44 protein-coding genes, 1 tRNA gene and 7 pseudogenes (2 of these 52 cut by a window edge) are annotated in these 57,671 nt (G+C 40.6%); 28 read left to right on the top strand and 24 right to left on the bottom strand.

Annotated elements, in window-relative coordinates; genetic code table 11:
- The 5 genes and pseudogenes from P4S65_RS03030 to P4S65_RS03010 all read right to left on the bottom strand — a co-directional run.
- Window positions 1-708, bottom strand: a pseudogene (locus P4S65_RS03030) (alkene reductase) (it extends 356 nt beyond the left edge of the window).
- 80 nt (window positions 709-788) lie between these two features.
- The gene (locus P4S65_RS03025) at window positions 789-1,412 is read right to left on the bottom strand and encodes an EamA family transporter (protein ID WP_337119552.1); all 624 of its coding nucleotides are present in this window, start codon (window positions 1,410-1,412) and stop codon (window positions 789-791) included.
- A gap of 38 nt (window positions 1,413-1,450) precedes the next feature.
- Window positions 1,451-1,702 (bottom strand): hypothetical protein, encoded by a 252-nt coding sequence (locus P4S65_RS03020; protein ID WP_337119551.1) that lies wholly within the window; start codon window positions 1,700-1,702, stop codon window positions 1,451-1,453.
- Window positions 1,699-2,403 (bottom strand): uracil phosphoribosyltransferase, encoded by a 705-nt coding sequence (upp, locus tag P4S65_RS03015; RefSeq protein WP_337119550.1) that lies wholly within the window; start codon window positions 2,401-2,403, stop codon window positions 1,699-1,701. Before upp ends, P4S65_RS03020 begins: the two co-directional genes overlap by 4 nt.
- Window positions 2,404-2,461: 58 nt before the next feature.
- Window positions 2,462-3,139: a phosphoribosylanthranilate isomerase gene (locus P4S65_RS03010; RefSeq protein WP_008133429.1), complete on the bottom strand. Its 678-nt coding sequence runs from the start codon at window positions 3,137-3,139 to the stop codon at window positions 2,462-2,464.
- Window positions 3,140-3,607: 468 nt separating this feature from the next.
- On the opposite strand from P4S65_RS03010, the gene P4S65_RS03005 reads away from it, so the two are divergent.
- Both P4S65_RS03005 and P4S65_RS03000 read left to right on the top strand, forming a co-directional pair.
- Window positions 3,608-3,970: a DUF7674 family protein gene (locus tag P4S65_RS03005; RefSeq protein WP_007376280.1), complete on the top strand. Its 363-nt coding sequence runs from the start codon at window positions 3,608-3,610 to the stop codon at window positions 3,968-3,970.
- Between the two features lie 159 nt (window positions 3,971-4,129).
- Window positions 4,130-4,927, top strand: a complete 798-nt coding sequence (locus P4S65_RS03000) for an alpha/beta fold hydrolase (RefSeq protein ID WP_337119549.1) — start codon at window positions 4,130-4,132, stop codon at window positions 4,925-4,927.
- Window positions 4,928-5,056: 129 nt separating this feature from the next.
- Here P4S65_RS03000 and P4S65_RS02995 read toward each other — a convergent pair.
- From P4S65_RS02995 to P4S65_RS02985, 3 genes and pseudogenes are all read right to left on the bottom strand, one after another.
- A pseudogene (locus P4S65_RS02995) lies at window positions 5,057-5,523 on the bottom strand (aromatic amino acid transport family protein); the annotation flags it as partial.
- 219 nt (window positions 5,524-5,742) lie between these two features.
- On the bottom strand, window positions 5,743-6,984 hold the full coding sequence (locus P4S65_RS02990) for a type II toxin-antitoxin system HipA family toxin (RefSeq protein WP_337119548.1): 1,242 nt from the start codon (window positions 6,982-6,984) through the stop codon (window positions 5,743-5,745).
- Between the two features lie 9 nt (window positions 6,985-6,993).
- The gene (locus P4S65_RS02985; RefSeq protein ID WP_096793893.1) at window positions 6,994-7,317 is read right to left on the bottom strand and encodes a helix-turn-helix domain-containing protein; all 324 of its coding nucleotides are present in this window, start codon (window positions 7,315-7,317) and stop codon (window positions 6,994-6,996) included.
- 331 nt (window positions 7,318-7,648) lie between these two features.
- On the opposite strand from P4S65_RS02985, the gene P4S65_RS02980 reads away from it, so the two are divergent.
- Window positions 7,649-10,432 carry a P-loop NTPase fold protein gene (locus tag P4S65_RS02980; protein WP_337119547.1) on the top strand — a complete coding sequence of 928 codons (2,784 nt, stop codon included), beginning with the start codon at window positions 7,649-7,651 and terminating at the stop codon, window positions 10,430-10,432.
- Between the two features lie 320 nt (window positions 10,433-10,752).
- Here the strand turns inward: P4S65_RS02980 and cysQ are convergent, their stop codons facing one another.
- From cysQ to cysG, 6 genes and pseudogenes are all read right to left on the bottom strand, one after another.
- Window positions 10,753-11,523 (bottom strand): 3'(2'),5'-bisphosphate nucleotidase CysQ, encoded by a 771-nt coding sequence (gene cysQ, locus P4S65_RS02975; RefSeq protein WP_337119546.1) that lies wholly within the window; start codon window positions 11,521-11,523, stop codon window positions 10,753-10,755.
- A gap of 9 nt (window positions 11,524-11,532) precedes the next feature.
- A pseudogene (cysC, locus tag P4S65_RS02970) lies at window positions 11,533-12,125 on the bottom strand (adenylyl-sulfate kinase).
- 32 nt (window positions 12,126-12,157) lie between these two features.
- Window positions 12,158-13,882 (bottom strand): SLC13 family permease, encoded by a 1,725-nt coding sequence (locus tag P4S65_RS02965; protein ID WP_337119545.1) that lies wholly within the window; start codon window positions 13,880-13,882, stop codon window positions 12,158-12,160.
- 31 nt (window positions 13,883-13,913) lie between these two features.
- A complete protein-coding gene (gene cysN, locus P4S65_RS02960) occupies window positions 13,914-15,338 on the bottom strand; it encodes a sulfate adenylyltransferase subunit CysN (protein WP_337119544.1) in 1,425 nt (474 codons plus the stop codon).
- Window positions 15,338-16,237, bottom strand: coding sequence for a sulfate adenylyltransferase subunit CysD (cysD, locus tag P4S65_RS02955; protein ID WP_337119543.1), 900 nt, complete (start codon window positions 16,235-16,237; stop codon window positions 15,338-15,340). Before cysD ends, cysN begins: the two co-directional genes overlap by 1 nt.
- A gap of 49 nt (window positions 16,238-16,286) precedes the next feature.
- Window positions 16,287-17,713, bottom strand: a pseudogene (gene cysG / locus P4S65_RS02950) (siroheme synthase CysG).
- A 288-nt stretch (window positions 17,714-18,001) separates the two neighbouring features.
- On the opposite strand from cysG, the gene deoC reads away from it, so the two are divergent.
- Window positions 18,002-18,754: a deoxyribose-phosphate aldolase gene (gene deoC, locus P4S65_RS02945; protein ID WP_193154988.1), complete on the top strand. Its 753-nt coding sequence runs from the start codon at window positions 18,002-18,004 to the stop codon at window positions 18,752-18,754.
- A pseudogene (locus tag P4S65_RS02940) lies at window positions 18,738-19,251 on the top strand (hypothetical protein). The gene deoC and the pseudogene P4S65_RS02940 overlap by 17 nt, the downstream one beginning before the upstream one ends.
- A 37-nt stretch (window positions 19,252-19,288) precedes the next feature.
- On the opposite strand, the gene P4S65_RS02935 reads toward P4S65_RS02940, so the two are convergent.
- The 3 genes from P4S65_RS02935 to P4S65_RS02925 form a co-directional block, all read right to left on the bottom strand.
- Complete coding sequence (locus P4S65_RS02935) at window positions 19,289-20,419, bottom strand: CsgG/HfaB family protein (protein ID WP_193154987.1); 1,131 nt, start codon at window positions 20,417-20,419, stop codon at window positions 19,289-19,291.
- Window positions 20,420-20,537: 118 nt separating this feature from the next.
- The gene (locus P4S65_RS02930) at window positions 20,538-23,756 is read right to left on the bottom strand and encodes a hybrid sensor histidine kinase/response regulator transcription factor (RefSeq protein WP_337119542.1); all 3,219 of its coding nucleotides are present in this window, start codon (window positions 23,754-23,756) and stop codon (window positions 20,538-20,540) included.
- A 367-nt stretch (window positions 23,757-24,123) separates the two neighbouring features.
- Entirely contained in the window at window positions 24,124-24,534 is a 411-nt protein-coding gene (locus P4S65_RS02925; RefSeq protein ID WP_337119541.1) for a ligand-binding sensor domain-containing protein, read from the bottom strand.
- Between the two features lie 260 nt (window positions 24,535-24,794).
- On the opposite strand from P4S65_RS02925, the gene P4S65_RS02920 reads away from it, so the two are divergent.
- The 14 genes from P4S65_RS02920 to P4S65_RS02855 all read left to right on the top strand — a co-directional run bounded on the left by P4S65_RS02920 (window position 24,795) and on the right by P4S65_RS02855 (window position 43,631).
- Window positions 24,795-24,871 (top strand) — tRNA-Trp (locus P4S65_RS02920).
- Window positions 24,872-25,002: 131 nt separating this feature from the next.
- Window positions 25,003-25,380, top strand: a complete 378-nt coding sequence (secE, locus tag P4S65_RS02915; protein ID WP_002958877.1) for a preprotein translocase subunit SecE — start codon at window positions 25,003-25,005, stop codon at window positions 25,378-25,380.
- 4 nt (window positions 25,381-25,384) lie between these two features.
- Window positions 25,385-25,948: a transcription termination/antitermination protein NusG gene (gene nusG, locus P4S65_RS02910; protein WP_007378450.1), complete on the top strand. Its 564-nt coding sequence runs from the start codon at window positions 25,385-25,387 to the stop codon at window positions 25,946-25,948.
- Window positions 25,949-26,161: 213 nt separating this feature from the next.
- Window positions 26,162-26,590 (top strand): 50S ribosomal protein L11, encoded by a 429-nt coding sequence (gene rplK / locus P4S65_RS02905; protein ID WP_002958879.1) that lies wholly within the window; start codon window positions 26,162-26,164, stop codon window positions 26,588-26,590.
- Window positions 26,591-26,593: 3 nt separating this feature from the next.
- Entirely contained in the window at window positions 26,594-27,298 is a 705-nt protein-coding gene (gene rplA / locus P4S65_RS02900; RefSeq protein WP_007378451.1) for a 50S ribosomal protein L1, read from the top strand.
- Window positions 27,299-27,621: 323 nt separating this feature from the next.
- Entirely contained in the window at window positions 27,622-28,116 is a 495-nt protein-coding gene (rplJ, locus tag P4S65_RS02895; protein ID WP_007378452.1) for a 50S ribosomal protein L10, read from the top strand.
- A 74-nt stretch (window positions 28,117-28,190) separates the two neighbouring features.
- Window positions 28,191-28,553 (top strand): 50S ribosomal protein L7/L12, encoded by a 363-nt coding sequence (gene rplL / locus P4S65_RS02890; RefSeq protein WP_002958882.1) that lies wholly within the window; start codon window positions 28,191-28,193, stop codon window positions 28,551-28,553.
- 272 nt (window positions 28,554-28,825) lie between these two features.
- Window positions 28,826-32,851, top strand: a complete 4,026-nt coding sequence (gene rpoB, locus P4S65_RS02885; RefSeq protein WP_007378453.1) for a DNA-directed RNA polymerase subunit beta — start codon at window positions 28,826-28,828, stop codon at window positions 32,849-32,851.
- Window positions 32,852-32,955: 104 nt separating this feature from the next.
- On the top strand, window positions 32,956-37,131 hold the full coding sequence (gene rpoC / locus P4S65_RS02880; protein WP_008133458.1) for a DNA-directed RNA polymerase subunit beta': 4,176 nt from the start codon (window positions 32,956-32,958) through the stop codon (window positions 37,129-37,131).
- A gap of 194 nt (window positions 37,132-37,325) precedes the next feature.
- Window positions 37,326-37,700 (top strand): 30S ribosomal protein S12, encoded by a 375-nt coding sequence (gene rpsL, locus P4S65_RS02875; RefSeq protein WP_002958885.1) that lies wholly within the window; start codon window positions 37,326-37,328, stop codon window positions 37,698-37,700.
- Between the two features lie 97 nt (window positions 37,701-37,797).
- Window positions 37,798-38,268, top strand: coding sequence for a 30S ribosomal protein S7 (rpsG, locus tag P4S65_RS02870; RefSeq protein WP_010555004.1), 471 nt, complete (start codon window positions 37,798-37,800; stop codon window positions 38,266-38,268).
- A 27-nt stretch (window positions 38,269-38,295) separates the two neighbouring features.
- The gene (fusA, locus tag P4S65_RS02865; protein ID WP_008133459.1) at window positions 38,296-40,410 is read left to right on the top strand and encodes an elongation factor G; all 2,115 of its coding nucleotides are present in this window, start codon (window positions 38,296-38,298) and stop codon (window positions 40,408-40,410) included.
- Between the two features lie 62 nt (window positions 40,411-40,472).
- Window positions 40,473-41,657, top strand: coding sequence for an elongation factor Tu (gene tuf / locus P4S65_RS02860; protein WP_008133488.1), 1,185 nt, complete (start codon window positions 40,473-40,475; stop codon window positions 41,655-41,657).
- Window positions 41,658-42,155: 498 nt separating this feature from the next.
- A complete protein-coding gene (locus P4S65_RS02855; protein ID WP_337119540.1) occupies window positions 42,156-43,631 on the top strand; it encodes an NAD(P)H-hydrate dehydratase in 1,476 nt (491 codons plus the stop codon).
- A gap of 13 nt (window positions 43,632-43,644) precedes the next feature.
- On the opposite strand, the gene P4S65_RS02850 is transcribed toward P4S65_RS02855, so the two are convergent.
- The 7 genes from P4S65_RS02850 to P4S65_RS02820 all read right to left on the bottom strand — a co-directional run bounded on the left by P4S65_RS02850 (window position 43,645) and on the right by P4S65_RS02820 (window position 48,723).
- Window positions 43,645-44,082 carry a hypothetical protein gene (locus tag P4S65_RS02850; protein ID WP_337119539.1) on the bottom strand — a complete coding sequence of 146 codons (438 nt, stop codon included), beginning with the start codon at window positions 44,080-44,082 and terminating at the stop codon, window positions 43,645-43,647.
- A gap of 9 nt (window positions 44,083-44,091) precedes the next feature.
- Entirely contained in the window at window positions 44,092-44,508 is a 417-nt protein-coding gene (locus P4S65_RS02845) for a VOC family protein (RefSeq protein WP_337119538.1), read from the bottom strand.
- A 92-nt stretch (window positions 44,509-44,600) separates the two neighbouring features.
- Window positions 44,601-44,798 carry a hypothetical protein gene (locus P4S65_RS02840; protein WP_337119537.1) on the bottom strand — a complete coding sequence of 66 codons (198 nt, stop codon included), beginning with the start codon at window positions 44,796-44,798 and terminating at the stop codon, window positions 44,601-44,603.
- A 227-nt stretch (window positions 44,799-45,025) separates the two neighbouring features.
- Window positions 45,026-45,439: a nucleoside diphosphate kinase regulator gene (gene rnk, locus P4S65_RS02835; protein WP_337119536.1), complete on the bottom strand. Its 414-nt coding sequence runs from the start codon at window positions 45,437-45,439 to the stop codon at window positions 45,026-45,028.
- Window positions 45,440-46,153: 714 nt separating this feature from the next.
- A complete protein-coding gene (gene groL / locus P4S65_RS02830; protein WP_337119535.1) occupies window positions 46,154-47,800 on the bottom strand; it encodes a chaperonin GroEL in 1,647 nt (548 codons plus the stop codon).
- A 48-nt stretch (window positions 47,801-47,848) separates the two neighbouring features.
- Window positions 47,849-48,136 carry a co-chaperone GroES gene (locus P4S65_RS02825; RefSeq protein ID WP_007580032.1) on the bottom strand — a complete coding sequence of 96 codons (288 nt, stop codon included), beginning with the start codon at window positions 48,134-48,136 and terminating at the stop codon, window positions 47,849-47,851.
- A gap of 110 nt (window positions 48,137-48,246) precedes the next feature.
- Complete coding sequence (locus tag P4S65_RS02820) at window positions 48,247-48,723, bottom strand: FxsA family protein (RefSeq protein ID WP_002958838.1); 477 nt, start codon at window positions 48,721-48,723, stop codon at window positions 48,247-48,249.
- Window positions 48,724-48,901: 178 nt separating this feature from the next.
- On the opposite strand from P4S65_RS02820, the pseudogene cutA reads away from it, so the two are divergent.
- The 9 genes and pseudogenes from cutA to miaA all read left to right on the top strand — a co-directional run.
- A pseudogene (gene cutA, locus P4S65_RS02815) lies at window positions 48,902-49,221 on the top strand (divalent-cation tolerance protein CutA).
- Window positions 49,221-51,055 (top strand): annotated as a pseudogene (locus P4S65_RS02810) (protein-disulfide reductase DsbD). The pseudogenes cutA and P4S65_RS02810 overlap by 1 nt, the downstream one beginning before the upstream one ends.
- A gap of 228 nt (window positions 51,056-51,283) precedes the next feature.
- Window positions 51,284-51,736 carry a type II 3-dehydroquinate dehydratase gene (gene aroQ / locus P4S65_RS02805; protein ID WP_024600056.1) on the top strand — a complete coding sequence of 151 codons (453 nt, stop codon included), beginning with the start codon at window positions 51,284-51,286 and terminating at the stop codon, window positions 51,734-51,736.
- Window positions 51,737-51,776: 40 nt separating this feature from the next.
- Complete coding sequence (gene accB, locus P4S65_RS02800; RefSeq protein WP_007580042.1) at window positions 51,777-52,235, top strand: acetyl-CoA carboxylase biotin carboxyl carrier protein; 459 nt, start codon at window positions 51,777-51,779, stop codon at window positions 52,233-52,235.
- 26 nt (window positions 52,236-52,261) lie between these two features.
- Window positions 52,262-53,602: an acetyl-CoA carboxylase biotin carboxylase subunit gene (gene accC, locus P4S65_RS02795; protein WP_007375934.1), complete on the top strand. Its 1,341-nt coding sequence runs from the start codon at window positions 52,262-52,264 to the stop codon at window positions 53,600-53,602.
- 126 nt (window positions 53,603-53,728) lie between these two features.
- Complete coding sequence (gene tsaE, locus P4S65_RS02790; RefSeq protein ID WP_007375935.1) at window positions 53,729-54,199, top strand: tRNA (adenosine(37)-N6)-threonylcarbamoyltransferase complex ATPase subunit type 1 TsaE; 471 nt, start codon at window positions 53,729-53,731, stop codon at window positions 54,197-54,199.
- A gap of 24 nt (window positions 54,200-54,223) precedes the next feature.
- On the top strand, window positions 54,224-55,567 hold the full coding sequence (locus tag P4S65_RS02785; protein ID WP_033038180.1) for an N-acetylmuramoyl-L-alanine amidase: 1,344 nt from the start codon (window positions 54,224-54,226) through the stop codon (window positions 55,565-55,567).
- A gap of 36 nt (window positions 55,568-55,603) precedes the next feature.
- A complete protein-coding gene (gene mutL / locus P4S65_RS02780; RefSeq protein WP_337119534.1) occupies window positions 55,604-57,451 on the top strand; it encodes a DNA mismatch repair endonuclease MutL in 1,848 nt (615 codons plus the stop codon).
- A 10-nt stretch (window positions 57,452-57,461) separates the two neighbouring features.
- Window positions 57,462-57,671: the start of a tRNA (adenosine(37)-N6)-dimethylallyltransferase MiaA gene (miaA, locus tag P4S65_RS02775; RefSeq protein ID WP_007375938.1), read on the top strand. It continues 708 nt past the right edge of the window; only the first 210 of its 918 coding nucleotides appear in the window; the start codon lies at window positions 57,462-57,464; its stop codon lies beyond the right edge, outside the window.

Raw genomic sequence — 57,671 nt, 5'->3', positions numbered from 1 at the left:
GCAAATACGCCAGATCAGTTGGCAACTGACTAATAAGAGTTTGGTAGAGCACTTCACTGTCTTGTTCAATAATGTCATTGTAAGTATTGTCGGGAGAAATACGAATACCGACTCTTTTAGCACCAATAGCTTGTGTAACAGCCGCCACTACTTTTAGCGTAAATCTTAAACGGTTTTTGACGCTACCACCAAATAGATCGGCTCTATTATTTGTATTGCTTGCCATAAATTGGTGAAGTAAAAAACCATTTCCTGCGTGTATTTCTACCCCATCAAAACCTGCCTGAATCGCTAATTCAGCTGATTTTGCGAAGTCTTCAATGGTTGCTGTAATTTCATCTAATGTCATTTCTTTTGGTGTAGGGTAGCTCTTTGGCCCTGTTGGTGTAAAAGCGTCTCCGGTAGCTTTAATTGCTGAAGGCGCTATTGATTGATGAGCACTGGGGTATAATTCAGGATGCCCAATACGACCAGAATGCATCAATTGGGCTACAATTTTGCCTCCCTTTTATGTACTGCTTCAGTAATGGGCTGCCAGCTTTTCACATGTTGTAAATTATGTAGTCCTGGGGAATTCATAAAACCTTGACCAACTTGGTTAGGTTGAATACCTTCAGAAATAATTAACCCAGCTGTTGCTCTTTGAGCATAATAGGTTGCCATAAGAGGCGTTGCTAATCCTTCAGCTGTTGCCCTGTTTCTACTCATTGGTGCCATTACAAAGCGATTGCTTGCGTTGATTTTCCCAAAACGAGCTTCTGTAAATAAGTTGTCCATGTTTACTTCCTTTAACTAGTTTTTTTGTTTAATGATGGTTCCAGATTAAAATTGGAACTTGATTTTTTAAACAGCTGTACTTGAGATATAACAATGGCTAATACAATAATGACAGCGCCTAATGTTTGACTCATCGTTAGCCTTTGCGAAAGAATAAAATAACCCAATAATGTTGCTGAGATTGGGCTTGCAAACGATATAAAAGACACCGTAACAACTGGCAGTTTTTCAATAGCTTTAAACCAAACTATATAAGCGAACAAGGCGCCAATGATACTTAAGTAGGAATAACCAATTATATTGTCCACTGTTAGGTTACTAGGTAAGCCTTCTTGTACTAATCCAATCGGGAGTAAAAATAATCCACCTACAACGAGTTGCCAGCCTGTAAAAGTATATAAATTAACGTCAGCAGGCTTGCCCCATTTTTTTGTTAATACTATTCCCGTGGCCATTGAAGCGGCACCAATTAAACCTGCAATAACACCTTGAACAGGTAAATTCATATTTGGTTCTAAGACCAACATCGCGACTCCAACAGCCGCAATTGCACAAGCAATAAATTGCCTTAAATTAAGGGTATCTTTAAAGAGTAGCGCACCAAGTATCATGACTATGATAGGTTGGCACGACATAACAAGTGCAGCTACACCACCGGGTAATAGATAGGCTGCTACAAATAAACAGTAAAAAAGCCACCAATATTAAGTATGCCAAGCACGATAGAACGCACCCACCAGATGCCTTTAGGTAGCTTTCGACCAATCAGTACTAATAAAATACCAGCAGGTAAAGCACGAAGTGTTGACGCTATTAAAGGCATATCTGGCGGTAACAGCTCGGTCGTTACTATGTATGTACTGCCCCAAATTGTTGGGGCAATCATAGCAACTAACATCCAAAGTATTAGTTGTTTATTTGTCATACGGCCCCCACATCGGTCGTACCGAAGTAGCGATCTCCGAAGTCGCCAATTCCAGGTATCATAAATGCGTTTCCATTTAGATACTCTTCAATTGAAGACGTGACTATTTGAATTTTCTTAAATTGCTGAGTAACTTTTTGAATCCCCTCAGGGGAGCACAAAAGATTAACAAAAATGATATTTTCTTCTAAAACACCAGCATCTATAAGCACCTGAATAGCACAAATTGCAGAGCCGCCTGTCGCCAACATAGGTTCGAATATCAGCACGCGACATTTAGCGATATGATCCGGAAGTTTTGAATAATAAAGAGTTGGCAATTTTGTGACGACATCGCGTTGTATTAAAATTTTTCCGATGGGAATTTTTAAGTCAATATGACGCAGCTCATTTTCCATACTTTCACCAGCACGAACCACAGAAACGGCACATATTGGATCTGCAAACTTCTTGCCTTTGTATGTTTCTCCCACGGGAGTAGTTACATCGAGATCTTTAAATGGTACTAATTCTAAGCTTTTTTCAATCAGCAGACGAAACACTTGATCAGCATAAAAAATGAATTGGCTTTTACTAGCTACCTTGTCACGCATTTTTGCATGCAGGTATTTTAGTCTATTTGTTTGCGGTAACTCGATCACACTACTTGAGAGTATTTGTGAGTCTTCTTTATATATTTGAATAACTTGATTTGCATTCATAACGCTCTCCCTATTTGAGTCTGCCAGATTAGGGGTGTTAATCTGGCAGTGAATTATATTAAGCATTGATCTCCGAAAATGCTTTTTCAGCTTCGCGAATGAATTTCTTCACCTTAGCGGCATCTTTTCTGCCGTCGCTACCTTCTAATCCCGTATGTGAATCAACTGCGGCAGGTTTAACCTTATAGATTGCATCAGCTACATTTTCAGGCGTTAAACCGCCAGCCATCATTAGAGGTTTTGGAGATCGTCTAACAAGTTCAGCGCTTACGTCCCAGTTATGCGTTAAACCAGTAGCGCCTTTAGCACCCGTTTTAGGGTTAAACGTATCAGTGATAAACATGTCAACAAAGTCAGCCATGGTATCAACAATTTCTAACAGCTCTTCAGCATTGTCTTCTTTCACAACAAGGCTTTTTAATAAGAAAAGATCAGGGCGCAGCTCTCTAAGCTTTTTCATTTCTGCCACACTAATATCACCGTGTAGTTGAACTGCTTTTACACCTAGTTCACTGCAATAACCGCTCACTTCTTCAGCATCTACCATATAGCTAATTAACACACCGGCTTGAGGCTCACTTAAGCCTTTAATAATGCTCATTGCATCTGTTTCAGAAATATCATCTTTTCCAGAAGGTAAGCGCAAAGGGAAGCCAAGCCACTCAATGCCAGACTCCAGCATTAGATTTGCTTCTTCTCGGTCGATAATGCCAGCTACTTGAATAATGTTTTTCATAATGTTCTCCAATTTAAAGTTAAAGGGTTGTAAAGAATCTCGACGTAAAGATATGTAAGAATTAACTTTGTGTCAAGTATCTTTATGTGAAGATATTAAATTAATATACGTTTAGCTGTTTCATAGAGTTGTTGAAGACTGATATTTTTATATCGTAATTATTTAAAAAGTTAACATAAGCAATAGTTTAAGTGGGTTTTTGAAGTGGTGCAGGGCGATTGGAAGCTTACTAAAAAATAGTTTGAGGCCTTAAAAAAACTTAACGTATTGAGCGTAAGTCTTAAATAAAAACAATATTTAGGCATTTAAAAAATTATATGGTGTGGGTATGGTTATCAAAACGTTAAGTTAACGAGGTCGTAAACGCGGGCAAGAACAGTTGGCTTTGTCCGTGCCCCACAAAATTTTAGCCAACTATTTTTAGCTGGTACAATGGTATTTTTATAACTATGTGCAGCAAGGGAGTATATGGAAAAGCAAGAAATAATAAGATTCATTAAGGATATACAATGTAAGTTTCCAGATGTGATCCCGCTAATGGATAAACACGAAAGTTGGGCGCTTACTTTTCGCATGGAAGAGTTTGCAAACTTAACAACTTTTGCATTCAACGAAAATAAAGTCACTAATGCTCTAAAGCACTTGTCATATATGAGTCTAAAATTAGACTCTGCAAGTCCTGCTGAACTTGAGTACATAGACACTTATTACGTTGAGCACTTATTTTGCAAGGCCACTCCCATTGGAATTGAAATAGGTTGGCCACTTGTTCCTGACAAACTTAAAAAACTGTATTTAGATTTTCACGGACAAGCGCCTAAAATACGTTGAGAATAGAAGCAAGTCGTTTTTATTTAAAAATCAAAATCTGCTCCGAAAAGCTGTTAAGTAGAAGCCATTGATCTCAACTTCATGAGAGATTTTTATTAAACTCCGTTATACTTCTTGCAATTGAATATGCCAAATGAAGTAAACAGGCCGCTAACTGCAATGAGCAAAGAAATTCTTTTCCATACTACTTTTGCGCACGAAACCAGTAAAATATGGGTTGTATTTGTCCATGGAGCTGGTGGTAGTTCGGCAATCTGGTTTCGTCAGCTTAAAGCGTATAAAAAAGAATATAATGTGTTGTTGCTTGATCTTCGCGGTCACGGCAAATCGAATAATCTACTACAAAACTTTGTTGATAATAATTATTCATTTAATAATGTCTCTAAAGACATTATCGATGTGTTAGATCATAACAATATCACCAGCGCACACTTTGTTGGTATTTCATTGGGTACAATTCTTATTCGAAATATTGCTGAAATTGCGCCGCAATATGTTTCTAGCATGGTGCTAGGTGGAGCGGTTACTCGTTTTAATACTCGCAGTAATACATTGGTTTATTTAGGTAATACTTTTAAACACTTCTTGCCTTATATGTGGCTGTATCGCTTATTTGCTTTTATTATGATGCCGAAAAAGCGTCATAAAGAATCTCGACTTTTGTTTGTTCGTGAAGCAAAGCGCTTGTGCCAAAAAGAGTTTATAAAATGGTTTAAATTAGCCATGGATGTAAATCCTTTAATGCAATATTTCAAAGAAAAAGACATTGATATTCCCATTCTGTACATTATGGGCAAAGAAGATCATATGTTCCTTGGCCCTGTTAAAGAAATGGTTAAGCGTCATAAAAATAGCGTACTGCAAACTATTCACCATTGTGGCCATGTTTGCAATGTGGAACGTCCTGACTTATTCAATCAGCACTCGCTTGCGTTTATCGCCCAGCAAAATCGTTAAGGGTTGTTGCTTTTAAAAAGCTTTCAGTTAATGGTAGGTAATTAGTAAAAATTTATAACAGCCATCATGAGTAAACTGGAGCAGATCTTTCTTTTGACTTTCGTCCTAAACTAAAAACAAGATCCGAAGGATAATACCCGCAACCAATAGGCCTGAAAGCAATACGCGAGAAAGCGATTCCATCCCGATTTGAATAACCATAAAGCTATCAATAGTATTGGTTAAGCCACACCGTAAATAAGCAAAATTGGGAATATAGATAAAAAGTACAATAAAGAAATTAACCGTTCTGCAGTCACACCAAAGTGCTCTTCAACTACATCGGTAAAATCGGCATCTTTATTTTTTGATGAAAGTACAAAACGCGCTAACTCTCGGTGGGCACAAAGGTCATTGGAAATGCTAAACACGCCATAATAATTAACGGCCAAAAACCGCCAATGCCAATATTAATAGGTAAAAATAAAGTACCCGCACCAACGGCCGTGCCATATAGACTTAGCGTCCATTGTATATCGTGCTGGTTCTATTTTGAGGTAAAAGAGTGTGTTATTTATTGATGTATTTGAAAGCGTTACACCTTGAGGTGTTGTCATGTGTGTGCTCATCCATTATTTAAAATAACAATTGTGCAGAAAAATATAGTTTTTAGCTAAAAATTTCATGTTTTGTGGGGATTTGTAGACTAATTAATTAGACCCAATTGGAAGGTAAGTGTCATGAATACGAAGCAGCGGTGTAAAAGTGAGCGACAAGGAGCGTTGGTTAGGCAATCCCCTAAAAAATAATAACCCTAAATATGATTCTAATTTGATTTATTGAATAATAAAGCAGTCTTTCATTAGGTCTCGCTCGCCTTGCGAAATGCCGAGATTTTTTGCTAGTTCATTCCATTCTTGAACCGCATTTTTAACCTGCGTATAGACTTCGTTAGCAGTTTTAACATTAAGTTGAAAGTAGTGTGCAACCTCAAACGCTAGATCTATTTCTAAAGCATTGTCTTTGTCATCAATATTTAGATGTAATCCCGTAGCGTTTTGAGTAGGGTTAATATCGTAAGCGGGAGATAAACGCCAACCTGTAGTATCAAAAATAAAGCCATGGTTACGTAAGTGATCATCACTATTTGAAACCATGATATTAAATAACATACGCGTCCAAAGCTGTTTTAAATCTTCTTGAGTATTAGAGCCATTTTCAATTAAAAATTCAGCTAACTCAAGGTAACTTGCTCCGTCGTCGTTGCCATCAAAGTACTTTAGCTGTGTCATAGCAGAAGTGAATAGCAGTCTATGTCCACCTTCTAGCCGATCGAATCGCTTAGTAAGAAAAATATGATGATCAGAGCCAACAGTCTGCACCTTGCATTCAGACATATTAATTCCAGCATTTAGCGCCATTTTGTAAACTATATACTCCCATAGGCCAATATCATATTCATCATAACGACTAGGAAATTTAGCTAGCCACAAAGAGCCGTCAATATCTTTCACAGATGCTTTTGGTCTTGCGCCACCAAGTGAAGAACCCGGTGAGATGAGCATGTTCAGCCATTTTAAATAATCAGGATTTTCAAAGTCAGGTTTACTTTCAATACCTTTAGCTGCTTTTTCAAGTTCTGGCAGCGAGGTTATGGCTGGTGTGGAAAAGTCTTCATTATCATCAAGGAAATTGCCATCACGAGCAGTGCAAAATCTTAAAGCCCCCATCCTGAAAGAGTCATGAACTCCTAATAAATAATGCGTTTCAAATAGTGCATTTGCTTTGCGCCCTTCGTTACGCGCAATAACGGCTTCTCTGCGCTGCATTAATAAGCGGCCCCATCGATCAGGACACGAATCTAAAAACACTTTGAAATTTTTGTCATCAGTAGCATGCTGCTCTCCAGCATATAATTGCAATGTTGGATCTATTTGAAGTGCAAATTTAGAGACGAGCCAATCTTTGTCATAACTAAAGCTAAAATGCTCTTTACCGCGAATAACCGACGATCTTAGTGTTCCTAAAAATAAAGGTTTTTCAGTAATAAGCCAATCGGCGTAAACAAAAATTTCCATTGGTAACCTCTATCGTTTTTTATTTAAAAGCTCAATGTCTTGCAACTTTCTACCTAATTCATCATCAAGTGCTACTTTGCTCAAGTCTTCCAGAAGATTTAAAACGGCAAGAACATTTACGTAATGCCCAATAGACACGGAAGGATCGCCTTTAGTTATTTTGCGAAGTGTTGGCTTAGAAATTCCCGTCCTATTGAACATCACTTCTTGGGTGATCCCGCGTCGTTTCATCGCGAGTAGAATATTTTCACCCAAGTTGTGGAGTATTTTAAGGTTACGCGGGAATACAGTGGCTCCACGCTTAACTAATGAATGGCTATCGCTTTTATTCATATAAAACTATATTTTCATTTACTAATGTTAAGTGAAAATATAGTTTCATTTTTGTGATTAGTCAAATACTTGAATAACTAATATCCCAAACAGTAATTGATTCTTAAAGCTCAATTTATGAAATAATAATTTCATAAAATAGGTTTTATTGAATTTATAGTTTCATTTTAAGTAAAAACGTAGGTTGGGTAGAGCGAAGCGAAACCCAACATGTCATAGCGTCATGCGAGCCGCAAAGCCAAGATAGGCGGTTTTATTTATTAAACTTGCTTATTCAATAATGTTCAATTGATATACACTGGCAAAGTAACGTATTGATAAGGATATTAAATTGTCGCAAGTTAAAACTCTCCCCATTACAGCCACACGCTGGCTTTCTCTTTTATTGTGCGCAATTACCGCCGCAACAATTACTGTATTTTTAAGTAAAGTCGGTTTTGTACAAAAGACATATTCGAGTTTGGGCACTATTTTAAATGCTAATCCGATTTTGCATTACAGCAGCGCATTTTTAGCGGGTATTGGCATCAAGCTGCTGCTTGATAAGTTTTATATATCTCACCCTAAACGCAGTATTAGGTTTAGCTGGCGATATCCGCCAGTGACAATAAGCTTATGGTTGTCGGTAACTATTATAGGGTCGATTTTTTATTTCACTTCAAACCAAGAAGAGTTAATAGCTGCTACTTCTTGTTTTGAGTATTTCATCGTATTAATTTTAGGCTCTTCCATAATTACAGCTTATCAACAAAGCAATGAAAGAATTAGCCTTAATTTAGTTGTATGCTTTTCTCTTATCGCAGTGATTAGTACAGCTTTCATTTATTGGCATATCAGTCATGCAGGCTTTAGTTGGCCGCTTTTTATAACAGTAGATATTTACATATTCTCTGCAATATTTTTGATAATCAAATATATAAATGAATGCATTAAAGCTAAATGGAAGCGTAATCAAATAACTTTAGAGCGTACGACAAGTGTTAACCCTAGTGATTTTAAAACATTAGGTCAGTTTAAAAATTGGTTTAAAGACGATTCAACTATTAAAAGCACAGAGGAATTAGAACCCGATTTACAGGTTTACGCCACGCGGATCACCGAACGGTTAAAAAATGGCGGTGGTAAGTATGAAAAGGATTTAGCGCAGCACATAGCTTTATGTGGGCCTTATGGTTGCGGAAAAAGCAGTATCGTCGAAAGTATTGTGAATGATTTAGCAAAAAACTCTGAAAAAGAGAGTATTTGGATACGCAGCGATATATCAACTTGGGGCGCAGCCAGCGGCAGTGTTGCGCATGTGATACTCAGCAATATTATTGATGATATAAGCCAATATATTGATATGTGTGCCTTCCGTGCACTACCTAAACATTACACTGAAGCACTAAAGTCGGGTGGTAGTGTGTTTCAGTTTGCATCTACGTTACTCGCAGGCCCTGTGGAAATTGAAGGAAGTTTTCAAAAACTTAATGATGTTCTTGAAGTAACTAACCATAAATTACTCATTACCCTACAAGATGTAGATCGCGGAACAGGCGATGAAAACGAAAAACGTTTGAATGATATAGCCGCGCTGCTGGATAGATTGAAAGATAAAAACTTAAGTAATATTAACTTTATCGTCGCGATGGGTAATGAGAAGTCCTTGTATATTGAAGTACAAAGCAAGCTGGCCGATCACATCGAAACGATAGTATCCGAAGATTCAAAGAAAACTTTATGTAAGTGGGCAAAGCTATGCACTAAAGAAGTATTCGAGAATGATATGTTGTTAACACATTCTTCAATAAGTAGTTCTGAACAATATTTCAACCAAACCCCTCTTACCTTTCGTCAGACTTTTTATCAGCCAGCTATTATTTCTAATAACTTTATAGTTTCAATTCGAGTTTTGAAGCGAGTGATGCGACGCGTAAGTAAGTGTTGGACTAAAGAAAAGTTATTGGGAGAGGTCGATTTTGGCTCTTTGTTATTACTCACTACATTACGTGAGGCTGAGCCTGCGTTATTTAATGCTTTTGTAAACTCGTACACAAGCTTAGTTAATGTTAAACCGTTACCAGTAGCTAAAACAGAAGATGGAAAGCAAAAAACAATAAATGAAACCCTCTCAAACTTGATAGCTGATTTTACAAATAGTGAAGCTACGCATGTTTACAATGCTTTATTCAAGGAATTACTAAATCTTAAAGAAGATATAACTAATAAAAGCGGAAATGGTTTAAAAAGTGATAAAAATAGTGGCGAGCAACATTTAGGTGTAAAACTAGATACTGTTGATTATTTAAATCGTATTTTACTGGAAACAGTCCCTGAAAATGAGCTAAGAGATCAGATTGTTATTGATTCTATAAAATCTTTATCAACTCAAGAATTAGCAAAAAATATTTGTAGTGATTATCGATGGCAAGAGGCATTTAAACGTTTTGGGCGCATACTTTTTTCATGTGATAAAAACCAAGATAGAGTAGAACAAATAGTTTTTGATGTTTTAGATAATATTGGAAAAGATCCAAATGGCTTTTTAAATGAAGGCCTTTTTGAAGAGTATACAAAGCAAACTATCGATAGTGGTAATTTGGAAAGTGTTTTAATCAAGTTGGTCAATTTAGAAAGTGGAGAAAAGTTGCTTGAGCGGCAATTGGAAAGATTACTGCAAATTTTTAATAGAAAAGATTCCGTAGAGTTTAAAGATGAAGGAGATAGAAGGGAAGCTGCAAGCTATAGTAATGAACTTTTTCAGGACATTAATATAGCTAATTTTTTAAATAGAAATGCGCATAAGTTATCCAAAAATTCTTTCCTCATTTGCATAAAATTTTTGACTTGGTCGCAGCTAGCTTCTAGTAAACTTAGTTTTACTAGTATACAAATTAAAAATGAACTAGACGTTTTAATTAGTAATAAAAATATTTGGTCTATAAGATATTTAATAGATGAAGCAAATAACTGTAACTACGGAAATGAAATAGACACATTTCGAGAGTATATATCAGCTCTTTCGAGTAAGAAAAAAAGAGATCTCAGTGAAAGATTTTCTGAATTAAAAGTTAATGAAAAAGATACTAATTTAATAGATAAAGCCATAAAAAGATTAGGTTTAGACAAATATTAAAACTTTATTACAGCGCGAAGCTATAGTGTACCTGTGGTGAAATTATCTTTTTAAATAAAGTACAGTTTAGGTTTGTTCGTGGCTAAAGCTATCTCCTACGAGGCGGAATATGCAGCTTATGGCTCAGCATTCTGGGTTTCGCTGAATGTCATATTGGTTATCAGAGCTAAATGTATCCCCACGAAATACAGTGTTTGTACTTGCGGTGCAGCTCTTTTGTAGGTCTGGCTTTAGCCCGACAAAATAACGGGATAAATCCCGACCTACAAATAACTTAACGCCGAGCTACTTTTGAAGTAACCGCTAACAGGTCTAGGCCCTTACTCTTCTATCGCACTAACCACAAAATACGGATTTAAGTACTCATCTTTGGTGTTATAAATTAGTGGGCTGCCATCAAGCTTAGTGACTTTTGCACCGGCTATTTGTGCGATTGCATGGCCAGCTCCGGTATCCCATTCGCAGGTTGGGCCCAAGCGTGGGTAAATGTCGGCGCTGCCTTCGGCGACTAAGCACAGTTTTAGTGAGCTACCTTTAGACACCATTTCAACCTCGTCAAAGCATTTTACAAATTCGGCTAAATCGGGTGATGGATGAGAGCGGCTGCCTACAACACGAATTAACCCTTTATTAGGCTTAGTTGTTACTTTAAGCTCTATTCGCTCATCGCCTTTGTCTTTAAATGCGCCAATGGCATCGCTTGCTAAGTACGATACGCCAAGGGCAGGTGCATCAACTACGGCTAAAACAGGCTTACCGTTTTTAATTAGGGCGATGTTTACAGTAAATTCACCGTTCTTTTTAATAAATTCTTTAGTGCCGTCGATTGGGTCAACTAACCAGTAGCTTTTCCATGTTTGGCGTACATCCCAGCTTATGTCGGCGTTTTCTTCACTAAGTATTGGAATATCAGGTGTGAGCTGTTGAAGCCCTGCCACAATCAGTTTATGAGCTGCTAAATCGGCGTCGGTTACGGGGCTTTCATCGGCTTTGTACTCAACATTAAAATCCTTTTCGTAAATTCCCATTATCGCTTGACCTGCTTTGCGGGCAAGGATGAGGGTTTCTTCTAGTAGCTCGGTTTGATTCATGGGGTTAACCTATATTATGTGCTTTTGTTTTAGATACGTTATCAGTTGTGTAACCGATTGGTCTAGGGTGTTTTTACTTGTATCTAAAATTATTTCTGGATTGTTTGGCACTTCGTAGCTTGAATCGATACCCGTGAAGTGTTTTATCTCTCCAGCGCGGGCTTTTTTGTATAAGCCTTTTGGATCGCGACTTTCGCATACATCCAGTGGGGTATCGATAAATACTTCGATAAATTCGCCGTCGTCTACTAGGCTGCGCACCATGTCGCGCTCCGCTCTAAAAGGCGATATAAACGCAGTAAGTACTAACAAGCCAGCGTCGGTCATTAGTTTTGCGGTTTCGCCTACGCGACGTATGTTTTCAATACGGTCTTCGTCGCTAAAGCCTAGGTCTTTGCATAAACCGTGGCGTACGTTGTCGCCATCGAGCAGGTAAGTGTGCGTACCTTGTTGATTAAGCGCCGCTTCTAGTGCGTTTGCTACGGTGCTTTTGCCAGAGCCTGAAAAGCCGGTAAACCATAAAATAGCGGGCTTATGTTTTTTTGCTCACTACGCTGTGCTTTTGTCGTTGCGTAGTTATGCCAAACTATATTTTCATCCATAATGAGAGTCTCTTATGCTGTGAGCGCAGGTATTAAAACGGAAATACCAGCGGGATCAAGGTTAATACCGTGATTGAATAAATAATAGAAAGGGGTAAGCCCATCACTATGTAATCTTTTAAGCGATAGTTACCCGCGCTATAAACCATTAGATTAGTTTGATACCCAAATGGCGATATAAAGCTGGCTGATGCGCCAAAGGCAACCGCCATAATAAACGGTAGCGGGTCGACATTAAAACCAACTGCGAGCGAGTATGCAACAGGGAACGACAAGGCTGCTGCGGCGTTATTAGTAATAAGCTCGGTAAATAATACGGTCATTAAAAATATAGCTATAAATGCGCCGTACGGGCCAAAACCCCCAAGTACCATAAACATGGCGTCGGATATTTGCCCGGCAAGTCCGGTGCCTATCATTAATTTAGCTAGGCCAATGGCGCTGCCTACAACCACGAGTAGCTCAAGTGGAAAACGGCGTTTTACTTCATTAAGTTTTATAGTGCTACTGAGCATTAAGCCAATCAGTAATACTAATAAGCCTTTAACCAGCGGCACTATGCCAATAATGCTTAAACCCAGTACTGCGGCAAAGCTTAGTAGCACAATGTTTGATTGTTTAGGCGCAAGGTGGGCTTGTAAGTCAAACCCTGAAATATATACAAATTCGCGCTTTAAATTAGGCAAGGTGTAAAAGTTTTTGCCTGGTGCGAGTATTAGTGAGTCGCCAGCTTGTAATTGCACTTGCCCAAGGCCGCCTTGTAAGCGGTCGTGACCACGGCGAATGGCAATAACAGCAGCATGAAATTGCTCTCTAAAGCGGGCTTCTTTTACGGTTTTGCCAATAAATTTTGATGACTGACTTACAACCACTTCTACTAAGTGTTCGATGTCTTTTTGATGATTTTCGTGTACTACTTTTAGGCCGTCGAAACGAGTCAGTAATGGCACCGATTTTATGTCACCTACAAACAGCAGCACGTCGTCTTTTTGAATAATTTGCTGTGGAGTGACTGCGCAAATACGACTGCCATCGCGAATGATTTCCGCAAGGAATAAGTCTTTTAAATCACGCAGGCCGTTTTCTTCAACGGTTTGGCCTATTAATTTTGAGTTTACTTGTACTTTACCTTCTAGGTAAAAAGGCACGACTTCTTGGTCGCTTTTACCGTTGTCGGGTAAGTATTTAAGCATTACTAAAATGGTAATTAGGCCTACGCTTAGCGCGCCCAAACCCACTAAGGTAAAGTCAAAAAAGCCCAGCGGTGCCATGCCCGCATCAACAGCAAAGCCATTGACGATTAAGTTGGTTGATGTACCAATAAGCGTAATAGTGCCGCCCAAAATAGCAGTGTACGACAGCGGTAATAATAGCTTTGAAGGGGAGTGATTAGGATTGTCTTTTATCGCGGTAATAAGCGATGCAACAACGGCAGTATTGTTAGTAAACGACGATAAAAAGGCGGTTGATAACCCCAATTTTGTTACCGATTTTACTAAACTACCTTTAGATAGCGATTGCGCTAACTTTTGAATTAGGGTGGTTTTTTCTATTGCTGTCGACACTAATACCAGTAATACCAAGGTAATAAGCGACGGGTTAGCGTAATTAACTAACATGCTTTCAAGATCAATTAATCCGGTTAAATAACTAGTACCAATGGCACTTACAAATAACCATGCTGGATTAATACGGGTGCCAAAAAGGCACCCGACTAAGGTAAGCATAATGCCTGTTAAAACGAGCTGTTCTACCATGCTTTTAAATTCCTAACAGGCTAAAGTTAACTTATAACTTAGAAATATCAAGCGCTTGCCAATGCGGGAAGTGCTTGCGTACTAAGCTGTTAAATTCAACTTCAAATTCGCTAAAGTTACTTTGCTGTGCTTGGCTTTGCAGTACTTGCTCAATCATACCCGCAGCAACTGTTAGGTTTGATAAGCGATCGATTAGGATAAACGAGCCTGTTTCGTGATTGCTGTGGTACTCGTCTGCCAAAATAGTTTCGGTTAGTTCAAGTGTTACAATCGCAATTTCGTTTAACTGTAATGAGTCGCTAGTGCCGTGCTCAAGCGTGTTCACATCAATTGTGTAATCAATCTTTTTAATAATAGCTGAGGTGTTTTTGCTGCCTAGTTTTAGGTTATAGCTTTTACCTAATACTAATGGCGACTCATGCATCCACACAATTTTAGCTTGCAGCTGGTTGGTAACCACGACCGTTGAGTTTGCAGGAACGATTACATCCCCTCGGCTAATATCAATTTCGTTATTTAGGGTAACGGTAATTGCTTGGCCTGCTTGTGCGCTATCTAGGTTGCCATCAAAGGTAACAATTTCTTTGATGCTTGATGTTTTACCCGACGGTAATACTTTTATAGCATCGCCTACATGTATCTTGCCCGATGTCAGTGTGCCCTGAAAACCACGGAAGTTTAAGTTAGGACGCACGACATATTGCACCGGTAGGCGCGCTTCAAAGCCTGTATCTGTTTCGGCTGCTGGCGAATCTTCTAGTAATTCAAGTAGCGGCTTGTCGGTGTAATAGGGTGTATGTGCAGAGCGTGTTACTACGTTGTCGCCTTTAAGTGCCGACATGGGCACAAACTTAATGTTTGATACGTTAAGTTGCTCAGCAAATTTAAGGTAATCGGCCTTAATTTTTTCATACACGGTTTCGTCAAAATCAACGATATCCATTTTATTAACGGCAACAACAAACTGCTTAATGCCCAGCGAGTCACAAATAAAGCTATGGCGCTTGGTTTGTACTTGCACGCCGTAACGCGCATCAACCAAAATAATGGCTACATCGCTTGTTGATGCACCTGTTACCATGTTACGCGTGTATTGCTCGTGCCCAGGTGTGTCGGCAATAATAAATTTACGCTTAGCCGTTGAAAAGTAACGGTACGCTACGTCAATGGTAATGCCTTGCTCGCGCTCAGCTTGTAGGCCATCAACTAATAATGCAAGGTCAAGATCTTCACCTGCGTTACCTACTTTTTCGTTATCTTTATGAAGGGCAGCAAGCTGATCTTCATAAATTTGGTGGCTATCGTGCAGTAGGCGGCCAATCAATGTCGATTTACCGTCATCTACGCTGCCACACGTAAGCATACGCAATAAGCTTTTGTCTTGTTGGCGTGCTAGGTAGGCGTCTATGCCTATTTCTTTTACTTCGTTAAATGTATCGTTATTTTGGCTAGACATTAAAAATACCCCTCACGTTTTTTCTTCTCCATTGAGCCGGCTGAATCATGGTCAATAACGCGACCTTCACGTTCAGATGACGTAGATAGCAGCATTTCTTCAATAATTTCGGTTAAAGTACTTGCTGTTGACTCAACTGCACCGGTAAGTGGGTAGCAGCCTAATGTACGAAAACGTACAGATTTCATTTGCGGTACTTCACCTTCATTCAGTGGCATACGCTCATCGTCAACCATAATTAGGGTGCCGTCGCGATCAACAACAGGACGCTCTTTTGCTAGGTAAAGCGGTACCATGTCGATGTTTTCTTGGTAAATGTATTGCCAAATATCAAGCTCAGTCCAGTTAGACAACGGGAAAACACGAATGCTTTCGCCCAGATTAACTTGGCTGTTGTAGGTATTCCAAAGCTCAGGACGTTGGTTTTTAGGGTCCCAACGGTGGTGTTTGTCGCGGAACGAGTAAACACGTTCTTTTGCGCGTGACTTTTCTTCGTCGCGGCGTGCACCACCAAATGCAGCATCAAAACCATATTTGTTAAGTGCCTGCTTTAAGCCTTGGGTTTTCATTATGTCAGTATGTTTACCCGAGCCATGCGTAAACGGGCCTACACCCATTTCAATGCCTTCAGGATTTTTGTGAACCAGTAGATCAAAGCCGTATTCTTTAGCTATACGGTCGCGAAATTCAATCATTTCACGAAACTTCCAGTTGGTGTCTACGTGCAATAACGGAAACGGAATTTTTGCAGGGTAAAATGCTTTACGCGCTAAGTGCAAAAGTACCGACGAATCTTTACCAATAGAGTAAAGCATTACTGGGTTCTCAAACTCAGCGGCGACTTCGCGCATGATTTTGATACTTTCAGCTTCAAGTTGCTGAAGGTGAGTTAAAGCCATTGTTAGTCGTCCTACTAAAATGATTAAAAGTTACAAATTTAAAATTCGGTTATGTATTTGATACATCTGTAAGCGGCTGTGCAAAACTGCTTGTTTGTTCGTTTTTCCCAAACCACGCTAGTTGCGAGTGCAGGGCGGCTACTTCGCCAATAATGAGTAGCGCAGGCGATATAATGCTGTTGCGCTGGATTAAGTCGGCAAGTTCGCCTAATTGGCCTGTTACCACACGCTGATTTTTACGTGTACCGTTTTCGATAATGGCAACCGGTGTGTCGGCTTTGCGGCCATGCTTTAAAAGCTCGCTTTGTATGTGCGGCGATTTAATTACGCCCATGTAAATAGCAAGTGTTTGATTTGCTTTTGCCAGCGATTGCCAATCAAGTTCTTGACCGTCTTTTTTACAGTGGCCAGTTACAAATTGAATGGCTTGTGCATGGTCACGATGCGTAAGCGGAATACCCGCATACGCACTGCAACCTGCAGCAGCTGTAATACCCGGTACAATTTGATAATTTACGTTGTTAGCAGCCAGTACTTGTACTTCTTCGCCACCACGACCATAAATAAACGGGTCGCCACCTTTAATGCGGCACACTTTTTTGCCTTGTTTAGCAAGGTCGACCAACATTTGGTTGGTGTCGTCTTGAACAACACTGTGATCGCCTAAGCGCTTGCCTACACAAATAAGGTCAGCATCGCGACGCACTAATTCCATAATTTCATCAGAGACTAAAAAGTCATATACAACCACATCGGCTTGTTGCATAAGTTGCAGTGCTTTAAGTGTTAAAAGCTCAGGATCGCCTGGACCTGCACCGACTACATATACTTCGCCTTCAGGCTCTGCTTTAGCATCTAGCATTTGCTCTAGTTGCTGCTGTGCGGCTTGAGTATCACCGGTTTGCACTTTACTGACGACAGAAGAGTCGAACACGCCTTCCCAAAATTGGCGGCGGTCAGAAAAGTGTTTAAAGCGTTTTTTACTTTGTCTCTAAATCCGCCGACAAGTGTTGCAAGTGGGCCAATATGCTGTGGGATCAAGGTTTCGAGCTTTTCGCGTAGGCGGCGTGCAAGTACGGGCGCAGTGCCAGCGCTTGATATAGCAATCGTAATTGGGTCGCGGTCAACAATCGATGGGAATATAAACGTACATTTAGGTTGGTCATCAACCACGTTTACGAATACATTGCGGGCATTGGCAAGCTCAAATACGTTGTTGTTTACTTCATCGCGGTCAGTTGCCGCAATAACTAACATTTTGCCATCAAGATGCGACTCATCAAAATAAGCATCAATAAGCGTGACTTCATTATTATGTGCATGCTCTTTTAATTCATCACAAAACCAAGGTGCTACTAAGGTAACGCTTGCTCTCGCTTTTAAAAACGCGCGACATTTGCGTAATGCGACCTCTCCACCGCCAACAACCAATACTGGTTTGTTGTCGAGTTTGGTAAAGATAGGTAAATACTGCACGTTAATAACACCCCTAAACAAATTCAAATACAAGAAAAACGCTTTATTCTGGCAAGCAGAATATAGCGGCTATCAATAAGTAAAAAATAATTAAAACCAAGTTGATATAACCAAAAGTTATAATGGGTGGGCTTTTTAGGCCTAAGAGTTAGTTAACAAGGGATTGCGACGAGTTACAAGTAAAATAATCAGCTTATAGTGTTTGGTTATGAGCTATAGCGAGTTTGATTTAATTTGTTAATATGGGGGTATATTAAATTTTGTACTTACATAGGCAAGGGAGTCTACATGACACAGCATCAAAAAGACGCGGCATTAGCAGTCGCACTGATGGATTTAACAAGTTTAAACAGCAGTGATACAACTACAGACATTCAAGCGCTTGTTAATAGTATAAATCCGACCTTAGGCACGCCAGCAGCCTTATGTGTTTATAGCGACTTTGTTGATGATGCAAAAATAGCACTGGCAGCGCGTGAGCTTAGCCACGTAAAAGTGGCAACAGTCACTAATTTCCCAACGGGTGATGCGCCACTCAGTGATGTAATTAACGAAACACTCATTGCAATAGAGCGCGGTGCGGATGAGATTGATTTAGTTATTCCTTATAAAAAACTCATAGCGGGCGATGCTCAAACAGTACTTAGCTATGTAAGCGAAAGTAAAAAAGCGTGTGGGTCGCGCGCGCAACTAAAAGTAATTATAGAAAGCGGTGAGCTTAAAACTGACGCGCTTATTACTCAAGCCACGGAGCTTGCAATTGAAGGTGGTGCCGATTTTGTAAAAACCAGTACGGGTAAGGTCGCTGTTAATGCTACGCTTGAATCAACAAAAATTATGCTCAGTGCAATTAAAAGGACTGGTAAGCGTGTTGGCTTTAAAGCCGCCGGAGGTGTTAAAACAGTGGCTGATGCCAGTGATTATTTAGCACTGGCACGCACGATAATGGGTGATGATTACCTGCAAGCAAAGACATTCAGGTTTGGTGCTTCAAGCCTATTAAGTGATGTTTACAAGGTGTTGAATGAAGCGCAGCAGTGATGAGGAAAAGCGTCAGTTAGAGCATGATGCGGCTAAATTGTTTTTACGTTGTTATGAGCAGCAGTTAGGCATTCATATGCGTAATATTTGGCATAATGAGCCCAATAAACCTTATGTTAGTTGTTATCAAGAAGATGAACAGCTTGATATAGAGATTGCCCATTTGTATGCCAGCGAAACAGAAGCGATGGCTGTTTTAGGGCGCCCGCTGTCAATGCAAATGCAGCGAGATTTAGCAGACATGGCACAAAAGCCAAGTGAGCACAGATTGCGGGCCGCATTAGAGCGATTGCTAAAATAAAAGAAAAAAACGTTATTATTCAAAGCGTACTTGGCTTGTTATTCGTAATGCGAGTACTATTTGGCGCAAAGCTGACTTTGAAGCAGTGATCGATGACCTTAACTTTCCAAGAACCTATCAATTTGAACAAATTTGGTTAGTGTGTGATTTTTATCGTGGTGAGTTATTACGTGTGGATGAAAAACGGCCTATATAACAGCCGTTTTTTATTTTAAGCTTAAAGCTAATACTGATTAATTAAATTTAAACATGTTGCTTATACTTTCGAGGCTAGATTTGTTCGTTTTGGCAATACAACCACTGTCATCAAGTGACTTTTTAGTTGTTTCATCAGCTAAACCCGTTACCTTTATTTTTTTGTCTTGTTGGTACTCACGCAGTGCGATAACTGTTTTACGATCGTATTCAACATCTTGTGTTTCAAATTCTTCATAATCAGGCTGGTTTCTTAGGTAACCCAAGCACACTAAGCTTAGGCGTGACATTGCTAAATCCATTTTTTCATAATGCGGCATTCTATGAGTGGGTACATCTACTGTTACAGCGGGCTTGCTGGCTGCTTTTGCGCGTTTAGTAGCTGGCGGCGGCGCAGTGTAACCCGGTGCTAAAGTGTTGTTACTGTTATAGCGATAGTAAGTATCTGGAATTTTAGTTTCTAAAAACTCAACTGCTTTAATAATAACTTCACGCAGGGCTTTTTCTTTAGGTGTATCAGACCATCCACTTATATTACCGCCAACAAGTGCGCCACCAAAGTTGGTTGCAGCGCCTGTGAAATCAAAATCTTTACTGCCACCTTCAACACTTGTTGCAGCTAAAATACGTGATGTGCGAGTATCTATAAGGCGTAGATCAATTGCCATATGTGAACCCGAAAAACCGGCAGATACAGAGCTAAATACATCACCGATAAAGCCGCCACTACCTACACTTGCACCAGAGCTATCGTCATCAAATTCTGTGACCGCAGCAATCACGACTATTTCAGCACCTTCAATCTCGCCATAAGCAGCACCCGATGAAGCGCTAACGCGACCTGAGGCCGCTAGATCTTGTTCTGATAAAACCGCGTCAAGTGCTTGGCGCTCTAAAACAATAAAACGATTTGTTGATACTAGAGCGGTAGTTAATTGATCCGCCATACCGTCGCCTATTTCTTTACGCCACCATTTTGAATTATTTGATTTGTCGGTGAAGCGTGCAACTGCAATTCGGGCTTTTGGACCGTTGTATTGTTCCTGTGCAACTGCATTTATATCTGGTGAGTTTTGACCCGATGTCACATTGGTTGAAGTGCTTTGACAAGCGCTCAGAGTGGTCGTTAATAGTGCCGTTAATAGTAATTTTTGTGGTGTTCTTAACATATGACTGTCCTTAATTAATATGCTTAAAGGAAATGTTGTGCATTCCCTTTAATATTTATATTCATGTTAATTTAGATAAATCAGTAGGTTAAAAATAGTACTGGCGCGAAGTGTTTGGTCACACAGGCGAAGTTTTTAATCTTTTTTCACGAAATTGCTTAGGCGACGTTGCATATTTTGCTTTAAAGCAGCGAGCAAAATAACTTTGTGAATTAAAGCCGACTTGTTGCGCAACTAATCCTATTGCAAGATTACTGTTTTTCAAAAGTTCTTCTGCGAATTCTAAACGAATGTTTCGAATGTAGTCGCTAGGTGTTAAGTTATATAAGGCTTTCATTTTTAATTGCAAAGCGCGAGGGCTCAGGTAAAGCGCTGCTGCAAATTCTTCTACGCTAAACGCCTCGTCTTGATAACACTCTTTTACTATTGCTTTTACACGCTGGGTAAATATGTAGTCTTTACTTTGTACCATTTTTGGGTCTAGTTGGGTTGTTTGTGATAAAGCCGGTAACTGCTGTTTTAAATGTTGATTAAGCACTTCTCTAATCGTTAATAATCCTTGAACGCGGCTTAATAACAGCTGTGGTTCGAAGGGTTTACTTAAATAATCATCAGCAAGTAAGTCCAGGCCCTTTAATTTGCTGCGCGTATCAGCCTTTGCTGAAAGTAATAGAACTGGAATGTGGCTAATAGCCGTGTCGCTGCGCAGTGCTTTAATAAACTGATAGCCATCCATAACGGGCATCATTACATCACTTATTACCAAGTCAGGCATTTCGCTTTTACATAAAGCTAAACCTAGTTCTCCGTTAACGGCGTTTATACATACGAAGTTGCTAATAAAGAGTGACGTTAGTAAATCACGCATTTCATCGTTGTCTTCGATAATAAGAATTTTATTGTTTTTTACTGCACATAAATTATTGCTTTTAGATACAGCAAGAGCAGTAAGGTCAGAGGTTTCGTCTACTTGAGTTATTGGGAGTGAAATAGTGAAGCAACTTCCTTTGTTTAATTCACTTTTAAGTTCAATGGTTCCTTCATATTGCTCAACTAGCTGCTTTATAAGTGCTAAGCCAATACCGCTACCGCTTTGATTACTCGTATCTATGCGTGTAAATCGTTGGAAAACTGCCTCGAGGTGCTTTTTATCTATACCAACACCAGTGTCTGAGACTATGATGGTTAATATTTGTTTTTGAGTTAATAGCTGAAGTAATACTTTACCTCCGTTCGGGGTGTATTTTTGGGCGTTACTTAATAAGTTACTGATAATAGAAACTGTATGATTTGGCTCTAATTCAATGAGAATATTTTTTTGCGTTAAATCTTCAAGCTCGAACGTAATATTTTTTTGTTTAAATAAAGGAGTGAAATCTTCGATTAATTGTTCAACTACCGGATTTATAGCATAGGGTGTTACGTGTTTCACTGCAGTGCTTGGGCGCTGACTGAGCTGTAAAAGTTGGTTTATTTGATCCAATAGCTTATGGCTATTACGTTGAATCATCGCTAGTTTTTGTTGGGTGTCTGAATCTTTATGACTTTTTAGTAAACTATCAAGTGGCGCTAATATTAAGCTCAATGGTGTTTTAAGTTCATGGCTAACGTTATCTAATAGCTGGGTTTTTAAGCTGCTAAGTTCTCTCTCTTTTAAGTTTGCTTGCTCTGCAACTTTAGCTCTATACCTTGCTGTTATAATTAACCACATTATAAATAATACGATAATGATGTAAGTGACATAAGCAACATTGTTCTTCCACCAGGGTGGAGTAACCGTAAGCGCAACCATCGTTTTATCATCACTCCATTGGCCGTATTGGTCTTTAACTTTTACAATAAAGTGATAGCTTCCTGCGGGAAGTTGAGAATAACTAACTTGCCTCTGGTTTTTGTTTGCGTATAAAAACTGCTTATCTAACCCAGCTAACTTGTAAGCATATTGGTATTGAGAAGGGGGCTCTGCACTGTTTAAAGCAGAAAATTTAAAACCGATAACACTGTCTTCTTCTTTAAAAAAGAGTCTGTCTGTATAGCTTATAAGCTTAGCCGTTTGGGTCTTGTTTTTTATATATTGCTGCGTCGCGACTGACTGGTTATAAATAAGTAAGTCTGTAATAACGGGTTCTGGGGGTTGAGTTGCTAGGGTTAGTTTTAACGGATCAAATTGATTAAAACCGTTAATACCACCAAAAAATAGCTCGCCGTCATTCGCTTGAAAAGCGGCGCCTAAAATAAAAGAATGGTGCTGTATACCGTTTGCGGGTAAAAAATGCTGCATTTGTTGAGTTTGAGGAGCGTAACGGGTTAACCCCTGATTACTGCTTAGCCACAAGTAACCGCTGCTGTCTTGTTTAATTGCAAAAATATTATCGTTAAGCAAGCCATCGAACTCTGTAATGTTTATTACTTTGTTTGTTTGGATATTTAACTTATTTAACCCGCCAAAAGTACCTACCCATAAAGTGTTTTTATCTTGTAAATGCAAGGATGTAACCATGTCATGCGTTAAACTATTAGGCTTTTTAAGATCGCTTTGGTAATGAGTGAAAGTTTCATCATTTAAAGAAAATTTATTTAATCCTACGCGGGTTCCAGCCCATATCGCGTTGTTCTCACTGTCATAAGTAATACTAAAAACAGTATTATTTGAGATGCTATTTTTATTTGCGCTGTATTTAAAGTGTGTAACTTGCAATGTATCGGGATTAAATCGCGTTAATCCTTCATTACTGCCCAGCCACAAATTACCAATATGGTCGCCCTCGATTGCATAAATACGGTTACTGCTGAGTTGGTGACTTTGCATAGTAAAAGCTGAAAAGCTATCATTAACTGGGTTATAAAGCAGTAAACCACCTCCATACGTGCCTACCCATATGCGCTTATTGGCATCTTCATAAAGACTAAATATATTGTTATTAGTTAGGCCAATATTGTGGTTTTTATCTGCTTTATAGTGTTTAAATCCTGTGTCAGTGTGTTTGTTAAGTCCGTCGCGCGTGCCCACCCAGAGTATGTTGTTACTATCTTTGAGTATTGCTCTTACAAAGTCATTCGAAATCGAAGCCGAGTTATTGCTTTGATGCTTTTGATGACCAAACTGAATCTGTCTTTTATCATAGCGATGTAACCCATAACCATCTGTACCAATCCAAATAATCCCTTTAGGGTCTTGGTAAAGTGACAATAAGTGGTCGTTAGCTAAGCCATGCTTTAAATTTGGAGAGTAAGTAAGTTGCTGAAACTGTTTACTTAATAAAATATCTTTAGTTTGATAATAAAGACCATGGCCATAAGTGCTTACCCATAGGTTTTTTTCATCATCAATAAGCATATCAGTTACCCAAACATTTTTGAGTTGCTCAAAGTTATAAAATGCGAGTGTGTTTAAGTCAAAAACACTTAGACCAGTTTTGCCTCCTATAATAAATTTGCCGTTTGGTGCTTTTTTTAATTGCCAGAGCTGTTTAGGGCTATTAGGTATGTATGTGAACTGATTTGTTTTTGAATCGAACTTAATAAGCCCAATATTACTTGCTAACCAAAGGTTTTTTTATCATCAAAAAGCATATCTTTAAAAACAACATTTAATTGATTTGTGCCCTGGTAAGAAAATAACTCGGTAGTACCTGTTTTTGTATTTAACCGAGTAAGTTGCCCCTTATCGTGACCAATCCAAATTGTTTCTGGGGAGTTGGAGGTTATTGTTGAAATGCGTTGGTTTGTAATAGAGGGGTTGAATACTGGTTAAAAACACTAAAACTTCCTGTTTCAGTATTTAATAAGTTGAGGCCGTTGCTTGTCGTCGCAAACCAAAGTTGGCCGTTTTCTAAATTCAGGCAGTCTGTAATCCAATTCCCCGAAATACTCGATTGTGAAGGATTGAATTTATAGTGTTTAAATTCATATCCATCGAATCGGTTTAAGCCGCCTTGGGTCGAAAACCAATGAAACCCCTTTTCATCAGTGGTACTGCAGGTGATTGAATTTTGAGATAAACCTTGTTCATTTGTATATGTATCTAAGTACAGTGGTAGGGCGAGCGAGCTAGTATGAAATAATAATAAAAGGCTGATGACTTTATATTTTATGATTGTTTTAATTGCTTTCACAGACTTCCTATCTATTGTGAATCCCTTAGGGAGCGTTGACCTTTGTGGATTGAAATTTGTTCAATCTAGGGGCGATTTAGTCGCGGCGCGAGTTTTGTAGCCTAGTGGGCTAAGTAAAAACCGAGTATCTAGTCAATCATAAACTGCTTTTTAATCAATGTTAAGATTGATTTTTCAATGCAATGTTGAGATTTTGCATTGTGGGTATCTTTTAGGCTTGTGTTAATGAACTGCGTAAGTATAATAGGCATCCACTTTGCAGGGGCGTAGTTCCAATTGGTAGAACAGCGGTCTCCAAAACCGATGGTTGGGAGTTCGAGTCTCTCCGCCCCTGCCAGTTTTACTTGTGATTGAGTAGTCTGAGATTAAAAACCGGTTTAAATTAAGTCTGTTTTTAAGTTTAGATTTTAATGGATTAACCCTGCCGTAGTGTAGGGTTGTTGTGTCTGTAGTTAAGGTAATAATATTATGAGCACGAATGTAGAAACACCATCAAGTGCGATGGAGTCAGTAAAGTGGTTAGTAGCAATCGCGCTACTTGCAGGCGCAGTTGTTGGTAATCATATGTATGCAGATCAATCTGTATTACTACGTGCTATCGGCGTTGTTGTTGCAATAGCGGCCGGATTAGCAATTGCCTCACAAACATTTAAGGGACGTAACTTTCTTGCTTTCGCTAAAGAAGCTCGAATTGAAGTACGCAAAGTTATTTGGCCAACTCGCCAAGAAACTACCCACACGACATTAATTGTAATGGTTGCAACAGTGATTATGGCACTTATCCTTTGGGGATTAGATGGCATTTTATTCCGCGCTGTTGGCTTTTTAACTGGATTGGAGATCTGATCCCATGTCGGATGAGAACGAGAACAAAGAAATTAAATTACGTTGGTACGTAGTACAGGCTTTTTCTGGTTACGAAAAGCGTGTAGCACAAACGTTAATTGAACATATCAAAATTGAAGGTCTTGAAGCGAGCTTTGGTGAGATATTAGTACCAACTGAAGAAGTTGTTGAGATGCGTGCTGGTCAAAAGCGTAAGTCTGAGCGTAAATTCTTCCCAGGTTATGTATTAGTACAAATGGATATGAACGACGCAAGCTGGCACTTAGTGAACAGCACTGAACGCGTAATGGGCTTTATTGGTGGAACGTCTGATCGTCCAGCTCCAATTAGCCCTAAAGAAGCGGAACGCATTCTTAATCGTTTACAAGAAAATGCTGAAGCACCTAAACCTGCTACATTATTTGAACCAGGTGAAGTTGTACGCGTTACAGATGGACCATTTGCAGACTTCAGTGGTGTAGTTGAAGAAGTTGACTACGAAAAAAGCCGCGTAAAAGTTTCTGTACTTATTTTTGGTCGTTCTACGCCAGTTGAGCTTGAATTTGGTCAAGTTGAACAAGATAAGTAATTGATTAAAAAAGCTTCGCCACTATTTTTTTAAATTTTGGCACGAAGCTTGAAAAAGGCCGCTGATTATCTTATAATCAGCGGCCTTTTTGTATTAAGGTAAAATTTATTTTTACTGTGCAAAAAGTACGAAACCAATTTTTAAACTGGGAAGCCGTTAGAGTACGCGTCCTCGCGCGCACAAGGCTGAGACCCACCAAATGAGGTATTTATAATGGCTAAAAAAGTTGAAGCTCTAATCAAGCTACAAGTTGCCGCTGGTATGGCTAATCCTAGTCCTCCAGTAGGTCCTGCACTAGGTCAACACGGTGTAAACATCATGGAATTCTGTAAAGCGTTTAACGCACGTACAGAGTCTATCGAAAAAGGCGCTCCAGTTCCTGTAGTGATCTCTGTTTACGGTGACCGTTCATTTACGTTCGACATGAAAACGCCACCTGCTGCTTACTTACTTAAGAAAGCTGCTGGTATCAAGTCAGGCTCAGGCCGTCCTAACACTGATAAAGTAGGCACAGTAACTCGTGCTCAACTTGAAGAGATCGTTGAGACAAAACGAACTGACCTTACAGCTGCCGATATGGACGCAGCGGTTCGCACTATCGCAGGTTCTGCGCGTGCGATGGGCTTGAACGTAGAGGACTAAGAAATGGCTAAATTAACTAAACGTATGCGTACTATCCGCGAAAAAGTGGAAGTAACAAAAGATTACGAAATCAATGAAGCAGTTGCTCTTTTAAAAGAGTTAGCGACAGCTAAATTCGTAGAAAGTGTTGACGTTGCCGTTAACCTTGGTATCGATGCTCGTAAATCTGATCAAAACGTTCGTGGTGCTACTGTACTACCTAACGGTACTGGTCGCGACGTTCGTGTTGCTGTATTCACACAAGGCGCTAACGCAGAAGCTGCGAAAGAAGCTGGTGCTGAATTAGTAGGCATGGAAGATCTTGCTGAGCTAGTTAAAAAAGGCGAGATGAACTTTGACGTTGTTGTTGCATCACCAGACGCTATGCGTGTTGTTGGTCAACTAGGTCAAATCTTAGGCCCACGTGGTCTAATGCCAAACCCTAAAACTGGTACTGTAACGCCTAACGTTGCAGAAGCAGTTAAAAATGCTAAAGCTGGTCAAGTACGTTACCGTAATGACAAGAATGGTATCATCCATACTACTATTGGTAAGGTTGATTTCACAGCTGAGCAACTTCAACAAAACCTTGAGTCACTAATTGTTGCACTTAAGAAGGCTAAGCCTTCTCAAGCTAAAGGTGTTTACTTGAAAAAAGTAACTATCTCTACAACAATGGGCGCAGGTGTTTCTGTTGACCAAAGCACTTTAACTACAACTGTAGCTTAATTTAGTGTTTACATGGCGTGAAATTTGTACTATAATTTCGCGCCATTTTGTTGATTAATTTATTAGTCGGCAAAGTAAAGAATTCGGGTTGAAGTCCATAATTTCGTTAAGCCTTAGGGTTTAACGATAAATTGGGCTTCCGTCCAAGACCGTAGGTGGCTCCGGCCTTAATATTCACCTACGTAGACGGTGTAGACCCCAGATAGATTTTTCCTAATCCTTCTGGCTCTCGCCGTAAAAAGCATCTCTACTTTGTTTGGTAGGGAAGAGTAAAACAGGGGAATCCGATAATCGGTATCCCCATTAAACCAGGAGTAACACCCATGGCTTTAAATCTTCAAGGCAAAAAAGCAATAGTTGCTGAAGTCAACGAAGCAGCCAATGGTGCTCTATCTGCAGTTGTTGCAGATTCTCGTGGTGTAACAGTTGGCGCAATTACTGCCCTTCGTAAAGAAGCTCGTGCAAACGGTGTGTGGATGAAAGTTGTCCGTAACACTTTAGCAAAACGTGCTCTTGAAGGAACAGATTTTGAGTGTCTTTCTGATTCATTTGTTGGTCCAAGCTTAATCGCTTTCTCATCAGAGCACCCAGGTGCTGCTGCGCGTATCTTTTCAGATTTCGCGAAAAAGAATGAGAAATTCGAGATAAAAACGGCCGCTTTTGAAGGAAATGTTGTTAATGCAGCAATGCTTGCTACATTACCTACATACGATGAAGCTGTTGCACGCTTAATGAGTGCTATGAAAGAAGCGTCTGCTGGCAAATTGTGTAAAACAATTGAAGCAGTACGTCTACAGAAAGAAGAGCAAGCTGCTTAATTTTAAGCTGTTTAATCACTTTCGGTGTAAAATTTATTTGGACGTAATGTCCGTTAATTATTAGGAAATTTGTAATGTCTGTATCTAAAGACCAAATCCTTGACGCAATTGCTGAAATGTCAGTAATGGACGTTGTTGCTCTTATCGAAGCAATGGAAGAAAAATTCGGCGTAACTGCTGCAGCTGCAATGGTAGCTGGTCCAGCTGCTGAAGCTGCTGAAGAGAAAACAGAATTTGACGTAATCCTTACTGGCGCTGGCGCTAACAAGGTTTCTGCAATCAAAGCTGTTCGTAGCGCAACTGGCCTTGGCCTTAAAGAAGCGAAAGCTCTTGTTGAAGCTGCTCCTACACCTGTTAAAGAAGGTGTATCTAAAGAAGAAGCTGAAGCACTTGCAAAAGATCTTACTGAAGCTGGTGCTGAAGTTGAGGTTAAGTAATTTAGCTTTTGCTAAGTTCGCTGCCTGAGAAATCAGGCAAGGGCTGGTGATTATTTAATCACCGGCCTTTTTGCGCTATAGAGTGATCCACTCTTTTAGTTCAAATAAAATCTGATTTTTTCTTTACTTTCAACGCTTTATAGTTTGCTAGTGTTAAAGTGGGATCTAATTAGAACAACAGTTAAATGTTGTAAAAATCTTGGCATAGCTGCCAGTTAAGTCTGTTCTTACAAGAACAGGTCGGGTCAAAGATCAGCAAGCTGAGGAACCCCATGGCTTACTCTTATTCTGAAAAGAAACGTATCCGTAAGGATTTTGGTAAACGTCCACAAGTTTTGGATATACCTTTTTTACTGTCTACACAGTTAGAATCGTTTAAAAAATTCTTAGTGCCGGACGCTGATGGCGATCATGGTTTGGAAGCTGCCTTCCGTTCTGTGTTCCCTATTAAAAGCTACTCGGGAAATTCTGAGCTTCAATACGTAAGTTATCGTATTGGTGAGCCAGTTTTCGATGTAAAAGAATGTCAAATTCGCGGTGTGACTTATTCTGCTCCACTTCGCGTGAAACTGCGTCTTGTTGTTATGGACAAAGAAGCTCCAGGCACAGTTAAAGACATTAAAGAGCAAGAAGTTTACATGGGCGAAATTCCGCTCATGACCGATACCGGTACCTTTGTAATCAATGGTACAGAGCGTGTTATCGTTTCTCAGCTACACCGTAGCCCTGGTGTATTCTTTGATAACGACCGCGGTAAAACTCATTCATCAGGTAAAGTATTATATAACGCACGCGTTATTCCTTACCGTGGTTCATGGTTAGACTTCGAATTTGATGCAAAAGATAACTTATATGTACGTATTGACCGTCGTCGTAAATTACCGGCGTCTATCATCCTACGTGCACTTGAGTACTCTAGTGAAGAAATCCTAGAAATCTTCTTCGACAACACGACGTTTGAAGTAGCTGACGGTAAAGTTCTTATGGAACTTGTGCCTTCACGTTTACGTGGTGAAACTGCCGCTTTTGATATCAAGAGCGAAGACGGTGAAGTATTTGTTGAAAGCGGTCGTCGTGTTACGGCTCGCCACATCAAGAGCATCGAGAAGAAAGGCATTAACCGCCTAGAAGTACCTCATGAGTACATTATTGGCCGTATTATAGCTAAAAACTACGTTGACGAGTCAACGGGTGAAGTTATAGCAAGCGCGAATGATGAACTAACTCTTGAGCTAATGGCTGAATTGGTTAAAGCTGGTTACACTAAAATTGATACGTTATATATCAATGAAGTGGACAGCGGTGCTTACATGTCAAATACATTGAATATTGACTCTTCAAGCAGCCGTTTAGAAGCACTAGTAGAAATTTATCGCATGATGCGCCCAGGCGAGCCACCGACGAAAGACGCGGCTGAAGCCTTATTCCAGAACTTATTCTTCTCTGAAGAACGTTATGACTTATCTACTGTAGGTCGTATGAAGTTCAATAGCCGTGTTGGTTACGATACAGACACAGGCCCAGGCACATTAAGCAAAGAAGACATCGTGTCTGTTATGAAAGTATTAATTGCTATTCGTAACGGTCAAGGCGATGTTGATGATATCGATCACTTAGGCAACCGTCGTATACGTAGTGTTGGCGAAATGGCTGAGAACCAATTCCGTGTTGGTCTAGTACGTGTAGAGCGTGCTGTACGTGAGCGTTTAAGCTTAGGTGACCTTGACGCAATAATGCCACAAGATCTTATTAACGCTAAGCCTATTTCGGCTGCTGTTAAAGAGTTCTTCGGCTCGTCTCAGTTATCACAGTTTATGGACCAAAATAACCCACTATCAGAAGTTACGCACAAACGTCGTATTTCTGCATTAGGTCCGGGCGGTCTAACTCGTGAACGTGCAGGCTTTGAAGTACGTGACGTTCACGTAACTCACTATGGTCGCGTATGTCCAATCGAGACTCCTGAGGGTCCAAACATCGGTCTAATTAACTCATTGTCTACGTACGCACGTACAAATGACTACGGTTTCTTAGAAACACCTTACCGTAAAGTGGTAGACGGTGTTGTAACTGATGAAGTTGATTACCTATCAGCCATTGAAGAAGGTCAGTTTGTTATCGCACAGGCGAATTCAAACTTAACTGAAACCAATGAGTTTGTAGATGAACTTATTCCATGTCGTCACAAAGGTGAATCTACCTTTATGGGTCGTATGGATCAGCAATATATGGATGTATCACCACAACAGGTGATCTCTGTAGCGGCAGCACTTATCCCGTTCCTAGAACACGATGATGCTAACCGTGCATTGATGGGTTCAAACATGCAACGTCAAGCAGTACCAACATTGAAAGCGGATAAGCCGTTAGTAGGTACAGGTATTGAGTTAACACTAGCGAAAGATTCTGGTGTTACTATCGTTGCAAAACGTGGTGGTGAAGTAATGTATGCTGACGCAAGTCGCATCGTTGTAAACGTACATGAAGAAGAACGCGTTCCTGGCGAAGCGGGCATCGACATTTACAACTTAACCAAATACACACGTTCTAACCAAAATACATGTATTAACCAAAAACCAACTTGTATGGTTGGCGAACCGGTTACTCGTGGTGACGTGTTAGCAGATGGTCCTTCGACTGACTTAGGTGACTTAGCCCTTGGTCAAAACCTTCGCGTGGCATTCATGCCATGGAACGGTTATAACTTCGAAGATTCAATCTTACTATCAGAGCGCGTAGTTGAAGAAGATCGTCTAACGACTATCCATATTCAAGAACTACAGTGTGTTGCCCGTGATACTAAATTAGGTCCTGAAGAGATCACTGCAGATATCCCGAACGTGGGTGAATCTGCACTAGGCAAGCTTGATGAATCAGGTGTTGTTTATATTGGTGCTGAAGTTAAAGGCGGCGATATTCTAGTAGGTAAAGTGACTCCTAAAGGCGAGACACAGCTGACACCTGAAGAGAAGCTTCTACGAGCTATCTTCGGCGAAAAAGCGTCTGACGTTAAAGACAGCTCTTTACGTGTACCAAATTCTGTAACTGGTACTGTAATTGACGTACAAGTCTTCACCCGTGATGGTGTTGAAAAAGACAAACGTGCGTTAGAAGTTGAAGATATGCAGCTTCGCGAAGCGAAGAAAGACTTCAACGAAGAGTTCCGTATTTTAGAAGCTGGCGTTTTAGGACGTGCTCGCAAGTTACTTGTTGATGCAGGCTTCGAAGAAGACAAACTAACGTCACTGAATGCTGAAAAACTACTTACTCAAAGCCTTGCACAAGAAGACAAGCAGGCTGAACTTGAGCAACTAGCTGCACAGTACGATGAGCTTAAAGCTGAATACGATAAAAAGTTTGAAAATAAACGTCGTAAAATTACCCAAGGTGATGACTTAGCACCAGGCGTACTTAAGATTGTTAAAGTATACCTTGCTGTTAAACGTCGTATTCAACCAGGTGATAAAATGGCGGGTCGTCATGGTAACAAAGGTGTTATCTCGACTATCGTACCAGTAGAAGATATGCCTTACGATGATAAAGGTCGTACGGTAGATATCGTATTGAATCCACTAGGTGTACCATCACGTATGAACATCGGTCAGATCCTTGAAACACATATGGGTCTAGCTGCACGTGGTATCGGTGAACGTATTGAAGAAATGATGAAAGAGCAACGTGAGCTTCATGAGCTACGTGAATTCATCAAGCAAGCCTACGAAATTGGTGAATCTCGCCAAGTAGTAGATATTGCTAGCTTCACTGATGACGAAATTCGTCGTCTAGCTGAAAACTTAAAAGGTGGTTTACCAATTGCTACTCCTGCATTTGATGGCGCGAAAGAAAGCGAAATCAAAGACATGCTTGAGCTTGGTGGATATCCTCGAAGTGGTCAGGTTACACTTTATGATGGCCGTACTGGCGATCAGTTTGAACGTCAAGTAACTGTAGGTTACATGTACATGCTTAAACTTAACCACTTGGTTGATGATAAGATGCACGCACGTTCTACTGGTTCTTACAGCCTTGTTACTCAGCAGCCGCTGGGTGGTAAAGCACAGTTCGGTGGCCAGCGTTTTGGTGAGATGGAAGTATGGGCACTTGAAGCTTACGGTGCTGCTTACACTCTACAAGAAATGCTAACAGTGAAATCGGATGACGTGAACGGTCGTACTAAGATGTATAAAAACATCGTTGATGGTAACCATAAAATGGAACCAGGTATGCCAGAATCGTTCAACGTATTGTTGAAAGAAATCCGCTCACTGGGTATCAACATCGAGTTGGAAGAAAATTAAGCCAATTAGGTGCTGCAGTTAACGCTGCAGCATCTGTTACGGCTGAATAGAATGTAGGGACGAGATTACCCGTCCTCAAGATTAACTCCGACAGGAGAGCTAAGGTGAAAGACTTACTTAAGTTTCTGAAGCAACAAAATAAGACCGAAGAATTCGATGCAATTCGCATTGGTCTTGCTTCACCAGACATGGTTCGTTCATGGTCATACGGTGAAGTAAAGAAACCTGAGACTATTAACTACCGTACTTTCAAGCCTGAGCGCGATGGCTTATTCTGTGCCCGTATTTTCGGCCCAGTGAAAGATTATGAGTGTTTATGTGGTAAATATAAACGCCTTAAACACCGTGGTGTGATCTGTGAGAAGTGTGGCGTTGAAGTTACACTAACTAAAGTGCGACGCGATCGTATGGGTCATATTGACCTTGCGAGCCCAGTTGCACATATATGGTTTTTAAAATCATTACCGTCACGTATTGGCTTAATGCTTGATATGACGCTTCGTGATATTGAACGTGTTCTTTACTTCGAATCATTCGTAGTGACTGAACCTGGTATGACAACGCTTGAGCGTGGTCAACTATTAGGTGAAGAAGAATACCTAGATGCACTAGAAGAGCACGGTGATGAGTTTGAAGCGAAGATGGGTGCTGAAGCAGTTTTAGACTTGCTTCGTGAACTTGATCTTGCTCAATTAATTGCTGAGATGCGTGAAGAGTTACCAACAATTAACTCTGAAACTAAGCGTAAAAAAATCACTAAACGTCTTAAGTTAATGGAATCGTTCCACCAATCAGGTAATAACCCTGAGTGGATGATCATGACAGTACTTCCAGTATTGCCACCTGATCTACGTCCATTAGTACCATTAGACGGTGGTCGTTTTGCGACATCTGATCTAAATGACCTTTACCGTCGTGTTATTAACCGTAATAACCGTCTTAAACGTCTACTAGATTTAGCAGCACCAGACATTATTGTACGCAACGAAAAACGTATGTTACAAGAAGCGGTAGATGCGCTACTTGATAACGGTCGTCGTGGTCGTGCAATTACAGGTTCTAACAAACGTCCTCTTAAATCTCTTGCTGATATGATCAAGGGTAAGCAAGGTCGTTTCCGTCAGAACTTACTTGGTAAGCGTGTAGATTATTCAGGCCGTTCTGTAATTACAGTAGGTCCTACACTTAAGCTTCACCAATGTGGTCTTCCTAAGAAGATGGCACTTGAGCTATTCAAACCATTCATCTATGGCAAACTAGAGCGTCGCGGCATGGCTACGACGATCAAAGCAGCTAAGAAAATGGTAGAACGTGAAGTTCCGGAAGTATGGGATGTACTTGACGAAGTAATTCGTGAACATCCGGTATTACTTAACCGTGCACCAACACTTCACCGTTTGGGTATCCAAGCGTTTGAGCCTGTGCTTATCGAAGGTAAAGCGATTCATTTGCATCCATTAGTATGTGCGGCGTACAACGCCGATTTCGATGGTGACCAAATGGCGGTACACGTACCGTTAACAATCGAAGCGCAGCTTGAAGCTCGTGCATTGATGATGTCAACAAACAACATTCTATCTCCTGCGAATGGTGAGCCAATCATCGTTCCTTCACAGGATGTTGTATTGGGTCTTTATTACATGACTCGTGACCGCATTAACGCTAAAGGCGAAGGCGCGATATTTAAAGATCCAAAAGAAGCAGAAAAAGCATACCGCAGTGGCAATGCAGACCTTCACGCAATCGTGAAAGTACGTATTAGCCAATCAGTTAAAAACGAAGATGGTGTAGTAGAAGATACTATTACTGTTATCGATACAACTGTCGGTCGTGCAATTTTGTCTCTAATTTTACCAACTGGTATGCCGTTTGCGTCAATCAATCAGCCGCTTGGTAAAAAGCAGATTTCTAGCTTATTGAATGAGTGTTACCGTCGTCTAGGCCTTAAAGACACTGTTGTGTTTGCTGACCAAGTTATGTACACCGGTTTCCATTATGCAATGAAGTCAGGTGTTTCTATCGGTATTGATGACTTAGTTATCCCACCGGTTAAAGCACAGATAATTGAATCAGCTGAAGCTGAAGTTACTGAAATCAACCAACAATTCCAATCAGGTCTTGTAACGGCTGGTGAAAAGTACAACAAAGTTATCGATATCTGGTCACGTGTAAACGAAAACTTATCACGTGAAATGATGTCTAACTTGTCGAAAGACACAGTTATCAATGCAAAGGGTGAAGAAGTAGAGCAACCGTCATTTAACTCAGTGTTTATGATGGCCGACTCAGGTGCTCGTGGTAGTGCTGCACAGATTCGTCAGTTGGCGGGTATGCGTGGTCTAATGGCACGTCCAGATGGTTCAATCATCGAGACTCCAATCACAGCTAACTTCCGTGAAGGTCTAAACGTACTTCAGTACTTCATCTCAACGCATGGTGCGCGTAAAGGTCTTGCCGATACAGCACTTAAAACAGCAAACTCGGGTTACCTAACGCGTCGTCTAGTAGACGTTGCACAAGATTTGGTAATCAATGAAGATGACTGTGGCACAGAAGATGGCTTAACAATGAAACCGCTTATTGAAGGTGGTGATGTTGTAGAAGCGCTTCGCGAACGTGTTTTAGGTCGTGTTGTTGCTGAAGATATTGTAATTCCAGGTACTAATACAGTGCTTGTTGAACGTAATATCATGCTAGACGAAAAACTGTGTGATCTTTTAGAAGAGCATTCAGTAGATGAAGTTCGCGTACGTTCTGTTATCACTTGTGATAATGACTTTGGTGTTTGTGCTAACTGTTACGGTCGTGACCTAGCACGTGGTCATATCATCAACGCTGGTGAATCAGTAGGTGTTATCGCAGCACAGTCAATCGGTGAGCCAGGTACACAGCTTACGATGCGTACCTTCCACATCGGTGGTGCAGCATCTAGAGCGTCTGCAGAAAATAATGTACAAGTTAAAACTAACGGTACGTTAAAACTGCATAACTCTAAATATGTATTAAATACAGACGATAAGATTGTTATTACTTCGCGTTCAACGGAAATTACTATCATCGATAGCCATGGCCGTGAGAAAGAGCGTTATAAAGTACCTTACGGTGCGGTATTAACAGTTAAAGATAATGCAGAAGTTCAAGGTAACGACATCGTTGCTACTTGGGACCCGCATAGTCACCCAATCGTTCTTGAGCATAAATCAAAAGTATCGTTCAGCGATATTGATGACTCAAATACTGAAGCACAGACTGATGAACTAACTGGTTTAACCCGTGTAGTTGTTAAAGACCTTGCTAAAGTAAATACGAAAGAACCAAAGCTTATCATCGAAAGTGAAGAGCGCGGCTTGCAAGAAACACGTCTTCCTTCATTCACAACGATTGAAGTAATTGACGGCGTTACAGCAAACCCAGGTGACGTGTTAGCACGTATTCCGCAAGAAGGTTCGAAAACTCGTGATATCACGGGTGGTCTACCACGCGTAGCCGACTTATTTGAAGCTCGTAAGCCAAAAGATCCAGCTATATTAGCTGAAGTAACTGGTACAATTAGCTTCGGTAAAGAGACTAAAGGTAAGAAGCGTTTAGTTATTACTCCACCAGAAGGTGATCATTACGAAGAAATGATTCACAAGTGGCGTCAACTTAACGTGTTTGAAGGTGAGCAAGTGTCTAAAGGTGAAGTTATCGCCGATGGCCCTGAATCACCACATGACATCTTACGCTTACGTGGTGTGACTCATGTTGCTAACTACATCGTTAACGAAGTGCAAGAGGTTTACCGTTTGCAAGGCGTTAAGATCAATGACAAGCACATTGAAACAATTATCCGTCAAATGTTACGTAAATGTACCATTATACACGGTGGTGATACTGACTTTTTAGCTGGTGAACAAATCGAAGTGGCGCGCGTTAATATCGCAAACCGTGACCTTGAAAAACAAGGTAAGATCCCAGCTAAGTTTGAAATCCAATTAATGGGTATCACAAAAGCATCACTAGCAACAGAATCTTTCATCTCTGCAGCGTCTTTCCAAGAGACAACACGTGTTCTTACAGATGCGGCAGTGAATGGTAAGAGCGATGAGCTTCGCGGTCTTAAAGAAAACGTAATTGTGGGTCGTTTGATCCCAGCCGGTACCGGTTTTGCGTATCATCAAGAACGTATGGCTCGCCGTAAACAAAGCAAAGTAGTCGTAGAAGAGCAAACAGTAAGTGCAGAAGAGGCAACTCAAGCACTTACAGACGCTCTAAATGCTGATTTGTCTGGAAATCAATAAACTGTTCTTAATCAATAGATTAAGTAATCGTAAGGCAGTTATATGCTGTCTTGCGATTAGTTTAGGTTGACAGGTTAAACTTTGCTCATTAAAATTCCGCCACCCATTTACTTGTGTGCTTAATGCAGGCTCGTAAATAAAGGGCGGATTTTTTATTTTTTTCAGTAGTAATTTTAATTTCAGGAGCTATTTAAATGGCAACTATTAACCAGCTAGTGCGTAAGCCACGCCGTAGCAAGGTTACGAAAAGTAACTCAGCTGCACTAAAAGCGTGTCCGCAAAAGCGCGGTGTATGTACTCGCGTATATACAACTACACCTAAGAAACCAAACTCGGCGTTACGTAAAGTAGCACGTGTACGTTTAACTAACGGTTTCGAAGTAACTTCATACATTGGCGGTGAAGGTCATAACCTTCAAGAGCATAGTGTAATCCTAATCCGTGGTGGTCGTGTTAAAGATTTACCAGGTGTGCGTTTTCACACTGTTCGTGGTGCACTTGACTGTGCAGGCGTTAGCGATCGTCGTCAAGCTCGTTCTAAATACGGTGCAAAACGCCCTAAAGGGTAATTGTATTCCGTTAGTAAGGCCAAGCACTAAATATTTATAATTATTGTTTTGGGTGATTGACTCGAAAGAGCAAACCTGAATAAACCGGAGATACAAAATGCCTAGAAGACGCGTAATCGGTCAACGTAAAATTCTTCCAGATCCTAAGTTCGGATCGGAACTTCTTGCTAAATTCGTTAACATCGTGATGTTAGACGGCAAGAAATCTACTGCTGAAAAAATTGTTTATGGTGCGCTAGACGTGGCTGCTGAGAAATCAGGCAAGTCGCACCTAGAAATCTTTGAAACTGCACTTGATAACATCCGCCCACAGGTAGAGGTTAAATCTCGCCGTGTTGGTGGTTCAACTTATCAAGTACCAGTTGAAGTACGTCCAGTTCGTCGTAACGCATTAGGTATGCGTTGGTTAGTAGACGCTGCACGTAAGCGTGGCGAAAAATCTATGGGCTTACGTTTAGCTCAAGAAATCGTTGACGCTTCTGATAATAAAGGCACTGCGGTTAAGAAACGTGAAGACGTTCACCGTATGGCTGAAGCGAATAAAGCATTCGCTCATTACCGTTGGTAATCTGTCTTTAACCTTTAAGAGGATCATATGGCACGTACAACTCCACTTGAGCGCTATCGTAATATAGGTATTGTTGCTCACGTAGATGCAGGCAAAACCACCACAACAGAACGTGTTCTGTTCTACACGGGTCTTTCTCATAAGATCGGTGAAGTACATGATGGCGCTGCAACTATGGATTGGATGGAGCAGGAACAAGAGCGTGGTATCACAATCACTTCTGCTGCAACAACGTGTTTTTGGAAAGGGATGGATGCTCAATTTGACGCCCATCGTATCAATATTATTGATACTCCAGGACACGTAGATTTCACTATCGAAGTAGAGCGTTCTTTACGCGTACTAGATGGTGCGGTAGTTGTTCTTTGTGCTTCGTCTGGTGTACAGCCGCAAACTGAGACAGTTTGGCGTCAAGCGAACAAATACGAAGTTCCGAGAATGATCTTCGTAAATAAAATGGATCGCACGGGCGCTGACTTCTTAGCTGTGGTTAGCCAGGTGAAATCTCGTCTTGGAGCAACGCCTGTTCCAATTCAGTTGCCTGTAGGCGCTGAGGACGACTTTAAAGGTGTTATTGACCTTATAAAAATGAAAGTGATTAACTGGAACGAAGCGGACCAGGGTATGACTTTCTCTTATGAGGCAATACCGGCAGAACTTCTGGAATTGGCTGAAGAATGGCGCTCTCATTTAGTTGAAAGCGCTGCTGAAGCCTCAGAAGAACTAATGGATAAATACTTAGAAGGTGAAGAGTTAAGTGAAGCAGAAATTAAAAATGCTTTACGTCAACGAACATTAGCTAATGAGATTGTTCCAGTTACTTGTGGTAGCGCATTTAAAAACAAAGGCGTTCAAGCTGTGCTTGATGGCGTTGTTGAATATATGCCGTCACCAGAACAAGTGAAACAAATCCAAGGTATCTTAGAAAATGGTACTGAGGAAGAACGTCCGGCTAATGATAAAGCGCCGTTTGCTGCACTCGCTTTTAAGATTGCAACAGACCCGTTTGTTGGGACCTTGACCTTTTTCCGTGTTTACTCTGGTACTGTTAAACAGGGTGACACGGTATATAATCCAGTAAAAAGTAAGCGTGAGCGACTTGGCCGTATCGTACAGATGCATTCAAACTCTCGTGAAGAGATCAAAGAAGTTTTCGCAGGCGACATCGCGGCAGCTATTGGTCTTAAAGACGTAACAACAGGTGAAACACTGTGTGATCCGAATTCTATTATTACGCTTGAGCGTATGGAATTCCCTGAACCAGTAATCTCTATTGCGGTTGAGCCTCGCACTATAGCTGACCAAGATAAGATGGGTATCGCGCTAGGAAAACTAGCTGCTGAAGACCCTTCTTTTCGCGTACAAACTGACGAAGAATCAGGCCAGGTTATAATCTCTGGCATGGGTGAACTTCACCTAGATATCATCGTCGACCGTATGAAACGTGAATTCAGTGTTGAATGTAACGTTGGTAAGCCGCAGGTCTCATACCGAGAAGCTATTCGTTCAACTGTTAAAGTTGAAGGGAAGTTTATACGTCAGTCAGGTGGTCGTGGCCAATATGGACACGTTTGGATTAAACTTGAACCGATGGATATTACGGATGATGAGTCACCAATTTACGAGTTCGTTAACGAAACCGTAGGTGGTTCTGTTCCTAAAGAGTTCGTCCCTGCGGTAGACAAAGGTATCCAAGAGCAAATGTCTCAAGGTGTACTGGCAGGCTACCCATTACTTGGCGTTAAAGCGACTTTATATGATGGTTCATTCCATGATGTAGATTCGAATGAAATGGCATTTAAAATAGCAGGTTCACTGGCAATGAGAGATGGGGCGCTTAAAGCTAACCCTGTACTTTTAGAGCCAGTAATGAAGGTTGAAGTACTCACTCCTGATTCAAATATGGGTGATGTAGTTGGCGACTTAAACCGTCGTCGCGGCATAATCGAAGGCATGGAAGATGCATTAGGTGGGCTTAAGCAAATTAATGCGCAAGTTCCTCTTTCTGAAATGTTTGGTTATGCGACTGCTTTACGATCTGCAACTCAGGGCCGTGCCTCATACTCTATGGAGTTTGTGAAGTACGCTGAAGCCTCTAAAAATGTTGCAGATACAATAATTTCAGCTCGCGCTGTTATATAATTTTAGCTTGTCTGGCTCAATAGTGAGTCAGGCTTTAATTTCTTTATTAGGAATTTTTTAAGATGGCAAAAGAAAAGTTTGAACGCGTAAAACCGCACGTAAACGTTGGTACAATCGGCCACGTTGACCACGGTAAAACTACACTAACTGCAGCAATCACTAACGTACTTGCAAAAGTATACGGCGGTGTTGCTAAAGATTTCGCATCAATCGACAACGCTCCTGAAGAGCGCGAACGTGGTATCACTATTTCAACGTCTCACGTTGAATACGATACTCCTTCACGTCACTACGCACACGTAGATTGTCCTGGTCACGCCGATTATGTTAAAAACATGATCACTGGTGCTGCTCAAATGGACGGCGCGATCTTAGTAGTTGCTGCGACAGATGGCCCTATGCCACAAACGCGTGAGCACATCCTTCTTTCTCGTCAAGTTGGCGTTCCTTACATCATCGTGTTCATGAACAAATGTGACATGGTAGATGACGAAGAGCTACTTGAACTAGTAGAAATGGAAGTTCGTGAACTTCTTTCAGAATACGATTTCCCAGGTGATGACTTACCTCTAATCGCTGGTTCTGCGCTTAAAGCGTTAGAAGGCGAGAAAGAGTGGGAAGATAAGATTGTTGAGCTTGCAAACGCACTTGATTCTTACATCCCAGAGCCAGAGCGTGACATCGATAAGCCTTTCATCATGCCTATCGAAGACGTTTTCTCAATCCAGGGTCGTGGTACTGTTGTAACTGGTCGTGTTGAAGCTGGTATTATCCGCATCAATGACGAAGTAGAAATTGTTGGTATCAATGATACAACTCGTTCTACTTGTACTGGTGTTGAAATGTTCCGTAAGCTTCTTGACGAAGGTCGTGCTGGTGAGAACATTGGCGCACTTCTACGTGGTACTAAACGTGAAGACGTTGAACGTGGTCAAGTACTAGCTAAGCCTGGTTCAATCAACCCACATACTACATTCACTTCAGAAGTATACGTACTTTCTAAAGATGAAGGTGGTCGTCATACTCCATTCTTCAAAGGTTACCGTCCACAGTTCTACTTCCGTACAACTGACGTAACTGGTGACGTACAGTTACCAGATGGCGTAGAAATGGTAATGCCTGGTGATAACATCAAGATGACAGTAACTCTAATCGCACCAATCGCGATGGATGAAGGTCTTCGTTTTGCTATCCGTGAAGGTGGCCGTACTGTAGGTGCTGGTGTTGTAGCAACTATCGTAGCGTAATAATTAGCTTTAAAGTTAATTGTTATAAAAAGGTCACTTAGGTGGCCTTTTTTAATGCCTGAAGAAAAGTGTCATATGAAGGTGGCGCTCTTACCCTAGGCGTAGGTACTTTGTAGCAACGTTCAAAGCGTAATAATTAGCTTTAAAGTTAATTGTTATAAAAAGGTCACTTAGGTGGCCTTTTTTAATGCCTGAAGAAAAGTGTCATATGAAGGTGGCGCTCTAGCCTTAGGCATAGGTGCTTTGTAGCAACGTTCAAAGCGTAATTATTAGCCTAGCTAATTATTACCAAAAAGCCCGAGCTTAGTTTCGGGCTTTTTAATGTCTAAAATAAAGTGTTATATAAAAGCGGTATTCCTACTTTTGTTCCAGAGTGGCTTTTATTTAAATATTTACCTCCTAACACAGCTACATAAAATACAAAAAATTAATTACTAATCTAGCCGATAGGTTTGAGTCTTGATAAAGTTAAATTAGAGCCAGTTAAGGGGAATATTTATGTTGAACCAAACTCTATTTAGCGCCGAGCAGGTGAGAGATAACGAAGCGCTTGCAGCTAAAAATAGCCATTGTGATTTATTTACTCTAATGCAGCGCGCAGGAGAGGCTGTATATAAGCAATGGCAGCTATTTGATGCACAGCATACATTAGTCATTGTTGGCCATGGTAATAACGCTGGAGACGGTTACATTGTAGCTAGGCTTATTATGCAATCAGGTAAAGAGGTAACAGTATGCGCAGCTGAGCCTAATAAAGTATTAACCGGTGATGCAGCAAAAGCGCAGCAGTTATGGATTGAAGCGGGTGGGGTGGTTTCTCATTTTACAAAAGATGCTCTTAATGAGTGCGATATCGTTATTGATGCGCTCCTTGGTACTGGGCTTAATAGCGCCGTACGCGATAATTTTGCGAATATAATTAACGCTGTAAATAACAGTGGTAAGCCCGTAATAAGCATTGATATTCCATCAGGCATTGAAGCAAATACAGGACAGCCTTTAGGGTGCGCAGTACAAGCGACTTCAACCGTTACTTTTGTAGGTATAAAGCAAGGGCTCACAACGACGGCAGGTAAACAATATAGCGGTAAGTTAGTATTTGATGACTTAGCAATTGGCGATGCGTTTACTTGTATCGCTCAATCTTCAGGAACCCTTGTTAATATCAATAGCTTTAAAGGAATAGCCACGCGGGCAATCAATAGTCACAAAGGCAGCCACGGTAAACTTTTATGTGTTGGTGGTAACCAAGGTACTGCAGGTGCAATTAGGTTAAGTAGTGAAGCCGCTCTTAGAACGGGTGCTGGCATGGTAAGAGTGTATACACACGAAAGCTCAATAACGCCTATTAGTATTGGCAGACCAGAACTTATGGTAAGCAGTAATAACTTACATCAAGCGCTAGAGTGGGCAAGCTGCGTTGTTATTGGCCCAGGGCTTGGGCAAGACGAGTGGGCACAACAAACATTCGATGAAGTAATGCAATATTGCCAAAACAATAAAATGCCATTGGTTATAGATGCAGATGCCCTTAATTTACTGGCTAAGCAAGCTTCATCATACACGTTAGAGCAATGCGTACTTACTCCACATCCCGGCGAAGCTTCGCGACTGCTAAGTGTTAGCACCAGCGACATAGAATCAGACCGCTTTAACTATGCTCGTCTTTGCGCCAAGCGCTATACCGCGACTTGTGTATTAAAAGGCGCTGGAACATTAATAGATAATGCCCAGCACACGTGGGTATGTGAAGATGGCAACCCGGCATTGGCCGTTGGCGGCAGTGGCGATGTACTTACTGGTATTATTGGTGCCTTACTTGCTCAAGGTTTAACTATTGATGAAGCAGCACGCTATGGTGTAACACTGCATGCTAAAGCAGGTGATATCGCAAGTGAGCGAGACGGGCAAAGGGGAATGCTACCCAGTGATTTATTCGCAATTGTAAGAGAGTTAGTTAATAAAGTGACGTGAGTTTAAGCGTCACTCAACTATTAGTGGTCGGTTTTAAATTGTGAAACGTTATTGCACCCACTAAAAAGCATACACCTACATAAAGCCAAACACTGCTCGCTATAATATTCCATGTATCGGCTCGAATTAATGCAGGGATAATTATTAAGCTTCGTATTATACACAAGGTTGCAATAGCAATTAAAGCGGTTCTAGTAAATGCTATATTACGCACTAAGCCAATTGCTGATAAGGCAAATGCAGTACAGGCAAACATGAGTCCAGCTATTGCAATACTACCTAAAGGCGCAAGGAATGTACCTCGCTGTGATGATTCTATTATTTGTATTGGGGCGCGAGCAAATATAAACCAACTAGTGCCACCCCATATACAAAGTAAATGCCATACAGCCGCTGCAGATGCAATAACGCCTGCGGTTAATAAAAACTTTGCTTTTATATTTAACAGCATTTTATCGTACTAATTATTAAGCTGTAATAAATCCCATTTTGTACCATACAAGTCTTCAAAAACCACGACGGTACCATAGGGTTCTACTCGAGGTTCTTCGTTAAATGTAACGCCTTTAGAAAGCATTAAATTATAATCTCGCCAAAAGTCATTGGTATGCAAAAATAAAAACACACGACCACCTGTTTGATTACCAATAGCGCTTATCTGTTCGGGTGTTGTGGCTTTAGCAAGCAGTAGATTAGTCCTGCTCGGATTAGTCTCGTTTGAATTTGGAGGTGAAATTAACACCCAGCGTTTACCCTCTCCTAAATCAGTATTCTCGACTAACTCAAAATTTAGCTTTTGAGTATAAAACTCAATGGCCTCGTCGTAGTCTTTAACAACTAATGCAATGCTGCCGATATGTTGTTGAACGTTAGTCATGCTTAGTTTGCTCCGTACTCTTGAATAAATGTGCTTTTTATCATATTAGTAAACGATTACGCAGGGTATATGCCCGTAGTGTGTAATTTTAATTAACGTGTGAGTTCGTCCTCATCGTCGTCGAGTGGATCGCCTGAGTCTCCTTTACGTTTACGCTGCTCTTGTTTAGCTTTTTGAACATTTTCGTAGGTAGGTGGCGGAATAGGCATCAATGAAATAAGCGGGAAAAACGCTAAAAACAAATAAGCCCCCTTAGACATACTTTTACCCCACGTTACCATTTTCAGCATAGCCCACACTACGAATGATAATAACCCAGTCACAAGGGCAACAAAAATAAAGAAGGTGAATATTGTGTTATTACTTAATAAATCCATTTAATATAAATCTGAGTTATACATAACTAAGTTATGGGTATAAATTGAGCAATATCAATAGTTTTTATACTAAAAAGCAAAACCCAGCCGAGGCTGGGTCTACATTAAATCGATTTTTTAGTACTAAGTGCACAAAGTGTTTATCTGTGTAATTCACCAGCACGTTCTGGTTGATAGGTTACTTCTTTTATTTTTACCTTTATTAAGCCGCCACTCGGTTTAGGCCACTCAATTTCGTCGCCTTGGTTTAGTCCAAGTAATGCGCTACCAACGGGTGATAATATCGATATTTTATCGCCGCTAGAGTCACTATTCTTTGGGTACACTAAGGTTAACGTAAATTCTTCTTTAGAAGACTCAACAATAAAGTTTACAGTTGAGTTCATCGTTACAACTGATGATGGCATATCTTTAGGTTCGACTATTGTTGCTCGTGCCAGTTCAGCTTCCAATTCTTTTTTATTAGCAAAGCTACCTGCAGGCAATGATTCCATTAAGTCATACAATCTATCTGCATCGAGTGATGAGATGATTAGTTCAGGTTTTTTATTCATCTTAATATCCTTAATAATTTTTAATAAATAAAATTAACTCTGAGTATGGCTTAGCATGCATTTAAGAAGCAAAGGGATACGCGAAGTCATTTGAGCTAAATGTTTAGAATGTGATGGCGGGTAGCCGCAGTACGTTACTACACCGGCCTGCGAGCTAATAATTGCCCATTCTATTGAAAAACTATATTATGAATACAATTTCGAGATTTTAATCCTCTTGTTGGAGAAAGTGGCGGATTCAGGCCGTATCTGTTTCTTAGCCTTCGAATGTGAGATTTACCGTTTGGTTATCTAAACATTCCGCAGAGTGATGTCACGGTTGACCCGTGTCTTCAACTCAAACTTTAACCCCAACCTTTAAGGAACGAACTATGAAAATTGAGTTTAAGATCGAAATAAACCCAGTGGTCATATATATCATTGCGCAAGCTTTGATTACATTGATGCTGTAGTTGGTAGTGGGGGGCAGAGGCGCCCCTTCCTATTTCCCCTAACAATAATGTAGTGCTTGTGGCAATCATGAGGCAACAACACCAAGTTACCGACTTAATTTCGTCATTTTTTCACCCAAATTTCTATGCTTATTAGCATAACATTTCTTTCTTAGTGGGTGGTCAAAATCACTGTACCATTACAGTTACCCGCTCTTTCAAAAGCAAAAAACCAGCCGTAGCTGGTTTTTATATAAGCGAGGTGCTTAAACGGTGATGTTTATCACATCATTCCGCCCATACCACCCATTCCGCCCATGCCACTCATATCAGCGCCGCCAGCTTCATCTTTTGGGATTTCAGCTACCATTGCTTCAGTAGTGATCATTAGACCCGCAATAGACCCTGCAAATTGTAATGCAGAGCGTGTTACTTTAGTTGGATCTAGGATACCCATTTCAATCATGTCGTTGTATTCGCCAGTTGCTGCGTTGTAACCAAAGTTACCGTCGCCGCCTTTAACTGCGTTAATTACAACAGATGCTTCTTCGCCAGCGTTAGTTACGATTTGGCGAAGTGGTGCTTCCATTGCACGAAGTGCAACTTTAATACCGTGGTTTTGATCTTCGTTGTCGCCAACTAAATCAACTAGCTTGCTAGCAGCACGTACAAGTGCAACACCGCCGCCAGGTACTACGCCTTCTTCAACCGCTGCACGAGTTGCATTTAATGCATCTTCAACGCGGTCTTTTTTCTCTTTCATTTCGATTTCAGTAGCAGCACCTACTTTGATTACTGCAACACCGCCAGCTAGTTTAGCCATGCGCTCTTGAAGTTTTTCTTTATCGTAGTCTGATGTTGCTTCTTCAATTTGTGCTTTAATTTGAGAAACACGACCAGTAATACCCGCTTCTTCACCCGCACCATCAATGATTGTTGTATCATCTTTAGTGATAATTACGCGCTTAGCTGTACCTAGGTCTTCAACTGTTGCTTTTTCAAGCTCTAAGCCGATTTCTTCAGAAATAACAGTACCGCCAGTTAATACAGCGATATCTTGTAGCATTGCTTTACGACGGTCGCCAAAACCAGGTGCTTTAACAGCTGATACTTTAACAATACCGCGCATGTTATTAACTACTAATGTAGCTAGTGCTTCGCCTTCAAGGTCTTCTGCGATGATTAGTAGTGGTTTGCTTGCTTTAGCAACCGCTTCTAATGTTGGTAATAATTCGCGGATGTTAGATATTTTTTTATCTACAAGTAGAATAAATGGGTTATCTAGTTCAACAGTGCCTTTTTCTGGGCTGTTGATAAAGTAAGGAGATAAGTAACCACGGTCAAACTGCATGCCTTCAACAACATCCAGTTCGTTTTCAAGTGATTGACCTTCTTCTACAGTAATAACACCACTGTTGCGGCCTACTTTTTCCATTGCTTGAGCAATGATATTACCAATCTCTTGATCAGAGTTAGCAGAAATAGTACCTACTTGTGCAATTGCTTTAGTATCAGAACAAGGAACAGATAACGCTTTAAGCTCTGCAACAGCAGCAATAACTGCTTTGTCGATGCCGCGCTTAAGATCCATTGGGTTCATGCCTGCTGCAACAGCTTTAAGGCCTTCATTAACAATAGACTGTGCAAGTACTGTAGCGGTAGTTGTACCATCGCCGGCTGCATCATTTGCTTTAGATGCAACTTCTTTAACCATTTGTGCGCCCATGTTCTCAAACTTATCTTCAAGTTCGATTTCTTTTGCTACAGATACACCATCTTTAGTGATAACTGGTGAGCCAAATGATTTATCTAGTACAACGTTACGGCCTTTAGGACCTAATGTAACTTTTACTGCGTTTGCCAGGATGTTTACGCCAGTTAGCATTTTAGCGCGTGCGTCACCTGCAAAAAGTACTTCTTTTGCTGCCATGTTTTAAATTCCTCTAAATTCTTAAATGTTTATAAACGAAAAGTAGGTTTAGCCTACAATGCCTAAAATATTATCTTCACGCATGATCAGGTACTCTTGACCTTCGATCTTTTCAACTTTTTCAACATATGAGCCAAATAACACAGTGTCACCGGCTTTAACTTCTAACGCTCTCACGTCACCGTTTTCTAAAACGCGACCATTACCTACGGCTACAACTTCTCCGCGAGTTGATTTTTCAGCTGCAGAGCCAGTTAATACAATACCGCCAGCAGATTTTGTTTCTTCTTCTAGACGTTTAACGATTACGCGATCTTGTAAAGGACGAATGTTCATGTTTTTTAGTTCTCCTAACAGTTTCTGAACAGTACAGAAAAAAGCTTTTCTAATTTGCATTCATTAATGGGGGTAGAGTGAAAAATTCCAAGAGAAAAAACGATAAATTTTTAATCTTTTCTCTCATATTCACCATCAATAGTGGTTGGTCGTTCCATTTGCCCTTGCTCTCGTTCAGCATGTTGCTGCCCAGCAAACGGCGATGGCCCTTGTTGCCTACCTGCGCTCATTCTAACAGTTGCTTGGCTAGCAAGGCCTGCAGCCAATTTGTTACGAATTGCAGGGGTTAATAATAGTAGCCCAAATACGTCAGTCATAATGCCAGGAGTAAGGAGTAATACACCTGCAATTACAACGCATATTCCGGTAAATAATTCTTTGGCTGGCATTTGCCCTTGCGCCATTTGCGCTTGTACGTTTTGCAGCGCACCCATACCCTGTGTTTTAACCATTTTGGCACCTAAAATCGCAGTAATAACCACAAGTGCAATTGTTGCAAATCCGCCAATCACGTCGCTTACTTGAATCAGCAAAGCGATTTCGATAATAGGGATGATAATAAACAACACAAATAAAAATCTAAACATAGCGCTCTCTAAATAATGACACTCAAAAGAGTTGATGAAATATAAATGAGGGTGACGAGGTCTCTTTTCAAGGTTAGGGCATAGGTATCGTCATTTTACTGATATTTTAGCGTCTACACATTGTATCGGCTATCAGATACTATGAAGCTAGACACTGTCCAATAAGAATAGGTTCATAATGACTACGCATTTTAAAATGATTTTTACGACCTGCAAAGACGAAGCAGAAGCGCGCACACTTGCAAGGGCGTTGGTAGAAAAAAGCTGGCTGCTTGTGTAAATATTTTACCTAACATGGGCTCTATTTATATGTGGGAAGGCGAAGTGGCAGAAGCAACTGAAGCTAAGCTACTTATAAAAACGAAATCAGACAAAATGAACGATGTGTTTCTAACAATAAAAGAGCTACATAGCTACGAAGTGCCAGAGATTCAGGTTTTAGAAGTTTCTACGGGAAATTTGGCGTATTTTAATTGGATGGACGAGGTACTGAATTAATGCGTTTTTTCTTTTTATTGTTGGTTACATTATTAACCGTACCCGTAAAGGCTGTGACTAATAATGTGCTTGGTGATCTACTTGGGCCTCCTCAACATACTTTTTTGCCTGTAGAGCAAGCGTTTGCATTTGATTTTGACCAGCAAGGCAGTACTTTGTTTGTAGGTTGGGATATAGCGCCAGACTATTATTTATATAAAAAGAAAATAGAAATTATTGCTAAAGATGCCACTATAGAGGTGGGTGACTCTGGCAGTGGCGAAATTATCGAAGATGAATTTTTTGGTAAAACAGAAGTTTTTTCAATTCCGCAAGTGTTATTAGTAAGCTAAGTAATGTAACCGAAGGCGCCGTGGTTAAAGTTCGTTATCAGGGCTGTGCAAAAGCAGGGCTTTGTTATCCGCCAGAGGTAATTAGCATTCCACTTAGTGTTATTAATGGCGCACAGATTAAAAATGTAGATAAAAATAGCGCTACCGATGAAACGGCAACCGCAGCAAATACGTTTGCAGCACTCAACGATCCAGCAGCTGAACCTACAACAAATTCGGATGATACCGAAAAAGAGCTTACTTTTACTGAGCAGTTGGCAAGTCAAAGTTTAATTACTAATTTATTAATATTTTTTGTAGTGGGTGTTGGCCTTGCTTTTACACCCTGTGTATTCCCCATGTTTCCTATTTTGTCGAGCTTAATTGCAGGTCAGCAAAACCTTTCAACTAAAAAAGCGTTTGCGTTGTCGTTTGTATATATACAAGGTATGGCAGTTACCTATGCAGCGCTTGGCTTAGTTGTTGCAGCGCTTGGTGGGCAAGTGCAGGGATATTTACAGCATCCTTTTGTGTTAATCAGCTTTAGTTTATTATTTGTATTGCTCGCTATGTCGATGTTTGGTTGGTACGAAATTAAACTGCCAAGCAGTATGATGAGCAAGCTAACTCAAGTAAGTAACAACCAAAAAGGCGGCAACTACGTTGGCGTATTTTTAATGGGTGTACTTTCGGGCTTAATAGCATCACCTTGTACTACTGCGCCACTGTCGGCTGCACTGTTATTTGTAGCGCAAAGTGGTGATTACTTAGTAGGTGGTTTAACACTGTACGTGCTCAGTTTAGGTATGGGGTTACCACTTTTATTACTTGGTACATCTGGCGGTAAATTGCTTCCTAAAGCGGGTGGTTGGATGGAGCAAGTTAAAACCTTGTTTGGCTTTGTAATGCTTGTTGTGCCGCTTATATTACTTGAGCGACTAGTAAGCGCCGACATTATATTATTAATGGCAGGTGTGCTTGCATTAGCAACAGCACTGTACTTACATCATTGGCAAAGTAGCCAAACACAAAGCAAGTTAAAAACTGCATTATGGTTTGCTGCAACTCTATTAGTTATTACAGGCTTTACGTTAACTAAAAACTACTTTTGGCCAGTTCAAGTACAAACAGTACAGGTAAGCTCACAAAATAATGAGTTTAAACAGGTTGCTGATTTAGCAGAATTAAAAGAAGCAGTTGCACAAGCAAACGACGAAGGTCGAATGGTTATGGTCGATTTATATGCCGACTGGTGTGTGGCGTGTAAAGAGTTTGAACATTACACCTTTCCTGATGCCAAAGTGCAAAGTGAGTTTAGCCAGTATCAACTTATTCAAATTGATTTAACTGAGAGTGATAATAAAACAATTGAGCTAATGGAAGAGTACACGGTGTTTGGTTTACCTAGTATTTTGTTTTTTAATACTCAAGGACAAGAGCTTAGTACGCAGCGCGTAACGGGCTTTTTAAATGCTGAGGACTTTGCTAAACACCTAGCAGTTGTGCGCGCCAGCGCACAATAATAGTGCAATAGTGCCACTTGAATTGTCTAAGTGGCACCTTCACAATTCCCCTTATATTTGTACCCACGACACTGATAAGACCAGTATTTTGCTGCTATTTACGTCGAAATCACTATAATAGTTGGTTAACGTGAGAAATTGTTGCTACATTGCTTTTTCTGCTTACTTAAAAGTGAAAAATTAGTTAGTAACCGCTTAACTCATTACTTATAGGATATATCGCGTATTATGGCTGCAAAATTTAACCTTTTAGTTATAAATGGTCCAAATTTAAACATGCTGGGCAAACGTGAACCGGATAAATACGGTTTTCAAACGCTAAGTGAAATTATGAGCGAACTAACAAGTGCCGCTGATAGTCTAGATGTTGAGTTAACGCATTTTCAAAGTAATAGTGAGCAAGCACTCATTGAACGCATTCACAATGCTTGGCAAGCGGTTGATTACATAATTATCAATCCAGCTGCATTTACGCATACTAGCGTCGCATTACGTGATGCACTGCTGAGTGTTGATATTCCGTTTTTTGAGGTGCACTTAAGTAATGTGCACGCACGTGAAGCCTTTCGTCATCATTCGTATTTTTCTGATGTGGCACAAGGCGTAATATGTGGATTAGGTGCAATGGGTTATCACGCAGCATTAAACGCCGCTGTTAACCGGTTGCAAAGCGCAATTTAATTTAAATTAACACACAAACAACTTACAGGCGGGTCGTGTAATGGATATTCGCAAGATAAAGAAGCTTATCGAATTAGTAGAAGAATCAGGTATTGCTGAGCTAGAAATCACTGAAGGTGAAGAATCAGTACGTATTAACCGTAACAACATGAGTGCAGGCCCAGGTTACCCACAATTTGCTCCACAGCAATATGCACCAGCGCCAGCAGCACCAGTTGCAGCGGCTCCTGTAGCTGTTGAAGCAGCAGCACCAGCTGAGCCTACGGGTCATCAAGTTAAATCACCAATGGTTGGTTCTTTTTACTCAGCAGCTTCACCAGAGGCACCTGCGTACGTAGAAGTGGGTCAACAAGTTAAAGTTGGCGATACGCTTTGTATTATCGAAGCTATGAAAATGATGAACCAAATTGAATCAGATAAAGCCGGTACAGTAAGAGCTATCTTAGCTGAAAATGGCGAGCCAATAGAATTTGATCAACCTCTATTCATCATTGAATAATAGCGTAACCTAAAAGGCCAACTCTAATGTTAGATAAAGTAGTCATTGCAAACCGAGGTGAAATTGCACTTCGTATATTGCGCGCCTGCAAAGAGCTTGGGATCAAAACGGTTGCTGTGCATTCAACGGCAGATCGCGATCTTAAGCATGTATTGCTTGCAGATGAAACCATCTGTATTGGTAGACCATCAGCAACTGAAAGTTATTTAGATATTCCGCGCATTATTGCTGCGGCTGAAATAACTGACGCTGTAGCGATTCACCCAGGTTACGGTTTCCTTGCAGAAAATGCTGATTTTGCCGACCAGGTTGAGCAAAGTGGTTTTGTATTTATCGGTCCTCGTGGCGACACTATTCGCCTTATGGGTGATAAAGTGTCTGCTATCGCAGCAATGCGTAAAGCAGGCGTTCCATGTGTTCCTGGCTCTGACGGTCCAGTATCAGATGATAAAGAACGCAACATGCAAATCGCTAAGCGTATCGGTTACCCGGTAATCATCAAAGCTGCTGGTGGCGGTGGTGGTCGTGGTATGCGCGTTGTTCGCAGCGAAGCTGAACTTATTGATTCAATTGCATTAACACAGCAAGAAGCTAAGCAGTTCTTTGGTAATAGTATGGTTTACATGGAAAAATTCCTTGAAAACCCACGCCACATCGAAGTTCAAGTATTAGCAGACGGCCAAGGTAATGCAGTACATTTAGGTGAACGTGATTGTTCTATGCAACGTCGTCACCAAAAAGTAGTTGAAGAAGCGCCAGCACCAGGAATTACTGCTGAAACGCGTAAGTTCATTGGCGAGCGCTGTACACGTGCATGTATCGAAATTGGATACCGTGGTGCAGGTACGTTTGAGTTTTTATACGAAAACGGCGAGTTTTACTTCATCGAAATGAATACACGTATTCAGGTTGAACACCCTGTAACTGAAATGGTTACTGGTATCGATTTAGTGAAAGAGCAGTTAAAAATTGCAGCGGGTCAGCCATTATCATTCACTCAAGACGACGTTGTTATTCGTGGTCATGCTATTGAGTGTCGTATTAATGCTGAAGATCCTGAAACGTTTATCCCGTCACCGGGTAAAATTACCCGTTTCCATCCAGCGGGTGGTTTAGGTATTCGTTGGGACAGCCATATTTACGCTGACTACACGGTTCCACCGCATTACGATTCAATGATTGGTAAGTTAATTACTTACGGTGAAAACCGTGACGTAGCTATTGCCCGCGCGCGCAATGCACTTAACGAGCTAGTAATTGACGGAATTAAAACTAATACTCCTTTGCATAAGAGAATTCTTGCAGATGAAAACTTCCAAAATGGTGGCACTAACATTCACTATCTTGAGAAAAAATTAGGGTTATAATTCTAGCGTTTTAAAAAACCGGCTTATGCCGGTTTTTTTATGCCTGAAACTGCAATTTATCGCCTTAAATAAATATTCTGGTATGATTGGCAAACATGCGCTTTTAAGTAAATTTTTGAGGTAGTAATGACGCGTAGTTTTGAATCACACCTAAATGATGAAGTGGCAACCGTTACTATGGGGAACCAAGTTGCAGCTATTATAGAGCAAGGTGCGGTGATTTATTTACATGGCGATTTAGGAGCTGGTAAAACCACGTTTACCCGTGGCGTAGTGCAAGGCTTTGGCCATACTGGTAAGGTTAAAAGCCCCACATATACGTTAGTAGAACCTTATGAGCTTGAACAAGCAAATGTTTATCATTTTGATTTATACCGTTTAGGCGACCCTGAAGAACTCGAATACATGGGAATACGCGATTATTTTTCAGCAAATGCAATTTGTGTTGTTGAATGGCCTGAAAAAGGTGGCGAATTTATTCCTGTGCCTGATTTAGATATTACCCTAAGCTATGTGGGTAACGAACGTAAAATTGTTATTAATAGTGCGAGTGATCGCGGTGTAGCAATTGTCGAAAAACTAAATAAAAAACAATAAATTAGTGAAGGCAGTAATTATCAAATGAGTCGAGGTGCAGTTAAACTCTTTATTTACCTTATGGTTATTACCATAAGCCTGCCGCTGTGGGCGAAAAATACTATTAATAGCGTACGTGTATGGCCATCTCCAGACAGTACGCGTGTGGTGTTTGATTTAAATGACAAGCCCGACTTTAGTTATTTTATGCTAAAAAACCCTAGCCGCTTAGTGGTCGATTTAGAAAATACTAGCGAGTTAAAAATACTGCCAGGTGTACCACCAAAACATCAAATAGTGAGCAAGCTACGCTACTCAAAACCTAAAAATAAGCACAGTGTACGGTTAGTGTTTGAATTAAACGCACCAGTAAAGCCTGTTGTGTTTGCTTTAGCACCTACTGGTCCTTATAAAAATAGACTCGTTGTTGATTTATATAATAAGAGCCAAGCAAAAACTGTTGTATCACCTGCACAAACAGCGGCTAAAAATCGCCAATTAAGTCAAGAACGCGACATTGTTATTGCAATTGATGCAGGCCATGGCGGCGAAGATCCTGGCTCCATAGGTCCATCAGGCACGTACGAAAAAACAGTCACATTGCAAATAGCAAAGCGATTAGAGCGTATGATCGACGGTGAGCGCGGTATGATTTCACGTATGGTACGAAGCGGTGATTATTTTGTAAAACTCAATACGCGTACTAATCGAGCTCGTGAAAAAAAGGCCGATTTTTTTGTTTCTATTCATGCAGATGCATTTACAAGCCCAGGACCAAATGGTGCCTCTGTTTGGGTGTTATCATTAAGGCGTGCTAATTCAGAAATAGGTAAATGGATAGAAGATAAAGAAAAGCACTCTGAGCTTTTAGGTGGTGCTGCTGATGTGATGAAAGATGCCGCTAATGAAAAATATCTAGCACAAGCATTGCTTGATATGTCGATGGACCACTCGATGAAAACTGGCTTAAGTGTAGCCGACGAGGTGGTTAAAGAGTTGCGTAAAGTTGCCAAACTGCATAAAAAAGATCCGCAACACGCGAGCCTTGCTGTACTTAAGTCACCAGACATTCCATCTATTTTGGTAGAAACGGGGTTTATATCTAACCCGCGAGAAGAAAAATTACTTAAAAGCGCTAATCATCAAGAGCGTTTAGCTAAAGCGATATTTACTTCAATTAAAAATTATTATTTAAAAAATCCACCTGATGATTCTTTATTTGCCAAATTAAAGTCGCAATACCCAACAAAACATAAAGTACGCCCTGGAGAGTCTTTGAGTATGTTGGCAAGTCGTTATGGCATTACGGTCAGTAAATTAAAGCAAGTTAATAAACTAAGCTCTAATACTTTATTTATTGGGCAAGAGCTTGATATACCGCAAAGTTAGTCATTATTATCAGCGCAATGTTTGCTAGGAAGTTCCATGAATATTGAAATATTACCCGCGCGTTTAGCCAACCAAATAGCTGCAGGCGAAGTGGTCGAGCGTCCAGCGTCGGTAGTAAAAGAGCTAGTCGAAAATAGTTTAGATGCTGGTGCTAACCGTATTCAAATAGATATAGAGCGCGGCGGCCACAAACTTATTCGTATTCGTGATAATGGCACTGGGATAAGTAAAGATGAGCTAACGCTCGCGCTTTCTCGCCACGCAACAAGTAAATTAAAATCACTTGATGACCTTGAAAACATTTGCTCACTTGGTTTTAGAGGGGAAGCACTTGCGTCAATTAGTTCTGTGTCGCGTTTAACGCTGAGCTCAAAACCAAAAGAGCAAGAAGCAGCTTGGCAAGCTTTTGCAGAAGGCCGCGACATGGCCGTGCAAGTAAAGCCAGTAGCGCACCCCGATGGCACAACCATTGAAGTAAAAGATTTATTTTTTAATACCCCAGCACGTCGTAAATTTTTACGCACCGAAAAAACTGAATTCAGCCATATTGATGAGTTGATAAAGCGTATTGCGCTTAGTCGCTTCGATGTCTCTATTACACTAACTCACAACGAAAAAGTAGTAAGGCAGTATCGTGCCAAAACTGATCCCTCTCAGGCTATAACACGCGTAGCACAAGTTGCAGGCAAGGCCTTTGCCGAGCAAGGTTTGCATATTCAATCAGGAGAAGGCGGTTTACAGTTGCATGGTTGGGTGCTGCCTGTAGGCTCAGCGAATACTACTCAGTACACTTATGTGAATAATCGCATGATGCGCGATAAGCTTATTTTACATGCGATACGCCAAGCGTTTGAAGAGGTGAGTGGGACGCAAGAGCTACCTGGGTTTGTTATTTATATTGATATTGACCCACGACAGGTCGATGTAAATGTTCACCCTGCTAAGCATGAAGTGCGTTTTCATCAAGGGCGATTAATTCATGATTTTATATTGCAAGCTATTAAGCAAGTTGTAGTACCTTTGCAAGGTGAGTTTGTTAGCGAGTCAGTAAGCACTGAAACTGAATTTTCTTCTGTGTTCACAAGCCCAACACATAGTAGCGGTAATAATATAGAGAGCGATGGAGTATTTGATTACCCTAAATCGCAACTACAGCCTTCTTATTCTGGAAGTGCTGGTAGCTCAAGTTCGTCCTCAGGTACTAGAAGTGTTGGCGGTGCATACCGTGCAGCACCAAGTACGAGCCATCATGACGTAAATGCGTTTTATCAAGGAGTGAGTGAGCAACACGCTGCGCATTTTGACAATACAGCCAATATATCTGCAGCACAACACCAGTCAGTATCTGTTGATAATGTCTTAAAAGCTGTTTCTATTATAAGTGTTAGTGAAGGAGTGTGTGTCTTTAGTGAAGAGCAGCAATTGTATTGCTCACATTTTAAATATGCATTAGTTGATGATTGGCATAATCAAATTAAAGAGTTCGGAAGTTTAGAAGGGAAAGCCCTTTTGTTACCTGTGCGGGTAAGCCTAGACAAAGAAGATTGCTTGCTTATAAAGGCTCAGCAATCGTGGTTTACATTACTTGGTTTTGAACTCGTAATAGAAAAACAGTTTGTAATGGTTAAAAAATTACCAGCGTGTTTATATTTACTTGATGTAAGTACAGCAATAGGTGAGCTGCTTGATGCATGTAAAGCGGGACTCGAAAATATAGAGAACTGGTTAGCGTGGCAGATGAAATGTGTACCAACTCGATTTTATTTGAGCAATGTATTTTTAGCGCAACAAATACGCTTACAAAATAATCCGCAAACTATTGAACGCTTACGCGAAAAAGCAGTTAAAATAGAGTTAAATCACTATTTAACGCAATTAGATTAAGGTATCAGTGTTGAGTAATTTACCAGTTATATTTTTAATGGGTCCAACTGCTGCTGGTAAAACAGCATTGGCTATCTCACTGTGCGAGCATTTAAATACAGAAATAATCAGCGTTGATTCAGCGTTAGTGTATAAAGATATGAACATTGGAACTGCAAAACCCGATGCAGAAGAACTTGTTAAAGCTCCACATCATTTAATTGATCTACTTGACCCGAGT

The organism is Pseudoalteromonas sp. B131b, from assembly GCF_037162545.1.
GTDB classification, from domain to species: Bacteria; Pseudomonadota; Gammaproteobacteria; order Enterobacterales; family Alteromonadaceae; genus Pseudoalteromonas; species Pseudoalteromonas fuliginea.
This window is presented reverse-complemented; position numbering and strand designations above follow the sequence as displayed.

Coding starts and splice junctions, on each gene's coding strand:
- P4S65_RS02965 (WP_337119545.1), bottom strand. CDS start 13,882: ATGGTAGAACAGCTCGTTTTAACAGGCATTATGCTTACCTTAGTCGGG.
- rplL (WP_002958882.1), top strand. CDS start 28,191: ATGTCTGTATCTAAAGACCAAATCCTTGACGCAATTGCTGAAATGTCA.
- accC (WP_007375934.1), top strand. CDS start 52,262: ATGTTAGATAAAGTAGTCATTGCAAACCGAGGTGAAATTGCACTTCGT.
- rpsG (WP_010555004.1), top strand. CDS start 37,798: ATGCCTAGAAGACGCGTAATCGGTCAACGTAAAATTCTTCCAGATCCT.
- P4S65_RS03020 (WP_337119551.1), bottom strand. CDS start 1,702: ATGACAAATAAACAACTAATACTTTGGATGTTAGTTGCTATGATTGCC.
- P4S65_RS03010 (WP_008133429.1), bottom strand. CDS start 3,139: ATGAAAAACATTATTCAAGTAGCTGGCATTATCGACCGAGAAGAAGCA.
- cysQ (WP_337119546.1), bottom strand. CDS start 11,523: ATGAATCAAACCGAGCTACTAGAAGAAACCCTCATCCTTGCCCGCAAA.
- accB (WP_007580042.1), top strand. CDS start 51,777: ATGGATATTCGCAAGATAAAGAAGCTTATCGAATTAGTAGAAGAATCA.
- nusG (WP_007378450.1), top strand. CDS start 25,385: ATGTCGGATGAGAACGAGAACAAAGAAATTAAATTACGTTGGTACGTA.
- P4S65_RS02935 (WP_193154987.1), bottom strand. CDS start 20,419: ATGTTAAGAACACCACAAAAATTACTATTAACGGCACTATTAACGACC.
- cysN (WP_337119544.1), bottom strand. CDS start 15,338: ATGTCTAGCCAAAATAACGATACATTTAACGAAGTAAAAGAAATAGGC.
- P4S65_RS03005 (WP_007376280.1), top strand. CDS start 3,608: ATGGAAAAGCAAGAAATAATAAGATTCATTAAGGATATACAATGTAAG.
- tsaE (WP_007375935.1), top strand. CDS start 53,729: ATGACGCGTAGTTTTGAATCACACCTAAATGATGAAGTGGCAACCGTT.
- groL (WP_337119535.1), bottom strand. CDS start 47,800: ATGGCAGCAAAAGAAGTACTTTTTGCAGGTGACGCACGCGCTAAAATG.
- rnk (WP_337119536.1), bottom strand. CDS start 45,439: ATGAATAAAAAACCTGAACTAATCATCTCATCACTCGATGCAGATAGA.
- P4S65_RS02845 (WP_337119538.1), bottom strand. CDS start 44,508: ATGACTAACGTTCAACAACATATCGGCAGCATTGCATTAGTTGTTAAA.
- P4S65_RS02855 (WP_337119540.1), top strand. CDS start 42,156: ATGTTGAACCAAACTCTATTTAGCGCCGAGCAGGTGAGAGATAACGAA.
- upp (WP_337119550.1), bottom strand. CDS start 2,403: ATGAATGCAAATCAAGTTATTCAAATATATAAAGAAGACTCACAAATA.
- P4S65_RS02985 (WP_096793893.1), bottom strand. CDS start 7,317: ATGAATAAAAGCGATAGCCATTCATTAGTTAAGCGTGGAGCCACTGTA.
- P4S65_RS02850 (WP_337119539.1), bottom strand. CDS start 44,082: ATGCTGTTAAATATAAAAGCAAAGTTTTTATTAACCGCAGGCGTTATT.
- P4S65_RS02785 (WP_033038180.1), top strand. CDS start 54,224: ATGAGTCGAGGTGCAGTTAAACTCTTTATTTACCTTATGGTTATTACC.
- deoC (WP_193154988.1), top strand. CDS start 18,002: ATGACACAGCATCAAAAAGACGCGGCATTAGCAGTCGCACTGATGGAT.
- P4S65_RS02930 (WP_337119542.1), bottom strand. CDS start 23,756: ATGCTTATTGATGATGAAAAAAACCTATGGGTAAGCACTTATGGCCAT.
- tuf (WP_008133488.1), top strand. CDS start 40,473: ATGGCAAAAGAAAAGTTTGAACGCGTAAAACCGCACGTAAACGTTGGT.
- aroQ (WP_024600056.1), top strand. CDS start 51,284: ATGGCTGCAAAATTTAACCTTTTAGTTATAAATGGTCCAAATTTAAAC.
- rplJ (WP_007378452.1), top strand. CDS start 27,622: ATGGCTTTAAATCTTCAAGGCAAAAAAGCAATAGTTGCTGAAGTCAAC.
- P4S65_RS02990 (WP_337119548.1), bottom strand. CDS start 6,984: ATGGAAATTTTTGTTTACGCCGATTGGCTTATTACTGAAAAACCTTTA.
- rplK (WP_002958879.1), top strand. CDS start 26,162: ATGGCTAAAAAAGTTGAAGCTCTAATCAAGCTACAAGTTGCCGCTGGT.
- P4S65_RS02825 (WP_007580032.1), bottom strand. CDS start 48,136: ATGAACATTCGTCCTTTACAAGATCGCGTAATCGTTAAACGTCTAGAA.
- rplA (WP_007378451.1), top strand. CDS start 26,594: ATGGCTAAATTAACTAAACGTATGCGTACTATCCGCGAAAAAGTGGAA.
- P4S65_RS02820 (WP_002958838.1), bottom strand. CDS start 48,723: ATGTTTAGATTTTTATTTGTGTTGTTTATTATCATCCCTATTATCGAA.
- P4S65_RS02840 (WP_337119537.1), bottom strand. CDS start 44,798: ATGCTGAAAATGGTAACGTGGGGTAAAAGTATGTCTAAGGGGGCTTAT.
- P4S65_RS03000 (WP_337119549.1), top strand. CDS start 4,130: ATGAGCAAAGAAATTCTTTTCCATACTACTTTTGCGCACGAAACCAGT.
- rpoB (WP_007378453.1), top strand. CDS start 28,826: ATGGCTTACTCTTATTCTGAAAAGAAACGTATCCGTAAGGATTTTGGT.
- secE (WP_002958877.1), top strand. CDS start 25,003: ATGAGCACGAATGTAGAAACACCATCAAGTGCGATGGAGTCAGTAAAG.
- cysD (WP_337119543.1), bottom strand. CDS start 16,237: ATGGCTTTAACTCACCTTCAGCAACTTGAAGCTGAAAGTATCAAAATC.
- mutL (WP_337119534.1), top strand. CDS start 55,604: ATGAATATTGAAATATTACCCGCGCGTTTAGCCAACCAAATAGCTGCA.
- rpsL (WP_002958885.1), top strand. CDS start 37,326: ATGGCAACTATTAACCAGCTAGTGCGTAAGCCACGCCGTAGCAAGGTT.
- fusA (WP_008133459.1), top strand. CDS start 38,296: ATGGCACGTACAACTCCACTTGAGCGCTATCGTAATATAGGTATTGTT.
- P4S65_RS03025 (WP_337119552.1), bottom strand. CDS start 1,412: ATGTCGTGCCAACCTATCATAGTCATGATACTTGGTGCGCTACTCTTT.